Annotated in this window: 45 protein-coding genes and 1 tRNA gene (2 of these 46 cut by a window edge); 19 read left to right on the top strand and 27 right to left on the bottom strand. The window is 72.8% G+C overall.

Annotation, left to right across the window (positions count from 1 at the left end):
• Nucleotides 1-382, bottom strand: the 5' portion of a protein-coding gene (locus V1258_RS05020; RefSeq protein ID WP_329748634.1) for a CidA/LrgA family protein. It extends 74 nt beyond the left edge of the window; 382 of the gene's 456 nt are visible here — the first part of the coding sequence; the start codon lies at nt 380-382; its stop codon lies beyond the left edge, outside the window.
• A gap of 38 nt (nt 383-420) precedes the next feature.
• On the opposite strand from V1258_RS05020, the gene V1258_RS05015 reads away from it, so the two are divergent.
• Nucleotides 421-951, top strand: a complete 531-nt coding sequence (locus tag V1258_RS05015) for a GNAT family N-acetyltransferase (RefSeq protein ID WP_329748633.1) — start codon at nt 421-423, stop codon at nt 949-951.
• Here the strand turns inward: V1258_RS05015 and V1258_RS05010 are convergent.
• From V1258_RS05010 to V1258_RS05000, 3 genes are all read right to left on the bottom strand, one after another.
• Nucleotides 932-1489: a pyridoxine/pyridoxamine 5'-phosphate oxidase gene (locus tag V1258_RS05010; RefSeq protein ID WP_329748632.1), complete on the bottom strand. Its 558-nt coding sequence runs from the start codon at nt 1487-1489 to the stop codon at nt 932-934. The two genes, V1258_RS05015 and V1258_RS05010, sit on opposite strands and share 20 nt — an antisense overlap.
• 296 nt (nt 1490-1785) lie before the next feature.
• Nucleotides 1786-3369, bottom strand: a complete 1584-nt coding sequence (locus V1258_RS05005; protein WP_329748631.1) for an AbgT family transporter — start codon at nt 3367-3369, stop codon at nt 1786-1788.
• A 55-nt stretch (nt 3370-3424) separates the two neighbouring features.
• The gene (locus V1258_RS05000) at nt 3425-4870 is read right to left on the bottom strand and encodes a M20 family metallopeptidase (protein WP_329748630.1); all 1446 of its coding nucleotides are present in this window, start codon (nt 4868-4870) and stop codon (nt 3425-3427) included.
• A 300-nt stretch (nt 4871-5170) separates the two neighbouring features.
• Here V1258_RS05000 and V1258_RS04995 point away from each other — a divergent pair, with 300 nt between their 5' ends.
• Together V1258_RS04995 and V1258_RS04990 are read left to right on the top strand one after the other, a co-directional pair.
• Nucleotides 5171-6820 carry a sodium-dependent transporter gene (locus V1258_RS04995; protein WP_329748629.1) on the top strand — a complete coding sequence of 550 codons (1650 nt, stop codon included), beginning with the start codon at nt 5171-5173 and terminating at the stop codon, nt 6818-6820.
• 127 nt (nt 6821-6947) lie between these two features.
• Nucleotides 6948-7058 carry a methionine/alanine import family NSS transporter small subunit gene (locus V1258_RS04990; protein WP_329748628.1) on the top strand — a complete coding sequence of 37 codons (111 nt, stop codon included), beginning with the start codon at nt 6948-6950 and terminating at the stop codon, nt 7056-7058.
• 167 nt (nt 7059-7225) lie between these two features.
• Here V1258_RS04990 and V1258_RS04985 read toward each other — a convergent pair whose 3' ends face one another.
• The 4 genes from V1258_RS04985 to V1258_RS04970 all read right to left on the bottom strand — a co-directional run bounded on the left by V1258_RS04985 (nt 7226) and on the right by V1258_RS04970 (nt 12860).
• A complete protein-coding gene (locus V1258_RS04985; protein WP_329748627.1) occupies nt 7226-8050 on the bottom strand; it encodes an energy-coupling factor transporter transmembrane component T family protein in 825 nt (274 codons plus the stop codon).
• Entirely contained in the window at nt 8050-9993 is a 1944-nt protein-coding gene (locus V1258_RS04980; RefSeq protein ID WP_329748626.1) for an ABC transporter ATP-binding protein, read from the bottom strand. The genes V1258_RS04985 and V1258_RS04980 overlap by 1 nt, the downstream gene beginning before the upstream one ends.
• 25 nt (nt 9994-10018) lie before the next feature.
• Nucleotides 10019-10951, bottom strand: a complete 933-nt coding sequence (locus V1258_RS04975; protein WP_329748625.1) for a cell division protein FtsQ — start codon at nt 10949-10951, stop codon at nt 10019-10021.
• 121 nt (nt 10952-11072) lie between these two features.
• Nucleotides 11073-12860: an HAD family hydrolase gene (locus V1258_RS04970; RefSeq protein ID WP_329748624.1), complete on the bottom strand. Its 1788-nt coding sequence runs from the start codon at nt 12858-12860 to the stop codon at nt 11073-11075.
• A 133-nt stretch (nt 12861-12993) separates the two neighbouring features.
• Between V1258_RS04970 and V1258_RS04965 the strand changes: the two genes are divergently transcribed.
• From V1258_RS04965 to V1258_RS04950, 4 genes are all read left to right on the top strand, one after another.
• On the top strand, nt 12994-14118 hold the full coding sequence (locus tag V1258_RS04965) for a LacI family DNA-binding transcriptional regulator (RefSeq protein ID WP_329748623.1): 1125 nt from the start codon (nt 12994-12996) through the stop codon (nt 14116-14118).
• Between the two features lie 251 nt (nt 14119-14369).
• Nucleotides 14370-14457, top strand: a tRNA-Ser gene (locus V1258_RS04960).
• Between the two features lie 67 nt (nt 14458-14524).
• Nucleotides 14525-15046 (top strand): GNAT family N-acetyltransferase, encoded by a 522-nt coding sequence (locus V1258_RS04955; protein WP_329748622.1) that lies wholly within the window; start codon nt 14525-14527, stop codon nt 15044-15046.
• Nucleotides 15047-15383: 337 nt separating this feature from the next.
• Nucleotides 15384-16853, top strand: a complete 1470-nt coding sequence (locus V1258_RS04950) for a hypothetical protein (protein ID WP_329748621.1) — start codon at nt 15384-15386, stop codon at nt 16851-16853.
• Between the two features lie 75 nt (nt 16854-16928).
• Here V1258_RS04950 and V1258_RS04945 read toward each other — a convergent pair whose 3' ends face one another.
• Nucleotides 16929-19025 carry a S9 family peptidase gene (locus V1258_RS04945; RefSeq protein WP_329748620.1) on the bottom strand — a complete coding sequence of 699 codons (2097 nt, stop codon included), beginning with the start codon at nt 19023-19025 and terminating at the stop codon, nt 16929-16931.
• A 110-nt stretch (nt 19026-19135) separates the two neighbouring features.
• On the opposite strand from V1258_RS04945, the gene V1258_RS04940 reads away from it, so the two are divergent.
• The 3 genes from V1258_RS04940 to V1258_RS04930 all read left to right on the top strand — a co-directional run bounded on the left by V1258_RS04940 (nt 19136) and on the right by V1258_RS04930 (nt 21654).
• Entirely contained in the window at nt 19136-20299 is a 1164-nt protein-coding gene (locus V1258_RS04940) for an LLM class flavin-dependent oxidoreductase (protein ID WP_329748619.1), read from the top strand.
• A complete protein-coding gene (locus V1258_RS04935; RefSeq protein WP_329748618.1) occupies nt 20299-21057 on the top strand; it encodes a CE1759 family FMN reductase in 759 nt (252 codons plus the stop codon). The genes V1258_RS04940 and V1258_RS04935 overlap by 1 nt, the downstream gene beginning before the upstream one ends.
• A gap of 147 nt (nt 21058-21204) precedes the next feature.
• The gene (locus V1258_RS04930; RefSeq protein WP_329748617.1) at nt 21205-21654 is read left to right on the top strand and encodes a YciI family protein; all 450 of its coding nucleotides are present in this window, start codon (nt 21205-21207) and stop codon (nt 21652-21654) included.
• A 76-nt stretch (nt 21655-21730) separates the two neighbouring features.
• Here the strand turns inward: V1258_RS04930 and V1258_RS04925 are convergent, their stop codons facing one another.
• Nucleotides 21731-22966 carry a multidrug effflux MFS transporter gene (locus tag V1258_RS04925; RefSeq protein WP_329748616.1) on the bottom strand — a complete coding sequence of 412 codons (1236 nt, stop codon included), beginning with the start codon at nt 22964-22966 and terminating at the stop codon, nt 21731-21733.
• 343 nt (nt 22967-23309) lie between these two features.
• Here V1258_RS04925 and V1258_RS04920 point away from each other — a divergent pair, with 343 nt between their 5' ends.
• The 3 genes from V1258_RS04920 (at nt 23310) to V1258_RS04910 (ending at nt 26384) form a co-directional block, all read left to right on the top strand.
• A complete protein-coding gene (locus tag V1258_RS04920; RefSeq protein WP_329748615.1) occupies nt 23310-24152 on the top strand; it encodes a sugar phosphate isomerase/epimerase family protein in 843 nt (280 codons plus the stop codon).
• Nucleotides 24149-25141, top strand: a complete 993-nt coding sequence (locus V1258_RS04915) for a hydroxyacid dehydrogenase (protein WP_329748614.1) — start codon at nt 24149-24151, stop codon at nt 25139-25141. The genes V1258_RS04920 and V1258_RS04915 overlap by 4 nt, the downstream gene beginning before the upstream one ends.
• Before the next feature lie 100 nt (nt 25142-25241).
• Entirely contained in the window at nt 25242-26384 is a 1143-nt protein-coding gene (locus tag V1258_RS04910; protein ID WP_329748613.1) for a LacI family DNA-binding transcriptional regulator, read from the top strand.
• Nucleotides 26385-26451: 67 nt separating this feature from the next.
• Here V1258_RS04910 and V1258_RS04905 read toward each other — a convergent pair whose 3' ends face one another.
• The 5 genes from V1258_RS04905 to V1258_RS04885 form a co-directional block, all read right to left on the bottom strand.
• Nucleotides 26452-28725 carry a glycoside hydrolase family 3 C-terminal domain-containing protein gene (locus V1258_RS04905; RefSeq protein ID WP_329748612.1) on the bottom strand — a complete coding sequence of 758 codons (2274 nt, stop codon included), beginning with the start codon at nt 28723-28725 and terminating at the stop codon, nt 26452-26454.
• A gap of 204 nt (nt 28726-28929) precedes the next feature.
• Nucleotides 28930-29919: a formylglycine-generating enzyme family protein gene (locus tag V1258_RS04900; RefSeq protein ID WP_329748611.1), complete on the bottom strand. Its 990-nt coding sequence runs from the start codon at nt 29917-29919 to the stop codon at nt 28930-28932.
• 172 nt (nt 29920-30091) lie between these two features.
• Nucleotides 30092-30958: a sugar phosphate isomerase/epimerase family protein gene (locus V1258_RS04895; protein ID WP_329748610.1), complete on the bottom strand. Its 867-nt coding sequence runs from the start codon at nt 30956-30958 to the stop codon at nt 30092-30094.
• Nucleotides 30955-32229, bottom strand: coding sequence for a DUF993 family protein (locus V1258_RS04890; RefSeq protein ID WP_442878577.1), 1275 nt, complete (start codon nt 32227-32229; stop codon nt 30955-30957). The genes V1258_RS04895 and V1258_RS04890 overlap by 4 nt, the downstream gene beginning before the upstream one ends.
• Nucleotides 32230-32234: 5 nt before the next feature.
• On the bottom strand, nt 32235-33398 hold the full coding sequence (locus V1258_RS04885; RefSeq protein ID WP_329748609.1) for a Gfo/Idh/MocA family protein: 1164 nt from the start codon (nt 33396-33398) through the stop codon (nt 32235-32237).
• A gap of 342 nt (nt 33399-33740) precedes the next feature.
• On the opposite strand from V1258_RS04885, the gene V1258_RS04880 reads away from it, so the two are divergent.
• Nucleotides 33741-35978 carry a glycosyl hydrolase family 95 catalytic domain-containing protein gene (locus V1258_RS04880; RefSeq protein WP_329748608.1) on the top strand — a complete coding sequence of 746 codons (2238 nt, stop codon included), beginning with the start codon at nt 33741-33743 and terminating at the stop codon, nt 35976-35978.
• A gap of 20 nt (nt 35979-35998) precedes the next feature.
• Here the strand turns inward: V1258_RS04880 and V1258_RS04875 are convergent, their stop codons facing one another.
• The 10 genes from V1258_RS04875 to V1258_RS04830 all read right to left on the bottom strand — a co-directional run bounded on the left by V1258_RS04875 (nt 35999) and on the right by V1258_RS04830 (nt 48625).
• The gene (locus V1258_RS04875) at nt 35999-37009 is read right to left on the bottom strand and encodes a dienelactone hydrolase family protein (RefSeq protein WP_329748607.1); all 1011 of its coding nucleotides are present in this window, start codon (nt 37007-37009) and stop codon (nt 35999-36001) included.
• Entirely contained in the window at nt 37006-38412 is a 1407-nt protein-coding gene (locus tag V1258_RS04870; protein ID WP_329748606.1) for a pectate lyase family protein, read from the bottom strand. The genes V1258_RS04875 and V1258_RS04870 overlap by 4 nt, the downstream gene beginning before the upstream one ends.
• Nucleotides 38413-38491: 79 nt before the next feature.
• Nucleotides 38492-40039 (bottom strand): pectate lyase family protein, encoded by a 1548-nt coding sequence (locus V1258_RS04865; protein WP_329748605.1) that lies wholly within the window; start codon nt 40037-40039, stop codon nt 38492-38494.
• 11 nt (nt 40040-40050) lie between these two features.
• A complete protein-coding gene (locus V1258_RS04860; RefSeq protein WP_329748604.1) occupies nt 40051-42096 on the bottom strand; it encodes a pectinesterase family protein in 2046 nt (681 codons plus the stop codon).
• A 248-nt stretch (nt 42097-42344) separates the two neighbouring features.
• The gene (locus V1258_RS04855; RefSeq protein ID WP_329748603.1) at nt 42345-43295 is read right to left on the bottom strand and encodes a carbohydrate ABC transporter permease; all 951 of its coding nucleotides are present in this window, start codon (nt 43293-43295) and stop codon (nt 42345-42347) included.
• Entirely contained in the window at nt 43292-43804 is a 513-nt protein-coding gene (locus tag V1258_RS04850) for a hypothetical protein (RefSeq protein WP_329748602.1), read from the bottom strand. Before V1258_RS04850 ends, V1258_RS04855 begins: the two co-directional genes overlap by 4 nt.
• Before the next feature lie 2 nt (nt 43805-43806).
• Nucleotides 43807-45087, bottom strand: coding sequence for a glycoside hydrolase family 28 protein (locus tag V1258_RS04845; RefSeq protein WP_329748601.1), 1281 nt, complete (start codon nt 45085-45087; stop codon nt 43807-43809).
• A gap of 232 nt (nt 45088-45319) precedes the next feature.
• Complete coding sequence (locus V1258_RS04840) at nt 45320-46837, bottom strand: extracellular solute-binding protein (protein ID WP_329748600.1); 1518 nt, start codon at nt 46835-46837, stop codon at nt 45320-45322.
• Nucleotides 46838-46940: 103 nt separating this feature from the next.
• Nucleotides 46941-47594 carry a DUF624 domain-containing protein gene (locus V1258_RS04835; protein WP_329748599.1) on the bottom strand — a complete coding sequence of 218 codons (654 nt, stop codon included), beginning with the start codon at nt 47592-47594 and terminating at the stop codon, nt 46941-46943.
• 26 nt (nt 47595-47620) lie between these two features.
• A complete protein-coding gene (locus tag V1258_RS04830) occupies nt 47621-48625 on the bottom strand; it encodes an ABC transporter permease (protein ID WP_329748598.1) in 1005 nt (334 codons plus the stop codon).
• 353 nt (nt 48626-48978) lie between these two features.
• Here V1258_RS04830 and V1258_RS04825 point away from each other — a divergent pair, with 353 nt between their 5' ends.
• The 4 genes from V1258_RS04825 to V1258_RS04810 are packed head-to-tail and all read left to right on the top strand — an operon-like array spanning nt 48979 to nt 54783.
• Nucleotides 48979-50601 carry a glycoside hydrolase family 43 protein gene (locus tag V1258_RS04825; RefSeq protein ID WP_329748597.1) on the top strand — a complete coding sequence of 541 codons (1623 nt, stop codon included), beginning with the start codon at nt 48979-48981 and terminating at the stop codon, nt 50599-50601.
• On the top strand, nt 50601-52577 hold the full coding sequence (locus tag V1258_RS04820) for a DUF6807 family protein (RefSeq protein WP_329748596.1): 1977 nt from the start codon (nt 50601-50603) through the stop codon (nt 52575-52577). Before V1258_RS04825 ends, V1258_RS04820 begins: the two co-directional genes overlap by 1 nt.
• 38 nt (nt 52578-52615) lie before the next feature.
• Nucleotides 52616-54316: a pectinesterase family protein gene (locus tag V1258_RS04815; protein WP_329748595.1), complete on the top strand. Its 1701-nt coding sequence runs from the start codon at nt 52616-52618 to the stop codon at nt 54314-54316.
• Complete coding sequence (locus V1258_RS04810; protein ID WP_329748594.1) at nt 54313-54783, top strand: alpha/beta fold hydrolase; 471 nt, start codon at nt 54313-54315, stop codon at nt 54781-54783. Before V1258_RS04815 ends, V1258_RS04810 begins: the two co-directional genes overlap by 4 nt.
• Before the next feature lie 197 nt (nt 54784-54980).
• On the opposite strand, the gene V1258_RS04805 is transcribed toward V1258_RS04810, so the two are convergent.
• Nucleotides 54981-55877, bottom strand: coding sequence for a phytanoyl-CoA dioxygenase family protein (locus tag V1258_RS04805; protein WP_329748593.1), 897 nt, complete (start codon nt 55875-55877; stop codon nt 54981-54983).
• A 55-nt stretch (nt 55878-55932) separates the two neighbouring features.
• On the opposite strand from V1258_RS04805, the gene V1258_RS04800 reads away from it, so the two are divergent.
• Complete coding sequence (locus V1258_RS04800; RefSeq protein WP_329748592.1) at nt 55933-56778, top strand: helix-turn-helix domain-containing protein; 846 nt, start codon at nt 55933-55935, stop codon at nt 56776-56778.
• A gap of 198 nt (nt 56779-56976) precedes the next feature.
• On the opposite strand, the gene V1258_RS04795 is transcribed toward V1258_RS04800, so the two are convergent.
• A protein-coding gene (locus V1258_RS04795) for a sugar phosphate isomerase/epimerase family protein (RefSeq protein ID WP_329748591.1) crosses the window boundary here: on the bottom strand, nt 56977-57470 show its 3' portion. Its footprint extends 364 nt past the window's final position; 494 of the gene's 858 nt are visible here — the last part of the coding sequence; its start codon lies off the right edge, out of view; its stop codon occupies nt 56977-56979.

Here is a 57470-nt window from a genome sequence, read left to right as displayed (position 1 = left end):
CCCGTCGGCGATCGCCCCACCTCAGGAGCGCCTGCAGCACGTGCCCCACCGCGATCAGCGCGAGCACGAACGAGCCGCCGACGGCGAGGGCGATCGCGGGCGCCTCCTCGGCGATCGTCTGCAGCTCGACGATCACCCCCACCCCGGGCGGGACGAACAACAGTTGGAGATGCTTCAGCAGCGGGGCGCCCCCAGGCTCGGCGAGGCGGGCGACCACCGCCGTCGGCCGCAGCAGACCGAGCACGAGCAGCAGCACGAGCCCCAGCACCACCCCGGGCACCGGGATGTCGAGGAGCGCGGCGAGGCTCAGGCCGGCGAGCTGGGCGAGCACGAGGACGACGAGCCCGAGGAGCACGGGCGGCAGGTCGGCGACGCGGGTCATCCGGTCACGGTATCGCCCGGGAGGGCACACTCGACCTCATGTCCTTCCCGCTGCGCACCGCCCGCCTCGAGATCCGCCCTTTCATGGAGGCCGACGTCGACGCGGCCCATCGCGTCTACGGCGACGCCGAGGTGATGCGGTGGGTGGGTGAGGGCCGCCCGGTCACGCGGGAGGAGACGGCGGCGATGCTGCGCGGCTACGTCGAGCACCAGACCGAGCACGGGTACGCCTTCTGGGCGGTGGTCGAGCGCGGCACCGGTGAGCTGATCGGGGACGCCGGGCTCGAGCACACGGAGCACGGCCTCGAACTCGGTTACACGCTCGCCCGGAATGCCTGGGGGCGGGGTCTGGCGACCGAGGCGGCGCGCGCGGTGGTCGACGCGGCCCGGGGTCCGCTGCGCCGTGACCGTCTCGTCGCGCTCGCGGACCTCGGCAATCCCGGCTCCGCCCGCGTGCTCGAGAAGGTCGGTTTCACGCCCGGACCGATCGAGACTGCCTACGGCCGGCCGCATCGCCGCTTCGCCCTGGACCTGCGCTCGGCCGACGTCCTCAGCCCGCCGGCGTCGTGACCGGTCCGTGGACCCAGCCGCCGCCCTCCCGGCGGTAGCCGATGCGCACGTGCCGGCGGTCCTGCCGCGACTGGGTGAACTCCCACCACTCCGGCTGCAGCGCATAGACCTGCCAGTCGAGGTTCGGTGCGCCGTCGTAGGTGGGGCGGGCGCGCCAGTCCGCCTGCGAGGTCTCTTCGTCGAGTGCGACGACCTCGCCGCGGACCTGCACCTGTCGCCCGCTCTCGCGCCAGAAGAAGGTCATCGCGGCGCGCGAGTCGGCGGCGAGCTGCTCGCCCTTGCGCGAGCTGCGGTGGGTGGAGACGTGCAGCCCGCGCTCGTCGAGGTCCTTGAGGATCAGGGTGCGGCCGACGGGCGCGCCGCCGTCGAGGGTCTGGAAGGTCATGGCGTGCGGCTGGCGGGCGCCGCTCGCGATCGCGTCCTCGAGCCAGCCGAGGAAGAGTACGGCCGGGTCCGCGGGGACGGAGTCCGGGTCGAGGCCGGGCATCTCCTCAGGGAAACCGGGCAGGGCTCGGAGGCGGGCGGCGAGATCGCTCATGCCGGCCATCCTCGCACCGCCTGCGCCGCGCCACCGCGACCGGACCTCCACCGCAGCATCACCGCCACGCCACCTCAGCCACCGCCACGGCCACGGCCACGGCGAGCAATGGCCTGTTTCTCAACCATTTCCAGGCCGGAAGTGGTTGAGAGACAGGCCATCGGGGCGGTGCCGGGTCAGGGGCGGAGAGCAGCAGGGCAGTAGGGCGGCTGGGCAACCGGGCAGCGGGGCCGCCGGACAGTGGGACAGCAAGGCCGTCAGACCCTCCACGGCCGACGACCCCGCCCCAGCCCCACTCAGCCCAGGAAGATCCCGTTGCCGGGGCCGAGCGGCAGGTCCGCGAAGAAGAACACCGCCAGGATGACGGTCCAGACGATCCAGAACGGGACCACGAAGGGCAGCATGCGCGCCATCAGCGTGCCGAGGCCCGCGCCCGGCTCGTACTTCCGCAGCATCCCGAGCAGCACGATCATGTACGGGTTCATCGGGGTGATGACCTGGGTCGCGGAATCGCCCACGCGGAAGGCCGCCTGCGTGAAGGCCGGCTCGTAGCCGATCAGCGCGAACATCGGCACGAACACGGCGGCCATGATCGCCCACATGCCCGAGCCGGAGATGATGAACAGGTTCAGGCAGCTGGCCAGCAGGATGAAGCCGAGCACGGCCGGGAAGCCGGTCAGGCCGATGCCCTCGAGACCCGCCGCGCCGGTCACGGCGATCCAGGTGCCGATCCCGGACCAGTTGAACAGGGCGATGAAGTTGCCCAGGATGAAGGCGAGCACCACGAAGGGCAGCATCTCCTTGAGCGAGTCGGTCATCATCCGCACCGCATCGCGGGTGCTGCGCAGGGTGCCGGTGACCACGCCGTACGCCGTGCCGAGCACGATGAAGTACGCGACCACGATGAACACGATCGAGCTCAGCAGCGGAGACTTCGGCAGGAAGCCGCCCTCCTCGTTCCGCCACGGCGAGTCCGGCGTCAGGACGGCGAGGAGGAAGACCACGGTCAGGACCACGGCCGCGAGCACCGCCACCAGCAGACCGCGGTTCTCGGTGGGGCTGAGCTTGGCGCGCATCTGCTCGGCGTCGTCGCCGGCGCCGTTCTCGGAGTCGTCGGTCTCGACCTGGTCCCGGCTGATGCCCTGACGGTTCAGGCGCGGCTCGAGGATCCGGTCGATGATGAAGCCCGCCACCACGCCGAGCACGAGCGAGGAGGCGATGTTGAAGAACCAGTTCGACACCGGGTTGACCGGGGTGGTCTCGAGGCCCGGGAGGGCGCCCATCACCGAGGTGGTGATGCCCGCGAAGAGGGCGTCGAGCGAGGTCGGGAAGATGTTCGTGGAGTACCCGGCGCCGGCCGCGGCGAATCCGCCCAGCAGGCCCGCGACGGGGTGGCGCCCCGCGGCCTTGAACACCAGGGCGGCCAGCGGCGGCACGACCACGAAGGCGGAGTCGGCCATGATCGAGGAGACCACGCCGACGAAGCCGACCACGTAGGGCAGCAGCCACGCCGGCGAGGAGCCGAACAGCTTGCGGATCGCGGCGGCGAGCAGGCCCGAGTGCTGGGCGATGCCGATCGCGAGCAGGATCGGCAGCACCGTCACCAGCGGCGGGAAGCCGATGTAGTTCGGGCCCAGCGTGGTCGTCAGCCAGGTCAGGCCCTCACCGGTGAACAGGCCCTTGATCACGGTGGGCTCGTCGCTGCCGGGCACCGTCACGACCACGCCCGCCCACGCCATCGCCGTGGAGACGATGCCGGTGACGGCGAAGAGGATCAGGAACAGCATGAAGGGCTCGGGCAGCTTGTTCCCGGCCGTCTCGACGCCGTTGAGAAGACGGTCGGTGAGGCTGCTGCGCGGGCGGGTGGTCGCGTCGCTCATGGGGACTCCAGAGGGGGATGGGGAGAGGTCCGACGGGGAGGGATCGGGGGGCGGGTCAGTCGAAGTAGGCGGGGACGTCGATCGCCCCGCCGGCCTGTTCGAACTCCTCCGCGGCGGCCCGGGCGAGCTCGGGGTCGTGGAGGGCGTCGAGCACGGTGGCGGCGAGGCCGTAGGCCCCGTCGGCCGCCGCGGAGCGGGCCTCGTCGGAGACCGCCCAGGCCGCGAACTCGCGCGTGTGGAGGGCGATCTCGGCGGGGGCGATGCGGATCAGCGGGTGGATGCCGGGGATCCGGTAGGAGACGTTGCCGAAGTCGGTGGACGCGGCGAGCGACGGGGAGACCACACCCAGGGGCAGCGGGTCGCGGCCGCGGCGGCGCTGGGCGAGGACCCAGCGGCCGGTGAGCGCCTCGTTGGTGCGCACGGGCAGGCTCGGCGGGTGCTCGTCCCAGTCGATGGTGACACCGACGCCGGCCATCAGCGCCGCGCCGCGGGCCACGTCCTCGACGCGGCGGGAGAGGTCTTTGAGGGTCTCGGGCCGCTGCGAGCGGACGTAGAGGTCCAGGCGCGCCCGGTCGGGGATGACGCTGGCCCGCTCGCCGCCCTCGCGGATCACGGCGTGGATGCGGTCCGACGGCGGGGTCTGCTGCCGCATCAGCCCGATGCCCTGGTACATGAGGCTCGCGGCGTCCAGGGCGTTGCGACCCATGAACGGCTGGGCGGAGGCGTGGGCGGTGTGGCCGTGGAACTCGACGGTGAGGGTGCGTCGGCCCAGCCACACCTGGTCGGCGAGGTCGTAGCCGCCGTAGGGGTGGGCCATGACGGCCCCGTCGAGGCCTTCGAAGGCACCCTCGCGGGCCATGTGCTCCTTGCCGGTGTGGCCCTCCTCGGCGGGGGTGCCGAGGAAGACGACCCGTCCCGGCACGGCCGACGGGTCCTGCTTCGCGAGCTCGGCGAGGGCGAGGAACGCGCCGAGGCCCATCACGGCGATGACGTTGTGGCCGCAGCCGTGGCCGACGCCGGGCAGGGCGTCGTACTCGGAGAGGATCGCGAAGGTCGGGACGCCCGCGGCGGAACCGTCGGCCGCCCCGGGTCCACCGGCGGAGCCGGCCCCGTCGGGCGCTCCCGTCCCGTCGGCCGCCCCGACCCCCGTCGGCGCCGGGATCTCCGCGCGGACCGCGGTGGCGAGGCCGTGAACCCCCACCTGCGCTGCGATGCCGTGGGCTTCGAGGACGGCGGCGATCGCGGCGGCGGAGCGGTGCTCCTCGAAGGCGACCTCGGGGTGTTCCCCCAGGTCGAGCATCAGCGCGGCCACTTCCTCGGCGCCCTCCGCGACCTGCTGCTCGAGCCGATCGTGCAGCGCCGAGGGAGCTCCGGAGAAGGAGGAGCCCGGATGGATCGACTGCCGCATCGCCGCCTCCCGCTCCTCGTCGAGCTGGTCGAGATACGCGGTGGACACCTCGGAATGCTGGGGCGTCCCGCCCCCGGTGTTCGTGGTCGACATGGGCTCGACGGTACGACATCGCCACAGGTGCCCGGCCCCGTTCCCGCGCGTTCCACAGTGCTCGGCCGAGGGGGACGCCGGTGCCGCCGACGGGAACGGGGAGGAAACGACCGTCGGCCGGTACGATTGCCCCCTGCGGAGCGCGGCGACCCCGTCCCCCGCATCGTCGACCTCGCAGTGGCGCGACCACCCTCCGCGCCCCCGCCTGCTCCGCCGCGACAGCGGCCGTCGGCCCTCCCCGTCGTCCCCCGACGACCCGTCCTCTGCGCCCCCGCGCGCGACTCCCCGGAGGCCCTCCTCGTGAACGCTTCGACCCCCGCACCGGCCGGGACCCGCCGCGCAGACCGCGGCGCGTTCTCCGGACGCACCGCCTTCATCTTCGCCGCCATCGGCTCCGCCGTCGGCCTCGGCAACATCTGGCGCTTCCCCGCCGTCGCCTACGACAACGGCGGCGGCGCCTTCATCCTGCCGTACCTGGTCGCGCTGCTGACCGCCGGCATCCCCCTGCTGTTCCTCGACTACGCGATCGGCCACCGCTGGCGCGGCTCGGCCCCCGCGGCCTGGCGCCGCTTCCGCCGCTGGACCGAGTTCATCGGCTGGTGGCAGGTGCTGATCGCCCTGATCATCGCCCTCTACTACGCGCTGATCCTCGCCTGGGCCACGAACTACACGATCTTCTCCCTCGACCAGCGGTGGGACTCCCACGCCGAGGGGGCGGCCGGCTTCTTCGGCGAGTACACCCGGGCGCTCGGCGGCCCGGACGTCACGGTCTCCTTCGACTACGTGCCCGCCGTGCTGATCTCGATGATCGTGGTGTGGGTCGCGGTGATCGCGGTGATGGCGCTCGGCGTGCAGAAGGGCATCGCCGGGGCCTCGGTCATCTTCATCCCGCTGCTCGTGGTGATGTTCCTGATCCTGGTGGTCCGCTCGCTGTTCCTGCCCGGTGCCTTCGCGGGCCTCGACGCGTTCTTCCGCCCGAACTGGGAGGCGCTGCTGCACCCGGGCGTGTGGATCGCCGCCTACGGCCAGATCTTCTTCTCGCTGTCCGTGGCCTTCGGCATCATGCTCACCTACTCCTCGTACCTGAAGAAGAAGACCGACCTCACCGGCTCCGGCCTGGTAGTCGGCTTCGCGAACTCGAGCTTCGAGATCCTCGCCGGCATCGGCGTGTTCTCGGCGCTGGGCTTCATGGCGCAGGCGCAGGGCGTCGCGGTCGACGAGGTGGTCGCCGCCGGAGTGGGCCTGGCCTTCATCGCCTTCCCGACGATCATCTCCGAGGCCCCGGCGGGTGCGCTGATCGGCGTGCTCTTCTTCGGCTCGCTGGTGCTGGCCGGCTTCACCTCGCTGATCTCGATCCTCGAGGTGGTCATCGCCGCGATCCAGGACAAGTTCGGTCTGGGCCGCATCTCCTCGACCCTGTGGGTGTGCGTCCCGATCGCGGCGGTGTCCACGATCCTGTTCGCCACGACGATGGGCCTGCCGCTGCTCGACGTCATGGACAAGTGGGTCAACGAGTACGGCATCGTCGCGGCCGCGCTGATCTCCTCGCTGATCGTCGCCTACGTGGTGCGCGGCATGCCGACGCTCCGCGACCACCTCAACGTCCGCGGCACGTTCCGCATCGGCCGCTGGTGGTACGCGTGCGTGGCGATCATCGCCCCGCTCGTGCTCGGCGTCTCCCTCGTGGGCGGCACGATCTCTCTGGTCACCAGCGGCACGACCTACTCCGAGTACCCGGGCTGGTTCAACCTGGTGTTCGGCTGGCTGATGGCGATCGGCCTGATCGTGCTTGCGGTGGTGCTGTCGCTGATCCCGTGGCCGGCCCGCTCGAACCTGCACAAGGACGACTCCGACGGCGACCCGATCGCCCCCGAGGTCGTCGCCGGCAAGGGCCTCGAGATGCGGCCCGACGCGAAGACCCCGCACGAGCTCCGCTCCCCCGGGCGCTGAGGGTGGTGCCGGGGTGGCCGGTCTGGTCTGCGCCTGCCCACCCCGGCACCTCTCGCTCTACCCACCACGTCCGCCCGTCGATCCACCTCCCACCCGGCCCGCCGGGCTCGTCCCTCAGGAGGACCCCATGTCCGCACCCGCCATCATCATGATGATCATCGCGATCGTCACCGTCTGGGGCGGCCTCGTCGCCGCCGTCGTCAACCTCTCCCGCCACCCCGAGGCCTCGGACGACTGACCCTCTCCGGGGCCGGCCGCCTCGGAGGAACCTGTCGACTACTGGCGCAGGGCGTACCGGTATGCCTATATAGCCGTAGTGGTACGCCCTGCGCCCGTACCTGACCATGACCCCCGGGAGTGCGACCCCACGCAGCCTCAGCTGCCAGGCGCGCCGCCGCCCCCGACTCACCCCAGCCCGGGGATCCGCGCGCCGAGGGGGAAGGCGACGATGACCAGCACCACGGACGCGGCCAGCACCGCGAGGTCGAGGGCCGAGACCCGCAGGTACGCCAGCCGCAGCGTGCGCCCGGCCCGGTTCGAGGCGCCGTAGGTGAAGCCGCGGGTCTCCAGGGCCTCGACGGTGGTGCGCACGTTCTTCGCGGTGTTGAGCATGATCGGGTAGAACGCGGTGACGGCGAGGACGCACCACTGCCCCGCCACCCGCCAGCCGAGCAGGCCGGGCCGGTCCACGGGCGCGTGCCGCAGGCGCTGGCCCTCGAACACCGTCACGTACTCGTCCACCAGGATCGGCAGCATGCGGTAGCCGTAGCTGACCCCGAAGGCGAGCAGCTCGGGGGCGCGGAACCACAGGAGCGCGTCGGAGAGCTTCTCCGGGTCCAGCGACACGAAGGCCGCCATCGAGGCCATCGAGACGGCGCCGAGCTTGAGGTTCAGCTCGGCGAGGGCGACGAGGGTGTCCAGGTTGCCTCCGAACAGGAACGACGCCGCGAACAGCCCCACCACGTTGCCCAGCAGCCCGATGAGGAACAGCCCCAGCACGAGCGGGCCGACGCGGGCGAGGACAACGGAGGCGGCCCCGAGCGCGAACAGCACCAGCAGCACGCCCGTGTCGTGGGTGAGCCAGGGGCTGATCGCCATGACCAGGTACCACGCGAGCACCATCCGCGGATCCAGCCGCGAGAAGAGCCCGCCGCGGGTCGAGTAGGCGGTGCGCAGGAGCTCGAGCCGGATCCAGTCGACGCTGAGCACGTCATGGGTCTTGCGCGCCATCAGCGCACCTCCTGGGGGACGGGGCCGACGGGTCCGGCCGAGGGCGCAGGCTCCGCGGGTCCGGCCGACGGGGCCGGTGCAGCCCCCACCGTCTCCGGCAGCCACGCCCGCAGCTCGGCGGCGGTGAGCGGCAGCGGGTCCAGGTCCAGCTCGAGCGCGATGCGAGCGACCTGCGGCGGGATGAGCCGGGTGCGACCGGTCAGCTCGGGGCGGGAGAACAGCTCGCGCGGGGTGACGTCGGCCAGCACCCGGCCCTGGTCGAGCACGATCACGCGGCTCGCCCAGGTGGCGACGAGGTCCATGTCGTGGGTGGCGACGACCGCGCAGCGCACCGTCTCGGCGAGCGCCGCGAGCATGCCGGTGACGTCATCGCGGGAGCGGATGTCGAGGCTCGAGGTCGGCTCGTCGAGCAGCAGCAGCGAGGGCCGCATCGCGAGGCCGATGCCGAGGGTCGCGCGGCGCTGCTGCCCGCCGGAGAGGGAGCGGCCGTCGCGGTCGGCGAGGGCGGAGAGGCCCACCTCCTCGATGATCCGGTCCACGATCGCCTCGGCGTCGGGCACCTTCCGGCCGCGCGGGAACAGGGCGACGTCCTCGCGCACGGTGTCCTTGAGGAACATCTGCTGCGGGTGCTGGTAGAGGTAGGAGACGTGGTCGGCCAGACGCGCGGCGGAGCGGGAGCGGGTGTCGATGCCGTCGACCGTGACCGTGCCGGCGCGGGGCACGATCAGGCCCGTGAGCAGCTTCATCAGTGTCGTCTTGCCGGCGCCGTTGGTGCCGACCAGGGCGATCCGCTCCCCCGCGCGCAGGTCGAGGTCGAGGTCGTCGAGGACGGTCGAGAGGCCGCCTGCGACGGAGCGGTAGCCGTGCCGCACCCCGCGCAGGGTGGCGACGACCTCGCCGTCGGCGGCGCCCGAGCCAGCGGCGGCCTCCGAGCCCTCGCCCGACCCCGAGCCGCCACCCGCACCCACCCCGTCGGCCGCACCCACCCCGTCTCCCGCACCATCCCCGTCGACCCCCGTCGGCCGCTCCCGCACCAGGGGCCGCAGGGCCGCCGCGGCGGAGGCGACGTCGAGCGCCACCGGGCGCGCCCCGACCGCGGCGGAGAGCGCGACGGCGTCGGGGGCAGGGACGCCGTGCTCGGCGAGGTCGGCGTGGCGGTCCATCGCCTCCTGGACGGGCAGGTGCCAGACGGGCGCGCCGTCGGCCATGAGCACCACCGAGCGGGCGAACTCGGCGATGAACTCGGCGTGGTGCTCGATGGTGATGATGGTGGTGCCCTCGCGCTCGTTGAGCTCGCGCAGCCGCAGGTAGATCTCGCGGGCGCGGGCCGGGTCGAGCTCGGCGACGGGCTCGTCGACCACGATCACCTCGGGACGCAGGGCGAGGACCGCGGCGAGGGCCACCAGGTGCGACTGGCCGCCGGAGAGCTGCCATACGAAATGGTCGCGGAGGTGGGCGATGCCGAGCTGCTCGAGCGCCTCGTCGGTGCGCTCGCGGTAGTCGGCGTGGCCGAAGTTCAGGGGGCCGAAAGCGACCTCGTCGCGGACCGTCGGCCGCACCAGCTGGTTCTGGAAGTCCTGGTAGACGTAGCCGACGCGGCTGGACAGCTCCGCGACCGACGAGTCCCAGGTGTCGACGCCGTCCACGTGCACGGACCCGGCGAAGTCGCCGTTCCAATAGTGCGGGACGAGGCCGTTGAAGGTCTTGCACAGGGTGGTCTTCGCAGAGCCGTTGCCCCCGACCACCGCCACGAAGTCGCCACGCTCGATCGTGAGGTCGACGTTGCGGAGGGTGTCGCGGTCGGTGCCCGGGTAGCGGAAGGACAGGTCCTTCACGCGGATCACGGGCTGCGCCGTCGCGCGGCGGGAGGCGGCCGAGGCGGGCGCGGCGTCGGTCGGCGCGGTCTCCGGCGCGTTGGCGGTGGTCGGGGGAACGGTCTGCATCAGGGTCTCCGGGAGGGGTCGGCGCTCAGGCGCGGTCCGCCGACTTCCGCGCGGACTGCTGCGAGCGGCGGAAGAGGAGGATCGCGAGGCCGAGCACGACGGCGATGGCGACGAGGGAGACGACGATGAACCAGTCGCCGAAGCGGTCGATGAAGTCGGGCTCGAAGGCGCCGGCGGAGATGTCGAAGGCCTCGAGGAAGGCGAAGCCGAAGCTCGCCACCGACAGCAGCAGCGCGAAGCCGACGAACACGCCCGACGCCGGGGCCTGGCCGGGGATCGGCTCGCCGGGGACGCGGGGACGCATGCCCATGAGCGGCTCGATCTTGCCGTGCAGGGCCGGGATCAGCCACATGGCGGGGATCGCGCCGAGCAGGATGCCGGACATGATCACGTCCACGCCGAGGCCCAGGATCTCGAGGGCGAGCATCGACTCGGGCAGCCCCTCGACGAACTCCGCGTCCTCCACGCCGATCCACACCTTGGAGAGGTCGACGATCGCGGAGAGGATCTTGTCCACCAGCACCAGCACGATCGCACCGACGGCGATCTGCACCTTCGAGCGGGGGTTGCGGATCAGGGAGCCCGCGATGAACACGGCGAGGAACATCTGCAGGTAGCCCTCGACCTCGGCGAGGCCGGAGAAGTCGCCCATGAGCAGGTCGGTGAACACGATCTCGCCGAGCGGGGCGCCGAGCGCGGCCCAGAACGGGGAGAACAGCGCGGCGATGGTCAGCGGCACGAACACCATGTACGACACGGAGATGTCGACCGGGCCGATCGAGGGGTCCGGGATGATCTCCAGGATGATGTTCGACAGCCCGAACAGCGACATCGACAGCACGAAGATCATCAGCTTCTGCGAGGTGGACAGCTGGGCGCTGCGCACGCCGTCGACGACACCGCGGAGGGTGCCGCGGCGCTCGTCCTCGGCGGGGCGCGGGGGGATCTGGGTGGACACGGGGGTCTCCTTCAGCAGGTCAGGGCAGGGATGTGCGGGGGGCGGGGTGGATGACGCCGACGGGGGCCGGGGTCGGTCTCGGGGCGGGGGCGGACGGGCAGGGCCGACGGGGTCGGCCGGGTCAGGCGGTTGAGGGGGCGGGCTCGGCGAGGCGGGCGGCGAGCACGTCGATGACGTCGCCGGGGCCGTCGAGGACGTGGTCGGCGAGGCCGCCCGCGAGCGCGCGCTCGAGCGCGGCGTCGTCGTCCTTCCCACCGCGCAGCAGGCAGATGGTGCCGATCCCGGCGTCGCGGCCGCCGCGCCCGTCGTTCAGCGCCTTGTCGCCGACGTAGACGACGTCCACCGGAGCGACGTCGAGGCCCGCGAGGGCGGCGGCGAAGATCTCGCGGCCCGGTTTGCGCACCCCGATCTCGTCGGAGTACGCCGCGGGGCCGATCAGGTCCAGCACCCGGTAGTCGGCGAGCGTGGCGCGGACCCCGCGACCGGAGATCGTGTTCGAGACGATGCCGACCACGATCCCGCGCTCATGGGCCCAGCGGACCAGCTCCACGGCCCCCTCGCGCGGGCTCGGCACGCCCTTGGAGCGGTGGAGAAGGAAGGACAGCTCGGCGGCTTCGAGGCGGAGCGCGGCGCGCAGCGGTGCCGGCAGCTCGGCGCCGATCAGGTCGCCCCAGAGGACGGCGGGGTCGACCTCGTCGTGGCGGTGGTCGGGGTCGGCGAGGCGGTCGCGGCGGCGCTTGCGCTCGCGGTGACGGTCCCAGCCGGTGGAGATCGCGCGCTCGGCCTCGGCGGCGGTGAGCGGGTGACCGCATCGCTCGGCGAGGTCGACCAGGGCCCGGCCGACGACCTCGTCCCGGGTGGGGTCGGGCGTCGAGGTGGTGAGCACGCCGCCGTGGTCCAGGAGCAACGCGAGCGGCCGACGGGCCGGCCGGGCGGCGATCTGCGAGGCCTCGGTGCCCGGAGCCCCGTTGATCAGGGCCCCGTCGGCCGAAGCCCCGTCGACCGGACCGACCGCGGCGCGCAGCTCCGCGAGAAGCCCCTCCGGCGTCTCCAGCACCAGGTCGGGGCGGGCGGCGACCGGGAACGGCGGGTGGTCGGTGCGGCGGTCGCGGGTGATCACGACGCGGCCCACGCCGGCGCGGCGACCCGCGACGACGTCCCGGTCGAGGGTGTCGCCGACGTACCAGGCCTCGCGGGCGGGGACGCCGAGGGCGTCGGCGGCGAGGTGGATCATGCCCGGGTGCGGCTTGCGGATGCCGACCTCGTCCGAGTACACCTGCACGCCGAAGAAGCCGTCGAGCCCCTCGGCGCGGAGGATCTCGCGGTGGGCGAGGCCCGAATGGGCGTTGGAGACGATGCCGAGCACGATCCCCCGCTCCCGCGCCACGACCAGCAGCTCGCGCACGCCGGGGCGCACGTGGTGGTCGGAGACGGCGACGGCCTTCGCGGCGAGGATCCGCTCGGCGTCGAGGGCGAGGGCGCTGCGGGCGGCGCCCGGCAGGTCGGCGAGCAGGAAGTCCTCGACGATCTCGCGCGGGGCGAGCTCACGCGGCGCGCGGCGACGGGAGGCGGCGTTCTTCCACATCGACAGGGCGGCGCGGCCGGCGCGCAGGGAAGCCTCGACGTCGGCCCGCTCGAGGCGGTGGCCCGCCGCGGCGGCGAGGTCGAGCACGGTCGTGGCGAGGGTGTGCACCCAGTCGGCGCGCGCGGTGGTGGTCACGACGACGCCCCCGAAGTCGAGCAGCAGGGCCCGCGGGGCACGGACGGGGGCCGCGGGCTGCGAGCCGCTCGACGCGGTCTCCGCGGAGTCGGCGGGCGCAGCGTCGGCGGGAGCGGCGTCGGCGGGGGCCGGGGTCGAGCACGCGGCGGTGCGGGCCGGGATCCCGGGGGCGGGCTGAGCGGTGGTCATGGGCTCGACCGTACGGAGGCGCGGACGCCCCCGGATGAACGGCCGGTGAACCCGCCGCCACGGAACGGCCAATCCTGCTGCAGATCTGCATTTCCGCTGGAGAGGCTGGACTTCCGGGTGCTATCCAGGGGGCATGGGAGCACCCTCCGGCCGCGCGACGCTGGCCGACGTCGCCCGCGCCGCGGGGGTCTCGGCGTCGGCCGCGTCGATGGCGCTGAACGGGCGGGGCGGCGTCCGCCAGGAGACCAGGCTGCGGGTCCTCGCAGCGGCCCGAGCGGTCGGCTACCGGGCCCGACGCAGCGCGGCGCGGGATGCGACCGTGCTCGGCGTGATTCCCACGGACCTCGGCAACGCGTACCACACGGACGTCATCACCGGCATCGAACGGTTCGCGGAGTCGGTCGGCTACGCGGTGGTGATCGGGCACGGCCGACGCGACGGGGACCACCTCGAGCGGCAGCTCGAGCGGATGCTGGGCTTCGGCGTCGACGGGGTGATCGCGGTGACGACCTGGCTGAGCCCATCGACCCTCGCCGCGGCGGCCGCGGTGCTGCCCGTCGCCGTGATCGGGAGGATGCAGGATCCCGTGCCCGGCACCGATGCGGTGCGCTGTGACGACGCGGCCGGGGCCGCCCTGGCCGTCCGCCACCTCGTCCAGCGCGGGCACCGCCGTCTCGCACACGTGACCATGTCCAGTCGGCCCGGTCCGGCCTCGCGCCGCGCCGGCTTCGCGGCGGAGGCGGCGCGCCTGGGGCTGGCGTCGGGGCTCGGGTCGGGGCTCGGGTCGGGGGTGGGGTCGAGGGTGGGGTCAGGGCGAGACTCGGGGCTGGGGTCGAGCGGGCCGACGGGCGGGCCGACGGGGTCCGTGGAGGTGATCGGCCCGGAGGCCGACTGGGCCGCAATGGACGCCCGGATCGACGACCTCATGCGGCGGATCCGCTCGGGCGACCCGGCAGCGCCGACAGCAGTCTTCGCGGCCAATGACATCGCCGCGGTGCGGGTGCTGCACCGGGCGGCGGACCTCGGCGTGCGCGTGCCGGAGCAGCTGAGCGTGGTCGGCTACGACTCCTCGACCGTGGCTCTCACCGTCCAGCCGCACCTGACCAGCGTGAACCAGCCGCGAGAAGAGATGGGACGCCTCGCGGCGGAGATGATCCGGGAGCGCCTCGCCGGCCGCGCGCACGACGCCGACCTCCTCGTCCAGCCCGTGCTGCGCGAGCGCGACTCGACGGGCCCGGCGCCACGTGCGCGCCGCTGAGGGTGCACCGCCGCCCGGTCGTGGAAACCCCCACACAGTTGCGGGAATTCCTCTCGTATTCCCCCAAGTGTGCGGGGGTAACGAGAGCGCGAGGTGGGAGAGCGGCGCGGGAAAGGCCGACGAGGCGACGGTCCAGGAGGCGCGGGAGAAGTCCACACGGCTCGGAGACCTCGCCCCGTGTGACCTGCGCCCGGTCGGTTCGCGCGGGCCCAGGGTGTCGGGTACGCTGTCCACTGCTCTTGATGAGCGCTGGAGGATTCGCCTAGCGGCCTATGGCGCACGCCTGGAACGCGTGTTGGGTGCAAGCCCTCGGGGGTTCAAATCCCCCATCCTCCGCCAGCGGCGAAGGCCCCTCACCTGCGGTGGGGGGCCTTCTTCGTGTCCCGGATCGCCCCCCAGGAGCATCGTGCAGATCATCGACGCCACCCCCGACCACCTCGAGGCCATCACCGCGATCCACAATCACGCGGTCGAGCACAGCACCGCGATCTGGGACGAGGACCCGGTGGACGTCGCGGATCGCGCCCGCTGGATGAGCGATCGGCAGGCGGCGGGCTTTCCCGTGCTGGTGGCGGTCGACGGGTCCGGAGTGGTGCTCGGCTTCGGCAGCTACGGCACTTGGCGCACACGCTCGGGCTACCGCCGCACCGTCGAGCATTCCGTATACGTGCGGGAGGACCAACGAGGCAAGGGACTCGGGCGCGCCCTGCTCACGGCATTGATCGAGCACGCCCGGGCCGCCGGCATCCACGTGATGGTCGCGGGCATCGAAGCCGGCAACGTCGGCTCGATCCGGCTCCATGAACGACTGGGATTCGTCCTCGAGGGAACGATGCCGCAGGTCGGCGAGAAGTTCGGGCGTTGGTTGGACCTCAGCTTCCTGCTGCTCCGCCTCGACGACGCCGCGGTCCCGCCGGCGCGCGACTGACCTCCGCCCTGGGACGGCGCGGAGCACGCTGACGTCCGCGGTCCCAGCTCCGCTCCCGACCGACGAGTAACCCCGCGCACCTGGGGGAATGATCGACGAATTCCCCCATAAGTGCGGGGTTTCCGCGGGGCGGCGAAGAGTCTGGGGGCAGGGGCGGCGAGGCGGTGGCGGCCGGCGTGGGACTCCGCAAGGGCGACGGCGCGACAGGGTGCCGTGGCGCGGAGGGTGCCGGGCCTCGAGGTCTCGACCTCATATCACTTCCCCGGGACGCTCCCGTGCGCGAAAAGTCCCGGTTAGTCTGCGGTGGCACGCGGCCACGACGACGCAGGGGGAGCACGTGACGAATCCGGGATGGGGCGGGGACGGCTCCGGCGCGCAGCACGGGCAGGGCGGCTCGGGCCCGGACCCTTGGGCACAGCCGCCGCAGGGGCAGCCGCAGGGCGAGGGCCGGCAGGCTCCCCAGGCTCCGCCGTACGGGCAGGGCCCGGAGCATGGCGGCGGCCCGCAGCAGAACGGCAGCCCGCAGCCCGGATGGGGGCCGACGGGCTCTCCCGCGCAGCCCTCCCCCGGCTACGGCCAGCAGCCCTCTCCGGGCTACGGCAGTCCCGCGGCACCCGCCGGCTACGGCCAGGGCACCGCGGGCGGCTACGGCCAGAACGCGCCCGGCGGTTTCGGCAGCTCCGCCGCCCCGGACGGCTACGGCCACTCCGGACCCGGTGGCTTCGGCCCCACCGGCCCGGGCGGCCCCGGCAGCCCCTCCGGACCCGGCGGCTACGGTCCCACCGGACCCACCGGCCCCACCGGTGAGCAGCCGCCGTCGAAGCGGACGTGGCCGCTGCTCGTCGGCGCCATCGCCTGCATCGGCGCGCTGGTCCTCGCCGTGGCGGGAGGCATCGGCTTCCTCGCCCTGAACAGCCGCGGCGGCGGGGACCCCACGGCGCAGGAGACCACCGCCACCTCGGAGGACCCGACGTCCGACCCGACGACCGATCCGACCACGGATCCGACCACCGAGGAGGGCTCGGGCTTCGAGGTCATCCCCGCCTACGACCGCCCGCCGGGCACCCCCGAGGAGCTCGCGGAGATCCTCGCGGACAACCCGCTCACCGGCGGGGACCTGCCCGACATCGGCACCTGCGAGCTCCCGCCCACGCCTCCGGACGCCACCGCGGAGCAGCTCCAGGCGGTGCTGGACGCGAGCGCGGGCTGCCTGAACCAGGTGTGGTCCGCGGCGAGCTCCGACCGCGGCCTGCCGTGGCGCAACCCGACGGTGACCGTCTACGAGCATCCGACGCTGCCGAACTCGTCGTGCTCGGACAACCCGGACAACTTCGGGGCGGACTTCGCGACGGTCTGCAACCTGGACACCGCGATCTACTGGCCGCTCGGCTACGGCACCGGCACGGCGTTCACCGACGAGAACCAGGTTGCCCAGGCCTACCTGTGGGACCTCTCGTACTCGTACACGAACACCCTTATGTGGAACAGCTCGCTGACCGTGTACTACGTGACGATGATGAACCAGTTCCAGGACTCCGGGGACTCCGCGGCGTACGACGAGGCGTACATCCGGTGGGACCTCCAGCGCAGCTGCCTGACCACCGCCGCGCTCGGCCAGCTGCCCGCGGAGGCGCAGCCCAGCGGCGCCTTCCGCGAGGGCCTGCTCGACGAGGCCACCTGGCCCGAGCAGGGTGACCGCCCGGTGACCCCGTCGACCCGCGTACTGTGGCTGCGCAACGGTCTGGAGTCGGGCGGCGACCTCTCGGCGTGCAACACCTGGGCGGCGCCCGTCGAGCAGGTGACCTGACCGACTGACGGGCCCCAGCCGCCCCCGGCGGGCACGGCCCGGCCCGTCGGCCGCCCCGCCGGCCCGGCCGCCCGCTCAGCCGAGCGTCGCCGGCCGCTCCCAGTCCTCGCCGCGCACGTGCTCGTCGAGGAAGCCGAGGAACGTCTCGTACCAGACCTGCGCATTGCCGCGGCCCAAGATCCAGTGCCCCTCGTCGGGGAAGTACAGGTAGCGGTGCTGCGTGCGGCCCTCGGCGTCGCGCGGCGTCGCGGAGAAGCGGTGCAGGTCGTACCAGAGGGCGTGGCCCTGCGCGATCGGGACGCGGTAGTCCTCGTCGCCGTGGATGACGAGCATCGGCACCACGATCTCGCGCACGAACGCGCTGGGATCGTGGTCCGGGTTCTGCCGACGCATCGGCGGCTCCCAGCCGGAGTTGTCGGTGGTGCGGCCCATCGTCTCGGTGTCCCACAGGGAGGCGTGGGTGACGATGCAGCGGAAGCGGTCCCCGGTGTGCCCGGCGACCCAGTTCGCCATGTATCCGCCGTAGGAGCCGCCGGCGAAGGCGGTCGCGCCCTCGTCGATGTCGGCGCGGGCGATCGCCTGGTCGGTCAGCGCCATGATGTCGGTGAACGGGGCGCCGCCCAGCTCGTGCTGGCCGCGGTCGATCATCGCCTGGCCGTAGCCGGTGGAGATCGCGGGATCGGGCAGCAGCACGGCGTATCCGGCGGCGACGAAGGGGTTCGGATTCCAGCGGTAGGTCCACGCGTTCCAGGAGCCCCACGGACCGCCGTGGGCGAAGACGACGAGCGGGTGCGGGCCGTCTCCGTCGGGCAGGCGCAGCCAGGCGCGCAGCGTCGTGCCGTCGTCGGCGGTCGCGGTGACCTCGGTGAGGGAGCCGGTCTGCTCGACCTCGTCGGCCGGGTTCGGCAGGCGGACGAGGCGACCGTCCGACGGGTCGACGGCGACGGGATGCGGGGCGCACGCGACGGAGGAGGCCGAGGCGATGAGGCGGCCGCCGGCGACGGAGAGGTCCGCGAAGGACAGCTCCTGATCGGGCCCGCCGACGAGCCGGCGCGGAGCCGGGTCGGTGAGGGCGCCGATCCAGAGCGAACCGCGCCCCTGGTCGTCGGAGGCCGCGGCGAGGGTCTCCCCGTCGACCCACACCGGGTCGACCCAGTGGTCGAGCTCCGGCCAGACGGGGACGGTGGTGCCGGTGGCGAGGTCGAGCAGCTCGACCGCGGAGCTCATGGTCTGGTTCTCGGTCCAGATGCGGTGGCGGGAGATCAGCGCGCGGGTGCCGTCGGGGCTGAACGCGCCGGGTCCGTACTCGATCTCGGCGGTGGGCTCGCGCAGCAGTCGGGGCGGCTGCTCGCCGCGCAGGTCGAGCAGGTGCAGGTGGCCGGAGGCGAGGATCTCGCCGTGCGAGTCGGACATCGAGACGAGCGCGCGGGCGCCCTGTCGGTCCACGGTCCAGGAGGTCAGGCGTCCGGCCGGCATCGCGAGGTGGCGGAAGTGCAGCACCTGCGCGGCGGGGGCGTCGTCGTCGGCCGACGGGTCCGCCTCGGCGGCTCCGGCCGACGGGTCCGCCTCGTCGGCGGGCACGCTCGCGCCTCCGGCCGACAGCCCGGGCGACGCCTCGGCGGTCGCGAGGTCCGCCGGCAGCTCGGCGACGGCGAGGACGGTGCGCGCCGGGCCGAGGTCGTGATCCCAGTAGCGGGTGGGGAAGCCGTCATGGAGGGCGGCGCTGACCTTGGCGTCCTTGCGCGCCCGGCCCAGCTCGACGTGCTCGGCCTCGTCGGCCGCCTGCGAGTGGACGGCGAGCTCGGCGATCAGCAGGTTCCCGGCGAGGTGCAGCGCGCCGAAGCCGCCGGGACGCGCCGCGAGCTGGCGGGCCTCGCCGCGCGGGGGCAGGCCCCACAGCTGGGCGTCCTCGGACTCCTCGCCGTCCTCCCCGATCCGCTTCGCGGTGAAGTACACGGTGCCGTCCTCCGCGGCGGCGACCGCGCCGATCGAGGCGGCGCCGCGGGTCAGGGGCAGCACCCGCTCGTCCTCGAGCTCGACGAGCGAGGTGACGTAGGCAGTGCCCTTCGCGTCGGGCCGGGAGACGGTCGCGAGGATCCTCCCGCCTTCGGTGGTCTCGAGCCGTCCCAGTCGGGCGGCGTCCAGCAGTGCCTCGATGCTCGCGTGTGTCATGGCGCACCATCCTGTCACCCCCGTCGGCCCGAGGCTTGCGCTCCCGCGAGACGGTAGTTTAAAGTTGAAGCATCTTCACAGACAGGCCGAACAGACCGAGGAGCCTCGCCATGCAGTTCGGAATCTTCACCATCGCCGACATCACCCCGGACCCCACCACCGGGAAGGTGCCCACCGAGAACGAGCGTCTGCGCTCGATGATCGAGCAGGGCAAGCTCGCCGAGCAGGTGGGCCTGGACGTCTTCGCGATCGGCGAGCACCACAATCCGCCCTTCGTCACCTCCTCCCCCACCACCACGCTCGCGTACCTCGGCGCGCAGACGGAGAAGATCATCCTCTCCACCGCGACCACGCTGATCACCACGAACGACCCGGTGAAGATCGCCGAGGACTACGCGATGCTGCAGCACCTCACCGGCGGCCGCGTCGACCTGGTGATGGGCCGCGGCAACACCGGCCCGGTCTACCCCTGGTTCGGCCAGGACATCCGCAAGGGCATCGAGCTCGCGATCGAGAACTACGACCTGCTGCGCCGCCTGTGGACCGAGGACGTCGTGGACTGGGAGGGCCAGTTCCGCACCCCGCTGCAGCAGTTCACCGCCACCCCGCGCCCGCTGGACGGCGTCGCGCCGTTCGTGTGGCACGGCTCGATCCGCTCCCCGCAGATCGCCGAGCAGGCCGCGTACTACGGCGACGGCTTCCTGCACAACAACATCTTCTGGCCCATGAGCCACACGAAGCAGATGGTGCAGCTGTACCGCGAGCGCTACGAGCACTACGGCCACGGCAAGGCCCACCAGGCTTATGTGGGCCTCGGCGGCCAGGCGTTCATGCGCAAGAACAGCCAGGACGCGTGGAACGAGTTCCGGCCCTACTTCGACAACGCCCCGGTCTACGGCGGCGGCCCCTCGATGGAGGACTTCACCCGCGCCACCCCGCTCACCGTCGGTTCCCCCGAGCAGGTCGTCGAGCGGTACCTGACCATGGCCGACCACGTCGGCGACTACCAGCGCCAGATGTTCCTCATGGACCACGCGGGCCTCCCGCAGAAGACGGTCCTCGAGCAGATCGAGCTGCTGGGCACCGAGGTCGTCCCCGTGCTGCGCCGCGAGCTCGAGGCTCGTAGGCCCGCCGACGTCCCCGAGGCGCCCACCCACGCGAACCGGGTCGCCGCCGCCGAGGCGGAGCGCGGCGCCTTCGACGACGCCTACAAGTTCGAGACCGGCGACAACTGGACCGGCCTGCGTGCCGAGGACGCGAAGGAGGCGAAGTGATGACGGTTCACACCGCGACCTTCCGGATCCTGGCCCTCTCCTCCGGGCTCTCCACCCCCAGCTCCACCCGCATGCTCGCCGACCAGCTGACCCGCGAGACTGCCGCCGCCCTCGGCGCCGACGGGACGCAGGTCGAGGTGAGCACCGTGGAGCTGCGCGAGTACGCCCACGATCTCATCGATGCACTGCTGACCCGCTTCCCCAGCGAGCGCCTCGCGATGGTGATCGAGCAGGTCCGTGCGGCCGACGCGATCGTGGCGGTCACGCCGATCTTCAACGTCGGCCCCGCGGGGCTGTTCAAGATGTTCGTCGACGTCCTCGACACCGCACTGTGGGCGGACAAGCCGGTGCTGCTCGGCGCGGCCGCCGGCACCGCCCGCCACTCCCTCGCGATCGACTACGCGCTCCGCCCGATGTTCGGCTATCTGAAGGCGGACCTGGTCCCCACCTCGGTGTTCGCAGCGTCGGCCGACTTCGGTGCCGACACCGAGCACCAGGCCGACGCGCAGCCGCTCGCAGTGCGGGTGCGCCGGGCCGCGGCCGAGCTCGCGACGATGCTGCGGGCTCGTCGCGGGGTCGCCGCGGGTGCCGACACCGCAGGTGACGGCGCGGGCGCGCAGCCGGCCGACGGCGACTCCGGTGCCGACTCCACCCCGGCCGACGACGGCTCCGTCCCGACGGGCGAGCCCGCCCGCCCCGCGCTCGACGCCGAGTTCTCGGACTTCGTGCCGATGGGCCAGCTGCTGCGCCGCGGCTGACCTGGTCGATCCGCTGCCCTTCTGATCCCCTGCCGGTCGCGTCCTTGCTCGGGGCCGGGGCGCGACCGGCAGGACCTCCGGGACCCCCTGGGGAACGGGCCCCGTCGGCCGTAGGCTGAGCGCCCTCGAGCCCCCGGGAGGGACCCCATGAAGTACATGCTGATCATGCGTGCCACCGACGCCGCGCTGCAGGCGTCCCAGGAGATCGACTTCGAGGAGGTCGTCAACGCCATGGGCGCCTTCAACGAGGCGCTGATCGAGGCGGGGGCGATGGTCGCCGGCGAAGGTCTCGCCGACGCCGCCGACGAGGCGAACTTCCTCGTCGACTTCTCGCAGACCCCGCCCGCGGTCACCGCGGGCCCCTACGGCACCACCGAATCGCGCTTCGACGGCTGGTGGATCATCCAGGTCGCGGACCGTGCCGAGGCCGAGCAGTGGGCGACCCGCTGCCCGCTGGGCCCCGGGACGACCCTCGAGGTGCGCCGGATCCACGCCGACGAGGAGATCGCTGCCCTGGTCTCCGAGGACAACGAGTACGTGGCCAAGGAGAAGGTCTGGCGCGCCGAGGAGGAACAGCGCCGCCAGGCCGGCGCCTGAAGCGGCCTCCGGGCCGGCGCCTGAAGCGGCGCGCTCCACCCGACACCGACCGCCGCCCCACCCGGAGCGGCGGGGATCAGGCCGCGGCCACCGGCTCCTCGACGAGCGCGGGCCGACGCCGCAGCGTGAGCAGCCCGGCCGCCACGGCGAGCACGGCGCAGCCGGTGGTGATCACGCCCAGCGGGAGGATGCTCAGCGAGCCGGCGATGCCGACGAAGGGCGCCGAGATCGCGCCGAAGCCGAAGCGCGCGGTGCCCAGGATCGACCCGGCGGTGCCCGCCATCTGCGGGTACTCCCGCAGGGCGAGGGTGGTGCCGGCCGGAGACGCCAGCTGCGCGCCGCACGCGAGCAGGAACAGGGAGGCGACGACGACGGCGAGCGGCATCGGTGCGAGACCTGCGAGCAGCAGTCCCAGCGCGCCGAGCCCGGTGACGCCGATCCCCGCGAACAGCGCGCCGTGGACGTTCCAGCGCTCGGCGAGGCGTCCGCCCGTCCAGCCGCCGAGGACCGCGCCGGTGGAGTTCAGGGCGAAGGCGGCGGCGTATCCCTGCGGGGACAGGCCGTAGATCTCCTGGAGCACGAAGGTGGAGCCGGCGAGATAGGCGAAGATCGCGGCGTAGACGAAGCCCTGCGTGAGGACGGCGCCGACGAAGACGCGGTCGGCGATCAGGACCCGCAGGTCGGCGCCGGTGCGCCCGAGCCCGCCGCTGCTGCGCCGCTCGGGCGGCAGGGTCTCGGTGAACAGGGTCGCCGAGAGGATCAGCAGCACCACGCCGACGACGGCGAGGAAGCCGAACAGCCCGCGCCAGTCGAAGAAGACGTTCAGCAGCCCGCCGATCAGGGGACCGACGATCGCGGCGGTGGGGCCGGCGACGGCGAGTCGGCCGTAGAAGCGGATCAGCTCGCGGCCGTCGAAGAGGTCGCGGCCCGCGGCCTGGGCGATGACCACGCCGACCCCGCCGGCGAGGCCCTGCACGTAGCGGGCCGCGATCAGCAGCTCGATGCTCGGGCTCAGCGCGCAGAGGGTCGAGAAGACGACATAGGCGGCGACGCCGAGGAGCAGGATGCGGCGGCGTCCGTACTGGTCGGAAGCGGGTCCGGCGAGCAGCTGGCCGGAGGCGAGGCCGAGCAAGCAGGCGGTCACCGTCAACTGGGCGACGGACGTGACGGCGCCGAGCTCCGCGGTGAGGGCCGGGAGCGCGGGCAGGTAGAGGTCCATCGAGATGGGGCCGAAGACGGTCAGTAGCAGGAGGATCCAGGGCAGGACCTTCGGGATGACCGGGGTGGTGGGCGCGGGGAGCGTGGTGGTCACGGCGGGGCGGTTCTTCCTCGGGGGAACGCAGGGCGGGGCGGTGGGGAACGCAGGGCGGGGCGGTGGGGAACGCAGGGCGGGGCGGCGGGAGATGCAGAGCGGGGAGGCGGGAGATGCAGAGCGCGCGATGGCGGGAGGCGGGAGGTCCTCAGTCCACCATCGGCGGGTGGCACGAGCCAGTCCCTCCCAGGGCACCCCAGGGCCGGGCACCCCTCGGAGCGGCATCCCCGGACCGCGCACCGCGACGCCACCCCTGGGCTACGCTCGGTGCAATCGCTTTCCACCGACCGGATCCGGAGCTCCGCCCCGGTGTCGCGTCGCCGCCTCGAACGGAGGGATCCCCATGATCCGCGCCGGGCTCTGCTCCGTCACCTTCCGCCCGCTGTCGCCCGAGCAGATCGTCGACCTGACCGTCGGCGCGGGCCTGCCCCGCATCGAATGGGCGGGGGACGTGCACGTGCCGCCGGGCGACCCGGGGCGTGCCGAGGAGGTCCGCGCGCTCACCGAGAATGCCCTCCTCGACGTCGCCTCCTACGGCTCCTACCTGCGCTTCGAGGGCGAGGAGGAGCAGGTGCGGGCCGACGGGGAGGCGGTGCTCGCCTCGGCGGTCGCGCTCGGCGCCCCGCGGATCCGGGTCTGGGCGGGCAGCCAGGGATCGGCCGACATCGCACCCGAGGAGCGGGCCCGGATCGCCGCTCGCGTGCGCGCCTTCGCGGACCGGGCCGGGGAGGCCGGGGTGGAGGTCGGCCTCGAGTTCCATGGCCGCACCCTGACCGACGAGATCGGCTCGACCCTCGCCCTGCTCGACGAGGTGGGCCGGGAGAACGTGCTCTCGTACTGGCAGCCGCACCAGGACATGCCGGATGCGGACGCCCTCGCGACGCTCCGCGCGACACTCCCCCACGCCTCGACGATCCACGTCTTCTCCTGGTGGCCGGGCTCCGAGCGCCTCCCCCTCGCCGAGCGGGGCGAGCTGTGGGAGCAGGTCTTCGGAATCCTCGCCGCCGAAGGTTCGCCCCGCGACGCCCTGCTCGAGTTCGTGCCGGGGGACGACCCCGAGGTGCTCGCCCGCGAGGCGGAGACCCTGCGCGGCCTGATCGCCGCCGGGAAGCGCCGGGCGGCGTCGGAGCGGCCGGCAGACCCCGCCGCCCCGCCGGCCGCCACCCCCGAGGAGCCGGCCCGATGAGGGCGCTGCTCGCGATGCCCTCCGGGCTACAGCACCGCATGTTCTCGCCTGGTCAGCGCGAGGAGCTGGCCCGTCTGGCGGAGATCGACATCGAGCGCACCGCGCCGGACCTCACCGCCGTCCCCGATGCGGAGCTCGCGACCGTCGAGGTGCTGGTGACCGGATGGGGCTCCCCCGCCGTGGATGCCGCGGCTCTCACCCGCCTCCCCCGGCTGCGCGCGATCGTGCACACCGCCGGGACCGTCCGCTTCACCGTCCCCGACGCCGTGTGGGAGCGCGGCGGGATCACCGTCACCTCCGCGACCGAGGCGAACGCGGTGCCCGTCGCTGAGTACGCGCTCGCCCACATCCTGCTCGCCGGAAAACGGGCCCGCGCCCAGGAGGCGCGCTACCGGCGTCTGCGACGCCCCGAGCACGCCGCCGCCTCCGATCCCGGGATCGGGAACCACGGGGCGGTGGTCGGGCTCGTCGGCGCCTCCCGCATCGGGGTGCTGGTCGCCGAGCATCTGCGGCGCTTCGACGTGGAGGTGCTGATCACCGACCCGTACGTCGGCGCGGAGCGGATCGCGGAGCTCGGCGCGACGAAGGTCGAGCCCGAGGAGCTGTACGCCCGCAGCGACGTGGTGAGCCTGCACGCCCCGGACGTCCCTTCGACCCGCGGCATGGTCAGCCAGGAGCTGCTCGCGCTGATGCGGGACGGCACCACCTTCGTCAACACCGCCCGGCCCGCCCTCGTGGACCTCGACGCCCTGCGCGACGAGGTGGTCGCGGGACGGCTCGCCGCCGTGCTCGACGTGTACGACGACCTCGCCGCGGACGACCCGCTGTGGGACGCGCCGCTCGCGACGATCACCCCGCACATCGCCGGCTCCCTCGGCAACGAACTGCACCGTCTCGGCGGCGCCGCGCTCGAGGAGATCCGGCGGCTCGCCGCCGGAGAGCCGCCCCGCTGGCCGGTGGACGGGAATCGGAGGGATCTCACGGCCTGAGCGAGCCTCCCGGCCCGCTCCGGGAGCACCCGCCTCGTTAAGCTGACCGGGCGGGACAGCGTTTCCCACCCCACCCGCAGGACCTGCAGAAGGAGACCCGATGCCCGCCGTGCGCCTCAGCGACGTCGCCCAGGACGCCGGGGTCTCCCTGGCCACCGCCTCGCGGGTGCTCAACGGCTCCGCCCGCGTGCCCGGCAAGGCCGTCGCCGACAAGGTCCGCGCCTCCGCGGAGAAGCTCGGCTACGTCCCGAACGCCCAGGCGCAGGCCCTGGCCCGCTCCCGCTCGGGCCTCATCGGCCTCGTGGTCCACGACATCGCCGACCCGTACTTCGCGACCATCGCCCGCGAGGTGCAGCAGCAGGTCTTCGCCTCGCAGGCGCAGGTGCTGCTCACGCAGACCGACCGCGCGATCGACACCGAGATCCGCGCCCTGCGCGCCCTCATCGCCCAGCAGGTCGACGCGCTCGTGCTGGTCGGCTCGCACCGCTACGGCACCGAGGCCGACGCCGCGATCAGCACCCTCCTGCAGGGCTTCGAGCGCAACGGCGGGAAGGTCGTCGGGCTCGGGCAGTCCCTCGGCGTGGGCCGCACGATCGTCCCCGACAACGCCGCGGCCGCCCACGAGCTGGCGACCTCCCTGATCGTCGACGGCCACCAGCGCTTCGCCGTGGTCGAGGGCATCGCCGGGATCCCCTCGGCCGGCGACCGCACGGGCGGCTTCGTCGCCGCGCTCACCGAGGCCGGGATCGAGCCGGAGCTCAGCACGGCCGCGGAGCTGACCCGCGCCGGCGGACACCGGCTCGCCGCGCGGATCGAGGAGCACCTCGGGGGCGAGGGCGCGGCCGATCCGCGGCCGCTGTGCGTCTTCGCCCCGGCCGACGTCATGGCGCTCGGCGCGCTCGGCGAGCTGCGCCGCCGCGGGATCGACGTGCCCGAGAGGGTCGCGGTCGCCGGCTTCGGCGGCGTGCCCGGCGCGGCCGACGCGAACCCGACACTCACCACGATCGCGCTGCCGCTCGCCGAGATGGCGCGCCAGGCCGCGGAGTGGGTGCTCGAGTCCGTGCCTGGTCGGGGCGCCGGTGCGGCGGAGTCGGACGACGCGACGCGCGGGGCGGCGACGACCGCCGCGACGGCGGCGCCGCTCGACGACGACTCGGCACCCGGGACGAACGACGCGCGCGAGGTGCATGTGCGCGGCGACGTGGTGCTCGGCGAGTCCACGGCGCTGACCGGCGTCGCCTGAGCCGACCCACGCACCCACGCATGACAGAGGGGCCGCTCCCGCAGGAGCGGCCCCTCCGTCGTCGGCGTCAGAGCGCGTTGACGCGGTCCAGGAACTCCTGGATCTGCTCGCGGGAGAAGCCGCCGAAGCCGGTGAGCCGGCCCACGGGGATCTGCTCGAACATCTTGGCCATCTCCGGATCCTGGAAGAACGGGAGGTGACCGGCGAGGTCGTGCAGCGCCTCGGCGCCGCCGGGGATCGCGGCGAGCTCGAGCGGGGTGGTCGAGAAGGAGGCCTCGATCCGCGGCTCGGTGCCGGCGAGCTCCGCCTCGGCCTCCAGGCGCAGGTCACGGCTCGAGGCCCCGATCTCGACCCGGTACGTGCCGCCTTCGACGGCCCACTGACCGGCGCGGACGTCCCAGTACTGCAGCTCGGCCTCCGGCATCTCCACGGTCACGCGGGCGGACGCGCCGGGGGCGAGGGTGACGTCGGCGAAGCCCTTGAGCTCGCGCGGGGCGCGGGCGATCGAGCTGCCGGGGACGGAGACGTAGGCCTGGACCACCTCGCGGCCCTCGCGGGAGCCGGTGTTGGTGACGGTCAGCTCGGCGACGAGGCCGCCGTCGCGCGCGGAGACGGCGAGGTCGGCGTACTCGAAGGTGGTGTAGCTGAGGCCGTGGCCGAAGGGGAAGGCGACCTCGGTGCCGCGGGCGTCGAGACCGCGGTAGCCGACGAAGAGGCCCTCGCCGTAGGTGACGCGGCCGTGCTCGCCCGGGAAGTACGGCGTGGCGGGGACGTCCTCGAGGCGCAGCGGGATGGTCTCGGCGAGCTTGCCGGAGGGGGCGACGCGGCCGAAGAGGACGTCGGCCGTGGCCTCGCCGCCGGCCTGGCCGAGCAGCCATGCCTCGAGCACGGCGGGGGCGCTGCGCAGCGTCTCGGAGAGGCGGATCGCGGAGCCGTTGGAGAGGACCACGACGGTGCGCGGGTTCGCGGCGAGGACCTCCTCGAGCAGCCGCTCCTGGGCGGCGGGCAGATCCATGTCGGTGCGGTCGTAGCCCTCGGACTCGACGTCCTCGCCGAGGCCCAGGAAGAGCACGACGGTGCCCGCGCTGCGGGCGAGCTCGACGGCCTCGGCGCGCAGGACGTCGTCCTCCGTGGAGCTCGCGGCGCCGCCGGGGACGAAGCCGCGGGCGAAGGGGACATCGCCGGCGGACTCGCGGATCGCGTCGAGCGCGGTGGAGAGGCGGTGCGCGTTCACGTGCGAGGAGCCGGCGCCCTGGTAGCGCGGGGTCGCCGCGAAGTCGCCGATGACGGCGAGGGCGCCCTCAGCCGCGGTCTCGGGGTCGAGCGGCAGCAGCTGGTCCTCGTTGCGCAGCAGCACGATCGCGCGGCGGGCGGCCTCGAGGGCGACCTGGTGGTGGGCGTCGACGTCGTAGGTGGCGCCCTCGGACCGGACCGCGGCGGACCGGCGCAGCAGCTCGACCACCTTGGTCGCGGCGCGGTCCACGTGCGCGGGGTCGATCTCGCCGGCCTCGAGCGCGGCGGCGAGGGCCTGCTCGGCGCCGGGGTCGGCAGGCATCTGCAGGTCGAGGCCCGCGGCGACGGCGGCGGGGCGGTCCACGACGGCGCCCCAGTCGGAGACGACCAGGCCCTCGAAGCCCCACTGCTCGCGGAGCACCTCGGAGAGCAGGAAGGGGTTCTGGGAGACGAGGGTGCCGAGCACCGAGTTGTAGGAGCACATGATCGTCCACGGCTGGGCGCGGGTGACGACGGCGCGGAAGGCGCGCAGGTAGATCTCGTGCAGGGTGCGCTCGTCGACGGAGACGTCCACCCGTATGCGGTCGGTCTCCTGGTTGTTCAGCGCGAAGTGCTTCACGGAGGTGCCGACGCCGCGGTCCTGCATGCCGTTCACGTAGGCGACGGCCATCTCGCCCGCGAGGTGAGGGTCCTCGGAGAAGTACTCGAAGTTGCGGCCGCACAGGGGCGAGCGCTTGATGTTCATGCCGGGGCCGAGCACGACCGAGACGCCCTCGGCGATGGCCTCCTCGGCGATCGCGGCGGCGACCGCGGCGGCGGTCTCGCGGCTCCACGAGGCGGAAAGGCCCACGGCCGGCGGGAAGCAGGTGGCGGGGACGGAGTCGTGCAGGCCCAGGTGGTCGGCGTCGGCCTTCTGGGTGCGCAGGCCGTGCGGGCCGTCGCTGGTCATCACAGCCTCGAGGCCGAGGCTCGGCGCGCCGTGGGTGTACCAGAAGTCTCGGCCGCCGGTGAGCGCGATCTTCTCGGCAGCGGGCAGGGCGGCGACCTCGTCGCTGCCGCGCAGGAGCGGATGGGTGGGCGCGGTGGTGGCGTGATCCGGGGTGGTCATGGCGAGCTCCTCTGCGTGCGACGACGGGATGGGCGAAACTTACACGAGTAACCCCGAAGGGGCCAGGGCGTCCGGGAGGGGGCCGACGCACCTCGTGCGCCTGCGCGTCGACCTCGACGGGCTGCTCGCGCGCGACGACGTCTACCCCACCTCCTGGCTGCGGCTATGGTCCACCACGCCCTCGGGGCGCGGCCACCAGCGGGCCTACACCTCCCGGCGGGCCACGGTGCGGAAGCCGGCGTTGCCCATCGAGGAGTCGGGGGTGTTCTGCGAGCGCGCGGAGTTGCGGTACCGGTTGCAGTAGGAGAGGTGGCAGAGGTAGCTGCCGCCGCGGAGCACCCGCGCCTGCCCCTCCTCGGGACCCGTCGGGTCGGCGACGGTGGTGCGCCGCTCCGCGGTGGTGCCACGCCGGTAGGTGGCGGGGTGGAACCAGTCCTCGCACCACTCCCACACGTTGCCGACCATCTGCCACAGCCCGAAGCCGTTGGGCGCGAAGGAGCGGCCCGGGGCGGTGGTCAGATAGCCGTCCTCGAGGGTGTTCTGCCGCGGGAACTCGCCCTGGAAGATGTTGGCGCGCCAGCCGCCCTCGTCGACCTCGGTATCACCCCAGGGGTACTTCGCCCCCTCGATGCCGCCGCGCGCGGCGTACTCCCACTCGGCTTCGGTGGGCAGGCGGCGGCCCGCCCAGGCGCAGTAGGCCTGGGCGTCGTTCCAGCTCATGTGCACGACGGGATGGTCGCCGAGCCCGTCGAGGTCCGAGTTCCGGCCGCCGGGGTGGCGCCAGTCAGCGCCGCGGACCCCGGCCCACCAGGGCGTGCCCGACGCCGGGCCCATGAGGTCCTCGGGCGGGGCGGCGATCGCGAGGTGGAAGACGGCCGAGAACCCGAAGGACTCCGCCTCGGTGACGTACCCGGTGTCCTCGACGAAGCGGGCGAAGGCGTCGTTGGTGACGGTCGTGGCGTCCATCTCGAGGGCGCTGATCGCGACCTCGTGGCGGGGCGTCTCGCCGTCGGCCCGGTTCCGGTCCCCGGAGGAGTCGCCCATGGTGAAGGTGCCCGCGGGGATGCTGATCTGCTCGATCGGGTGGCGTCCGGTCGCGGACGCGCTCGGGGCCGAGGCGGGGCGAGGGGTGGGCATCCCCAGCAGCTGGTCCCGGCTCGGGGTGCCGCAGCCGCATCCGCATCCGCTGGTCATCGAGGGGTCTCCTGTCGCCGGTGAGTCTCGGCTCGGCCGGGCATCCCCGGGCCAAGGCCTCCATCCTCCTCCGTCCGGGGCCCGGTGCGGGCGCGCGGGTCACCCGTGGTGCCGGGCGGGCCGGCGTGCGGGGCGGGCTGGCAGGACGGCCGACGCAGCGCGCTGCCCCGCCTCACGCGTGCGGCAGCACGAGCTCTTCGAAGCGGCCCGCGATGATCCGCAGCGCCTCGTCGACGGGGGTCGCCCACACGTCCTCGTGGAAGATCTCCACCTCGATGTCGCCCGTGTACCCGGCGGCGGAGATCTTCGAGGTGATCGACGGGAAGTCGATGTAGCCGTCGCCCATGTAGCCGCGGGAGTTCAGCGGCTCGGCGGCCAGCGGCAGGTTCCAGTCGCACACCTGGTAGCTGAACAGGCGGCCCGCCGCGGCGGCGCGCTCGATCGCCCGCTCGAGGTACGGATCCCACCACACGTGATAGGTGTCCACGACGACCCCGGCGGCGGGGCTGCCGGAGGCCTCGGCCATGTCGAGCGCCTGGTCGATCGTGGAGAGCACGGCACGATCGGCGGCGAACATCGGGTGCAGCGGCTCGAGCGACAGCGTCACCCCGCGCTCCTCCGCGTACGGCGCGAGCTCGGCGATCGCCTCGGTCACGCGGGAGCGAGCGCCGACGATGTCCTTGTCGGCTCGGTCCACCCCGCCGACGACGAGCACCAGCGTGGGGGCCCCGAGGCCGGCGGCCTCGTCGATCGCCCGACGGTTGTCCTCGAGCGCCGCGGCGCGGTCCGCCTCCGAGGAGGCGGTGAGGAAGCCGCCGCGGCACAGGGTGCTGACGCGCAGGCCGGCGTCGTCGACTCGCCGACGCAGGGCGTCGAGCCCCACCTCGGCGACGTCCTGCCGCCACAGGCCCACGGCGTCGATCCCGTGGGAGGCGGTGGTCTCGAGGAACTCCTGCACCGGGGTGGTGCGGCAGGTCCAGCGGTTGATCGACAGGCGCGGGGTGCCGTGCCCGATCCGCTCGGAGGGCGGGACGTTCATCGGGTGCCTCCCGCGATCTCGTAGCCGTTCAGACGGAGCATCCCGTGCCAGCGCTCGGCAGCGAGCGCGGGATCCTCGAGGTTGCCGGTCGCGGCGGCGAGCTCGATGGTGCGGGAGAGATGCGGCAGGCTGCGCGCCGAGTGCATGCCGCCGATCATGGAGAACGCCCGCTGGTGGCCGTTGAGCCAGGCCATGAACGCGACCCCGGTCTTGTAGTGGTAGGTCGGGGCGGAGAAGACGTGGCGGGCCAGTTCCTCCGAGGCGTCGAGGATGCGGCGGGCCTCGTCGGCGTCGCCCGCGTCGAGCGCCTGCACCGCGGCCGACGCCGCCGGGGCGGTGACCGCGAAGGCACCGAGCAGCGCGTCGGAGTACGCGCCCTGCGCCTTGCCCCCGTCGGCCGGTGTGCCGGTGCCGTCGCCGACGATGAGGTGCGAGAAGTGGAAGTCGTCGCCGGTGAACATGGTGACGCCCTCGGGCAGCCGCTCGCGGACCGCGACCTCGGCGGCGTCGTCGAGCAGGCTCATCTTCACGCCGCGGATCCGCGAGGGATCCTCGCCGATGATGCGCAGCAGGGTCTCGGAGGCCTCGGCGGTGTCCCGCGAGCCGAAGTAGCCCTCGAGGTTCGGGTCGAAGGCGGTGCCGAGCCAGTGCAGGACCACGGGCTCGCTCGCGGTCTCGAGCACGCGGCGGTAGACGTCCTCGTAGTCGGCGGCGGAGCGGGCCGTGCGGGCGAGGTGGCGGGAGGCCATGAGCACCGCCCCGGCACCGGTCGCCTCGGTCGCGGCGAGCTGCTCGGTGTACGCCGCGACGATCTCGTCGAGGCCGAGCTCCGCCTCGGCCCGCTGATCCGTGGAGACCCCGGCGACGACCAGGTCGCGGACCTGCGCCCCCTCCGGGAAGACGGCCGCGATCTCCGGATCGGCGAGCGCGGCGCGGGCGGCGTCGGCGCTGCGGGCGATCAGCTCGCGAGTCGCGGCGGCGTCGAGGCCCATGTTGCGCTGGGCGGTGTCCATGGCGTCGGCGACACCGAGCCCGCGCCGCCACATGGTGCGACGGAAGGCGAGGGTCGCGTCCCAGTCGATGTCCGCCGGGGCGCCGGGGGTGTTGTCCCCGTGGACCTGCGGGGTCACGTGCACCGCGGCGAACACGGTGCGGGAGCGCAGCGGCGCCGACGGGGGCGGGAAGGCGGCGGCCTGGCCGAGGTCGACCTCGCGCAGGGAGCCGTCCTCGTCGAGGAGCGTGAGTCGGAGCTGATCCGGCATCGCGGTCATCGGGCTCACGCCTCGGTGAGCGGGTCGAGGGAGATGCGGCGGCCCTCGGCGGCGGAGCGCAGCCCCGTCTCGGCGAGCCGCACGCCGCGCGCACCGGCGAGCAGGTCGAAGGGGTAGGGGCGGCCCTCGACGTAGTGGCGCAGGAAGTCCTCCCACTGCACCTTGAAGCCGTTGTCGTAGCCGTCGGGGCCCTGGTTGTCGGGGACCTCGATCCAGTCGGCACGGTAGTCGTGGGGGTCGCGGACGTCCGGGTTCCAGACCGGCTTGGGCGTCGCCTCGCGCGGCTGGATGCGGGCGCCGTGCAGGCCGACGACGGCGGAGCCCTTCGTGCCGTCGACCTGGAACTCGACCAGCTCGTCGCGGTGCACGCGCACGTCCCAGCTGGAGTTCATCTGCACGACCGTGCCGCCCTCGAGGCGGAAGACGCCGTAGGCGGCGTCGTCGGCGGTGGCGGTGTAGGCCTCGCCCTTCTCGTCCCAGCGGGTGCCGATGTGGGTCGCGGTCTGGGCGTAGACGTCCTCGATGCGACCGAAGAGGTCCTCGATGACGTAGTTCCAGTGGGGGAACATGTCGGCGACGATGCCGCCGCCGTCCTCGCTGCGGTAGTTCCAGGAGGGGCGCTGGGCGGTCTGCCAGTCGCCCTCGTAGACCCAGTAGCCGAACTCGCCGCGCACGGAGAGGATCTCGCCGAAGAAGCCGGAGTCGATGAGGCGGCGCAGCTTGAGCAGCCCGGGGAGGTAGAGCTTGTCGTGGACGACGCCGGAGACGGTGCCCGCGGCCTTTGCGAGGCGGGCCAGCTCGAGGGCGTCCTCGAAGGTCTCGGCGGTGGGCTTCTCGGTGTAGATCGCCTTGCCGGCGGCGATCGCCTTCTTGAGGTTCTCCACGCGCAGGTTCGTGACCAGGGCGTCGAAGTAGACCTCGTAGTCCGCGTCGTCGAGCGCCGCGTCGACGTCGGTGGTCCAGTTGTCCAGGCCGTGCTTCTCCGCGACGTCGCGCAGCTTCTCCTCGTTGCGGCCGACGAGCAGCAGTTCGGGCAGGAGGCGGTCGCCGTCGGCGAGCAGGACCCCGCCCTGCTCGCGGATCGCGAGGAGCGAGCGGACGAGATGCTGGCGATAGCCCATCCGCCCGGTGGCGCCGTTGACGATGATGCCGATACTGCGAGTGGCCATGGAGAACTCCTGGGGGTCGGGGTCGTGCGGTCGTGGTCGTGATGCCGGGGCGGGCCCGGGCCGGGGGTCGAAGGGGATCGCGGAGAGGACGGTCCTCGGTGATCGTCCGTCACCACAAAGGGCAACCGCTTTCCTGGGTATCAGTCAATCACGTCCCGGCCGACGGGGCAAGCACTTTCCCTCGGTCGACCCCTCGACGCCGACGGGCCGCACACATAGGATGAATCTGGTGAGATCGGCGCGACCGCCACTCTCGTCGCACCGACTGCCGCGCCTCCCGGTCTGCCCGTCGGCGCCACAGCACTACCCCTCCTTTCCTCCACTCTCCTCGGGAGATACTCCATGGCATCTTGCACGGACATCCGTCGACCCCGTCCCGCCGATCGCTGGCTCGAGGCCCTCCCCCTCGGCAATGGTCGGATCGGTGCGATGGTCTGGGGTGATCCGACGGCGCCCCGCTTCAGCCTGAACGAGTCGACGCTGTGGTCGGGATCTCCCACCACCACCGAGCGCTGGCACACCGGCGCCGACGACGCGGAGGCCGCGCGCCGACGCGCCTGGGACCTGTTCCGCCGGGGCGAGGTGCGCGCGGCACAGGAAGCCCTCGAGGGGCTCGGGGCCGCCTGGTCGCAGGCGTACCAGCCCGTCGGCGAGCTCGTCGTGCGCCTCGACGGTCCCGAGGCTCCCGCGCCGGCCGACTACGAGCGCGTGCTCGACCTCTCGCGGGCCGAGCACGTCGTGCGCGCGAGCGGTGCGGAGCACCTCACCCTGGTGAGCCTCGCCGACGAGGTGCTGGTCCACGCGATGCCCTGCCCGGCGGGCGTCGCGGTGGCGCTCGAGCTCACCTCCCCGCTCGTCGAGGAGCGTCGGAGCACCGACGACGACGGGCTCACGGTGGTGCTGCGCGCCCCGTCGGACGGCGTCCCCACCCGCCACGCGGAGCTGGCGGAGCTCGCCTGGGACGAAGAGGGCGCGAGCCGCGCCGTCGTCGTCGTGCGCACCAGTCGCGAGTACGGACGCCTGCTGGTCACCTGCGCGATCGGGACCACCTGGCAGGGGCTCGGGCAGCAGCCCGACCGCGACCTCGAGGAGCTGCTCGCCGCGACGACCGCGCAGGCGGAGCAGGCCCTCGAGCGGGGCGAGGCCGAGCTGCGACGCCGCCACCGCGAGACCCCGCTGCCCGGGATCGACGAGGTCGCGCTCGAGCTCGCCGGCTCGGAGTCCGCGCAGCTGCTCGCCACCATGGTCGCCTACGGCCGGCACCTGCTCGCCTCGTCCTCGCGGGCCGGGCTGCCGCCCGCGAACCTGCAGGGCATCTGGAACGACCGGGTGCTCGCACCGTGGAACTCGAACTACACCGTGAACATCAACCTCGAGATGAACCACTGGGCGGCGGGCGTGGCCCACGTGCCCGCAGCAGCCGAGGCGCTCGAGGGCTACACGGCGATGCTGCGTCGCGCGGGCCGGGACACGGCGCGCCGGCTGTACGGGGCGCGCGGCTGGACCGTGCACCACAACTCCGATCCCTGGGGGTACACCGATCCGGTGTCCGGGGACCCGAAGTGGGCGACCTGGCCGATGGGCGGGCTGTGGCTCGAGCGCGAGCTGGACTCGATCGCCTCCTTCAGCGGCGAGGACACCGCGGCGATCGCCGTGCGCCGCTTCCCCGCCCTGCGGGAGGCAGCGGCGTTCGCGCTCGACCTGCTGCACGAGGCGGAGGACGGCACGCTGGTCACCTTCCCCTCCACCTCCCCCGAGAACGAGTGGCTCACCGAGGGCGGCGAGGCGGTCGCGCTCACCGCGGGCGGCGGGATGAACCGCTGGCTGCTGCACGACGTGCTCGGATCGTTGCTGGCCTCGGCGGAGCTGCTGGGCCGGAGCGAGGACGAGGTGGTGCGGGAGGCAGCCGCGGCGCTCCCGAGGATCCCCGGCCCCCGCATCGGCGCCGACGGCCGCGTCCTCGAATGGCACCTCGACGGGGTCGGCGAGGTGGAGCCGACCCACCGGCACGTCTCCCACCTGGGCTTCGAGTACCCCGGCGCGACCCCGCAGCCGCCGGAGGTGTCGGCCGCGGTGGTCGCCTCGATGGAGGCGCGCGGCGACGAGGCGACCGGTTGGTCGCTGGCCTGGAAGACGGCTCTGTGGGCTCGACTGCGCCGGGCGGACAAGGTCCAGGATCTGCTCGAGTTGTTCCTGCGCCCCGCCGAGCTGCCTGACGGCTCCGAGCGCAGCGGGCTGTACCCGAACCTGTTCTCCGCGCATCCGCCGTTCCAGATCGACGGCAACATCGGCATCGTCGCCGCGATCGCGGAGTGCCTCGTGCAGAGCCACCGCGGCGAGATCGAGCTGCTCCCCGCCGCGGCCCTGATCCTGGCCTCCGGATCCGTGCGCGGACTGCGCGCCCGCCCCGGCGTGGCCGTGGACATGAAATGGGAGGACGGCGCCGTCACCGCGCTCTCGTTGCGCGCCGTCGGCCCGGGGGCGCTGGGGCTCCACCGCGTGCGCCACGGGGAGCTGCGGGCCACCGTCGAGCTGCGGGACGAGGCGCCCGTGACGGTGACGCTGCAGCCGTCGGTCTGAGCCGGGCCGGCCGCCGCAGGTCAGCCGAGCAGCGCGAGCAGACGCTCCACGGACTCCTCCCCGCGGAAGGCGTGGCCGCCGGGGGTGACCACGAGCGTCGGGGGCTCGGCGCCCTGCGCACTCCAGGCGGGCGCGAGGCCGGCGTGGGCCGCGCGGGTTGCGGCGATCGGGAAGATCGGGTCCTCCTCCCCCGCCTCGAGGACCAGCGGTCGCGGCGCGATCAGCGCGGCGATGTCCGCCATCTCGAGGTCCGGGAGGAGCCCCGGGATGATGTTGCAGGGGCAGTGGCGGATCGCGGCGATGCTCGCGGCGAAGGACGAGAAGTAGTTCGCGACCAGGGCACCTGCTGTGCTGGGCTCCGCCGCGGCGAGCAGCAGCGCGACCGCTCCCCCGCCGGATCCGCCCGCGACGGCGACCCGCTCCGGATCCACGCCGGGCAGGGCGCGCAGCGCGTCGGCGGTGGCGGCGGCATCGGCGACACGCTGACCCATCACGGGCCGGCCGTGCAGGAGGAAGCGGGCCGCGTCGATACCGCACGAGCTGTCGCCCGGGCCAGCCGGCTCGAGGTCGGGGCGGGAGGACTCCGTGCGGCGCCGTCCGAAGGAGAGCATCTCGGGGGCGAGCACCGTCACGCCGCGGGCGACGAGCTTGTGCGCGAGCCGGTCGTGGTACTCGTCGGCCGGATCCTCCGCGACGAGCCCATCGATGCCCGGGCCGTGGCCCGCGACGAGCACCACCGCCGCGCCCGTCGCCCGCTCCGGGGCAGGGCGCAGCAGGAAGGCGGGGAGCTCGTCACCCGAGCCGGTGCGCACCGTGACCAACTGCGGACCGTCGTCCTCGCGCGCGGGCGGGTCGACGAGGCGGCCGGTGGTGGACGGGCCCGGCAGGCCGGAGGCGGCGGTGCCGGCATCGGGGTCGGCGACAGGGCCCGCGACCGTAGGGGCGGGGCCGTCGAGGCCGAGGAGGGTGCGGAGACGGGCGCGCCCCTCCTCGGTCCCGTCGCGCGTGCTGCGGGGTCGGGTGTGGGTCATGCGCGACAGTCTTGCCCGATCCGGCCCGGGGCGGCGCCGAATCTCGGCCCCGCCCATGCGCCGACTACCCCGTCGACGTGCTGGACCCTGTCCAGGCAGCGTCGGAGCATCGGCTCCCACGACGTGTCATCCGCGAGCTGCTCCGCCGCGGGGCGCCCCTCGTTGTAGGCCTCCCGCAGATCGACCCTGCGATGGTCGACGAGGTTGCCGCGGGTGGAGATCTCCGTGCCCTTCAGGACGGTGATCAGGTCACCCGCCTCGACGACGCCGCCGGGGGTGAAGGAGTTCGCCTCGAGCCGGACATGGGACTCGAAGCCCACGCCGATCGAGTAGCCGTACCCGACCGTCTGCTCCCGCTGGATCACGTAGCTGTTGTTGTAGATGTCGACCTCGCCGAACCGCACGCGCGGCGCGCGCTGCCCCACGCCCTCGTAGAGGTTGTGGTGGAAGGTGACCCGCAGGTGCCCCGGGTCGCCGCGGCCCGGGCTGTCGGTGGAGCCGACCAGGGTGAGCTTGTCGTGGTCCCGGAAGGTGTTCCAGCTGATGGTCACGAGGTCCGACCCGTTGGTGATGTCGAGCGCGCCGTCGTGCCGCTGATAGGTGCGACCGAAGTACTCGGGCAGCTGATCATCGGTCATGGGTTCGTCCGTGAAGGCGTTGTGGTCGATCCACACATGGGTGGATCCGTCGACGACACGGATGCTGTCGTACTCGCTGTTCCAGTTGCCCTCCGCCCCGTCGGTCGGGTCCCAGGCCGGGAAGCAGTCGTAGGTGTCGGCGAGGACGAGGTTGCGGATGATCACGTTGTCGACCCCGCGGATGGAGAGGGTCGCCCCGGTCAGGCCCGCGCCCTCGGAAGCGCCGATGATCGTGGTGTTCGAGGGGACGTCGATCTGGATGAGGGCGCGCTGCTTCAGCGCTGCGGCACGGCGGGCGTCCTCCTGCTCACCCTCGGGCTCGCGGTCGGTGCCCCAGGTCTTGGGGTCGTACGCCGCGAGATAGGCGTCGAGGTCGTACCCGGTTCCCTCGGCGATCTCCTCGCAGGTGATCTCGGCGCCGGAGGCGTCGGCGTTCACCGGGATCATCCCGTGCACGCGGATGATGGACGGGGCGTCCGCGGAGGTGGCGAGAGCCTCGATCAGCTCGGTGCGGGTCGAGACGTCATGGATGTGCTCCGGATCGGCGGCGGAACCGCCGGTGGTGCCGCCGTCGGCGCTGGCCCAGCCGTCCCCGTCCGGCAGGACCTGGGTGGCGGAGATCGCGGGAGAGCGCGGATGACCAGCGGGGTGGTCAGGGGCGGCGAACGCTGGGCCGGACACGGCGAGCAGGAGCGCCGTGGCGGCTGCCGCGGCGGTCCGTGCGCGGAGGCGAGGAGAAGGGGAGGTCGGGTGCGGGAGAGTCATCAATCGTCCTTGATCTGTGAGGGTGGGGCACCGTGCAGGGAGGGGCCTGAGACCGGCCGGCCCCGGGCCGGGACGGGGATCAGGTCCGGGGATCCGCGATCTCGTGACCACCGCCCTGAAACCGCACGTTCTCCAGGAGGGCGGTGTCGTCGGCGGTGCGCAGCGCATGAGCGGGGCGACCGGCGCCGTCGGCGTCCTCGTAGAGGTTCTCGAGGGTCAGGTCGGCGAGGGTGACGTCCGGTGCGAGGACCGTGAGCGTCGCCCAGTCGGAGGCGGGCTTGTCGTAGGTGATGACGACGTCGGCCGGGTCCCCCGTCGCCCCGCGGAGGATCAGGTCGCGGGCGCCGGGCCAGATGGTGACCGTCTCCCGATAGGTACCCGGGTGGACGATCACCTCGACGGGGTGCGGTGATCGCGTGGCGGCGCCTGCTGCCGCGTGCACGGAGAGCATGTCACCGCTCCCGTCCTGCGCGACGTGGAGTCGCCGGGGCGCCTTCTCGGCGTCACCGTGCGGGCCAGCATGACGGCGCAGCAGGTCGCGCACCTCGTCGACGGGGTCGAGCGCGTACTCGTAGTGGTCCGCGGGGTCGTCGTCGATGCCGGTGTCCTCCCACGAGCCCCAGGAGCCGTCCCGGAGATTCCCGTTCTGGGCGACGCGGGATCCCGGATCGCTCGCGCCGATCGGGTTGCGCACGGCGTCGAACACGCTGTGCTCGATGAGGAGCTGCGACGCGCCCCGGGACGCCATGCCGTAGGAGCTCGAGCCTCCGAGCCAGCAGTTGTACACGTGGCACAGCGCCACGTTGTCGATGCTGCCGTTGCGCTGATGGGTGTTGGAGAAGCGGACGTGGTGGATCGTCAGCGTGGTGAGCACGTTGTCCGTCCACCCGACGCCGAGGGTCTTGTTGTGGTCGCGGAGGTGGCACCAGGAGACCGTCACGTGCGTGGAGTCCTTGCGGATGTCGACCTGTCCATCGCCGAGTCGTGCGAACTCGCAGTGGTCGATCCAGACGTGGTCCGAGGTGTCCACCCGGATACCGTCGTTGTCGTTCTCCTCGCTCTTCCCGTCCCAGTCCCCGGCGATGAAGGAGTCACGGAAGGTGAGGTTCCGGATCACGACATCGGACACCTCGAGCAGGCGGAACCCGCCGCCGACGATCTCGGCCCCCGTCCCGACCCCGAGAACGCTGGTGCGGGAGGGGATATCGGTCATCGTCCCGAAGGGCAGGGTGAGCGTGCCCTCGACGAGGAGAATCCGCGGCGCCTCGGCGGCGAGGGCCGCGGTGAGCTCGTCAGCCGTGCGGACGGTGTGGACCGTCCCGCCGAGCCCGCCGCGAGCGCCGTGCGGCCGCGAGGAGGTGGGAACCGCCGCGAACCCCGTCGGCCCCGCGGACCAGACCGCTCCGCCCGCGACCGACGGCCGGCGTGGCACGCGCATTCGGCGGAGGAGGTCGGCCGGGTCCCCGATCCGCTGCCCCGAGGAGCCGCCCGGGGCGGCGACGGCTGCCGGTGCGGCCGCGAGTACGGCTCCGGCCGCGGCCCCGATCGCGGCTCCGATCGCGGCTCCGACGGCCGGGAGACGCCGTCGGCTGATGGTGCTGCGTGTAGGAGCTCTGTGCTGTGCCATGTCGTCGCCTCTCATGCCCACGGGGTCCATTCGTCGGTGCCGCGCAGATACTCCTCGCGGGTGTGCAGAGCGGCCTCCTCGGCGGTCAGCTGCGGTCGCCCGGCGGGGTCGGCACCCGCCGGGAGCGCACCGGGCCCGGTGTTGCCGTGCTCGCGGAGGAAGTCCTCCTGCCACGGCCAGCCGCTCATGTCGGACCATGCGGGGGTGCGGATGTGCGCCCCGAGATGCGAGTCGCGGACGACGACCGAGGGTTCGACGTCGGGATCGCTGCTGGGATGCCAGGGGCGTCCGAGGTGGACCGACGACTCGGCCGCGCTCGAGGTGAAGGTGCATCCGGTGAACAGGAAGCCATACGTGCCGGCGGCAGTGGACGGGGCACAGACGTAGCCGTTGTTCCCGGGCTGCCCGCGGTCATACGAGCGGATCTCGCAGTCCTCGAGCACGGCGGTGGCGCGGCCGTAGAGGAAGTCCACGTCGCCCTCGACGAAGGAGTCGTGCACGTACACCCTGCTGATCCGACCCTTGGCGGGGGTCTCCGCGAGGAAGGTGTCCTGATTGCCGAGCAGCCGCACGCCGCCCAGCACGATCCTGTCCCCGGTGGTGCGCAGCGCCTGGGCCTGGCTCCCGCCGAGGGCCGCCTCGTCGTAGCCGTTCTCGACGGTCACGTCGCGGATCGTCACATCGTCCGCCAGGATCGCGAGGGTTGCGGCGCCGGTGCTGCCGAAGACCCCGCCGTAGAACTTCTCGGTGCCCGCGGCAAGGTCGTAGGTGAGCAGCACGTCCGTCGCGTCCCCCGATTCCCCGCGGATGACGAGACCGGCGGGCGTGCCGGGCCAGATCCGCACGATCTCCCGGTAGATACCCGGGGCGACGGTGATCTCCACCGGATGCGGGGCGCGCCATGCGGCGCCGACCGCGGCACCGATCGAGGCGAAGTCTCCGGACCCGTCGAGAGCGACCCGCACGCGGCGGCCTACGGATTCCTTCCGGGCGTGCGGGCCAGCGTGCTGGACGAGGACCTGCTCGAGATCGTCGAGCGGCTCGACGGCGTAGGCATAGTGCTCCGACGGCTCGAAGGTGGGGCCGGTGTGGTCCTTCCGCCCGCGGATGTCCGCGAAGCGGTTCCCGCGGGAGTCGACGCGGGACGCCTCGTCCTTGGCCACGACCGCGTCCTCGCCGTGCTCGTAGACGCACGACTCGATCACCAGCTGCGAGGCGCCGCGGGACATCGTGCCGTAGTGAGCCTGCCCCTGGAACAGACAGCTGTAGACGTGCCCGGCGGCCACGTTGTCGATGCTCGCGTTGCGCTGATAGGTGTTCGAGGACCAGTTGTGATGCAGGGTGATCGTGGTGACGACGTTGTCGGTCCAGCCCACGCCGACCGTCTTGTTGTGGTCGCGGAAGATGCACCAGGAGACAGTGACGGCGGTGGAGTCCTTTCTGACGTCGACCAGGCCGTCCCCGAGCCGGGCGAACTCGCAGTGGTCGATCCAGACGTGGTCCGAGGTGTCGATGCGGATGCCGTCGTTGTCGTTGTCGTCACTCTTGCCGTCCCAGTCCCCCGGGACGTACGAGTCGCGGAAGGTGAGGTTGCGGATCACGACGTCGGTAACCCGCTCGAGGTGGAGACCGCCGCCGATGATCTCCGCGCCGCGCCCCACCCCCAGGATGCTGGTGTGGGAGGACACCTTGAGGTTGGTCCCGAAGGGCTCCACGACGAGCGTCCCCTCGACGAGCACGGTCGTGGGGCCGTCGAGCTGGATCGCACGGGCGAAGTCCTCGGCGTCGCGCACCACGTGCACGGCGCCTCCGTGCCCACCGACGGTTCCGTGGGGCAGCTCGGGTGTGGGCGTCCCGGCGAAGCCGGTGGCGGTGGTCGACCAGACGGGTCCGTCAGCGGTGCGTGGACCACGGGGCACCCGCATGCTGCTCAGCGGATCGGCTCCACCCCCTCCGGGATCGGCGGCGGCGGGGAGCGTCGTGGCCGACGCCGCGAGAGCGACGACGGAGACTCCTCCGAGGGCGGCGGTGAACTGGCGGCGGGAGATGGTCGGCATGATCTTCCTCGATCTCTGCTTCGGTGAGCACTGCAGGTCCGGACTGGATGATGCGGAACAGCGAGCGTCGCGAGCAGTCCGTGGACTCGCGGCGCAGGTCTCGGTGCGCAGGCGTGGTGCGCAGGGTTGCTCTCGGCCCTCTCTCAGCCCAGAACCTCCGCACAGTCGGGGAATCCGGGCCGAATAACCCGGAAGTGCGGAGGTTTCCGGAGGTGGGCGGGCGGCCGGCAGGGGGCGGCTCTCGCCGGTCAGCCCTTCACGGAGCCGATCATCGCGCCCTTGACGAAATAGCGCTGGACGAAGGGGTACACGGCGAGCATCGGCAGCGTGGCCACGGCGATGACCGCCATCTTCACGGACTGCGCCGGGGGCACGACGTCGACGACGGTCGCGTCGGCGTTCATGCCGCTCGAGACGATCACGACCTGGCGCAGCAGCACCTGGATGGGCCACTTGCTCGAGTCGTTGATGTAGAGGACGGCGCCCATGTAGGTGTTCCAGTAGGTCACCGCATAGAACAGGCCGATCGTCGCGATCGATGCCATCGACAGCGGCAGCACCACGCGCAGGAACACGCCGATCTCGGAGCAGCCGTCGATGCGCGCCGCTTCCTCGAGGGAGTCGGGGATGCCCTGGAAGAAGTTCCGCATGATCACGAGGTTGAAGGCGTTCACCGTCGCGGGCAGGATCAGCGACCACAGCGAGTCCAGCAGCCCCAGCTTGGAGACGACGATGAAGGTGGGGATCATGCCTCCGCTGAACAGCATCGTGAAGATGACCAGGAAGTTGATGGATCGGCGGCCCAGCAGGTACGGCTTCGCGAGGGCGTAGGCCATCATGGCCGTCACCACGAGGCTGAGGAAGGTGCCCACCACGGTCACGAAGACCGAGACTCCCATGGCTCGGAAGATCGTCGGGGTGGAGAGGATGTACTGCCACGCGGCGAGCGTCCACTCCTTCGGGATCAGCACGAAATTGCTGGTCGCGAGCTCGCCGGGGGTGGCGAAGGAGCTGCCGATCACGTGGATGAACGGGATCAGACACATGAGCGCGAAGCCGGTCAGCAGCACGATGTTGACCGCGTTGAAGATCCTCTCACCGGGGGTGCGGCGGCGCAGACGGGGCTTGCGCGCCACGAGCTTCGTGGGCTCGATCTGGTCCGGCGTGGCGGACGGCGTCGGGATGGGGGTGACGGTCATCGGGGGCTCCCCTCGGGCAGGGGCCGCAGCGCGAACAGCGCCGCGGCGGCGAAGAACAGGAAGGCGACGGGGTAGAGGATCAGCTGGCTGCCCAGCAGGCAGACGGCGCCGGCGGCGAGGAACCACCAGCCGGGGGCGCGGCGGGCGGGACGCGCGCGGTGATGGGCGATGCCGGCGACGGCCAGCAGCAGGAGCACCACGAGGGACATGCCGAGCCAGGCGGCGAGGGTGTCTCCGAGCACCCGCGCCTCCTCGCCGCTGAGCCCCGAGTCCTCGCCCACGAGCGCCGGCATGACGACGGCCTCGAAGGTCGGCTGGTCGATCCGGTTCATGACCAGGGTGAACCCGCCGTGGGCGATGAGCGCGGCGATCATGCCCAGCCCCACGAGGGTCATCTCGACGGGCCGACGCACACGCCGCGCCGGCCCGGCCGACGGAGCACGCCGGGCCGACGGGGCACGCCCGGTCGACGGGTCTCGCCGGTCGCCGCGGCGGCGGCTCTCGGTCATGGTCATCGCTCCGTCACCTCGCCGACCACACCGGTGCAGTCCTCGGCGAGGAGCAGCGGCCCGTCGGCCCCGCGCACCCGCACCCGGGTGAGCAGCGCACCGCGCACCCCGCCGAGGCGCAGGCCCTCGCGGGTGACGGGGACGAGCCCGTCGGCCATCTCGGGGACGCCGGGACGGGGCTCGTCGGCGAAGGTGACCGAGAGGTCCTCGATCGAGAGGTCCTCGATCGGCGACTCGGGGAGCCCGAACAGGTGGCCGGCGCTCGCATGGACCCGGGTCGCGGTCAGGTGCGCGAGGTGCAGGCCGCGAATCGCCGGGGTGCCGGGGCCGACGGGGCGGGCCGCGCGGTCGCCGACCAGCTCCGTCTTCCCCTCCGGGCCGCAGTGGTAGAAGGAGTTGATGGTGATCGGGCAGGTCACGTCGTCCATGACGATGCCGGTGACACGCAGGTTCTCGATCAGCCCGCCGCGGCCGCGCCGGGTCTTCACGCGGATCCCGCGGTCGGTGCCCTGGAAGACGCAGGCGGAGATGACGACGTTGCGCACGCCGCCGGCCATCTCGCTGCCGATCACGACGCCGCCGTGGCCGTGGACCATGGTGCAGCCGGTGACGGTGATGTTCTCGCAGGGCACCCGGGCGGCCGTCGCCTGGGTGCCGGCCTTGATGGCGATGCAGTCGTCGCCCACGTCGATGTGGCAGCCGCTGATGTGCACGTCGCGGCAGGACTCGGGGTTGATGCCGTCGGTGTTCGGGGAGTCCGCGGGGTTGAGGATCCGCAACCCGGCGACGGTCACCTGCTCGCACAGCGAGGGGTGGACGGTCCACGCCGGCGAGTCGCGCAGGGTCACGTCGCGCAGGGTGACGCGGCGGCACTCGTGCAGCCCGATGAGGGTGGGCCGGGGATGCTCCAGGGTGCCCTCGCGCTGGCGGTCCCACCAGGGGGCGCCGCCGCCGTCGATCGTGCCGAGGCCCGTGATCGCCACGTCCTCCTCGCCGTGGGCGTACAGGCAGGGCGAGTGCACGAGCCCGGTCGCCCCCTCCCAGCGCGCGTCGACCACCGGGTAGAGAGCCGGATCGGGCACGAAGCGCAGCACGGCACCCGCTTCGAGGTGCAGCTCGACCCGCGAGCGGAGGCGGAGCGCGCCGGTGCGGTGCTCGCCGGCGGGAACCAGCACCCGGCCGCCGCCGCGCGCGGCGGCGTCGTCGATCTCCCGCTGCAGGGTGGCGGTGGCGGGGGCGAGAACGTCGAGGTCGGCGAGCTCCCGGGGAGGGCTGAGGGTCACGGGTCGTGCCTTTCGAGCGGGGGTGGAGGGGGCGCCGGAGGGGCGCTGGACCGGTGGGTCCCGGCGGGGGGGGGGGGGGGGGGGGGGGGGGTGAACGCCTGGGGGGGGGAGGGGATGGTTCAGGCACGTCGTGACAGCGGGGGCGGAGGGGGCGCCGGAGGGGCCCTGAACTAGTGGATCCGGGCGGGGCGCGCGGCCGACGGGGGCCGCGCGCCCCTGTGGCGGGGACCGGTCAGTTCACGGCCTCGTAGGCCTCGGTGTACTCGGCGATGATGTCGTCGAGGCCCTGCGAGCGAGCGGCCTCGATCGCGGCCTCGTAGTCGGCCATCGTGGTCTGCCCGACCATGAAGGTGTTGTACGAGTCGTTGAGCGCCTTCTCGATGGTCGACCACTGCGTGTCGTAGGTCGCCGAGGTGAGGGACTGCGCCGGGTTGGTCACCACGTACTCGTCGTTCTCGGTCATCTTCTCGTTGGCCTCGTTGACGTACGGGTTCGTCGACTTGTAGATCTCCACCTGGTCCGACGGGCGCGAGCTCGAGTACGGCTGAACCTGCTGCTCCCACAGCGGCTGGTCGATGATGTTGACCGCGCCGTCGGCGTCGAGTTCGTAGTGGGTGCCCTCGATGCCGTTGGTCATCAGCCGGAAGGCGGGCTCGTCGAGCAGCTTGTCGATGAGGGTCAGCGCCCGCTTGACGTCGTCCTCCCCCTTGAGCGACTGGGTGTTGAAGGCCATCAGCCCGCCCATGCCGCCCGACGTGTCGGAGACGATGCGACGCGGCACGTCGCCGTAGGTCATGTCGTTGATCAGAGCCCACTGCACCTCGGTGTCCGGGTTGATCGACTCCGCGAGGGACATGTAGTTCTTCGCCTCGAACAGGCCCGTCACCACGATCCCGCCCTTGTCCTGGGCGATGGCCTGCTGCTGGTTCTGCTTCTGGACGGTCACGAACTCCTGGTTGATCAGCTTCCGCTCGAACGCGCCGCGGTACCACTCCATCGCCTCCTTCCACGGCTCCGTGGTGCAGGCCGGGACGATCTTGCCGGCGTCGTCGAGCTGGAACTTGTCGCCCGCGCCGAAGTAGCCGGCGAGGGAACGGAACCCGACGGCGAAGCTCTCCTGGCGGTCGATGAAGCCGGTGACCTGGGCACCGGTGCCGGTGGGGTCTCCGTCGACGAAGGCCTGGGCGACCTCGAGCAGGTCCTCAAGGGTGTGCGGCACCTCGAGTCCGAGGCGGTCCAGCCAGTCCTGCCGGACCAGCACGCCGTAGCGGGCGAGCGGCTTCTGGAAGGGGACGCCGTACAGGGTGCCGTCGAGGCGTGCGGACTCGATGATCGTCGGGTTGATCTCCGCGAGGTTCGGGAACTCGGCCAGGAACGGCTCGACATCCCAGAACATGCCGGACTTCAGCGGCTCGCGCACCGCTGCCATGCCCTGGTTGAGGGTGTTGATGTCGGCGAGGGACCCGGAGGCCAGCGCCGCGTTGATCTTCTCCTCCTTGGAGGCGTCCGGCACCCACTGGTACTCGAAGTCGACGCCGCTGTGCTCCTTGAGGGCGGCCATGATCGGACCGGCGGCGTCCGGGGTGGTGGGCGTGTGCAGCATCGACATCCAGGTGAGGGTGCCGCCCTCGCCGGACGAGCCGCCCGAGCCGCCGCCGCTCGAGCTGCCGCAGGAGGCGAGGGCACCGGCGCCGGCGAGGCCGGCGGCCGCGAGGGGCAGGGACTTGAGGAGGGTTCTGCGCTGGATCATGAGAGGTCCTTTCATCGTCGAAAAGAAGAGGTGGTGGTGATGGAGGGAGTGGTCGGTCAGGTCTGGGGGTCAGGGACCGCAGAGGCGTCGACGCCCCGAGAGGTCATGCGAGGTGGCCTTCCGTGAGGGGCTGGGATTCGGTCTCGACCTCGACGCTCCGGTCGAGGTCGGTGAGGACGGGGCGCAGGATCAGGGCGACGGCGAGGAACGGGAGCACCGCGCCGAGCAAGGGGAACAGGGCGACGGCGAAGCGGAGCATGACCACCTCGGCGAGCGCGACGGCGAGGGCGCCGATGATCGTCCAGTGCAGGGAGCCGACGCCGAGCAGCAGCGCACCGCCGATCTGCCGGGGCAGGCCGCGCAGCTCCGTCGCGGCCATGACGAAGAAGACGTAGGCGCCGATGATCAGGAGCACCGCGAGGGCCAGGTGGTTAGCGGCCCGCAGGTACCAGTCGTCGAGGCTCAGCAGGTTCACGCCGATCACCACGCCCACGCCGGAGAGCACCAGGCCCATTCCGATCGAGGCGCCGAGGCGCTCGCGGGCGTCCCGCAGGAAGGTGCGCACGGTGGGCGGGGTGCGGCCGTGGCGGAACCAGCCGTCGAGGTACTTCGCGAGCGCGTAGCTCGCGGGGCCGACGCCGAGCACGCCCAGGCCGAGGAGCGTCACCGCGGTCCACAGCAGGTTCAGCAGGATCAGGCGCCAGAACCCGCCGAGCCAGCGGTTCAGCGTCGCGAACGACTCGAAGGAGAAGAACATCGGTCACCTCCTGACGGCGGTGGCCGTCAGTACACGCCTTCCTCGCCGAGCTTCTTGGCCAGGGAGTTCGCGCCGATCACGAGGATCAGCCCCACGAGGCCCTTGAAGAGGCCCACGGCGGTGGCGAAGCTGAGCTGTCCGTTCTGGATGCCGGCGGTGTAGACGTAGGTGTCGAAGATTTCGCCCACTTCGCGGTTCATCGAGTTCAGCAGCAGGAACATGTGCTCGAAGCCGAGCTCGAGGAAGTCGCCGATCGAGAGGATGAACAGCACGATGATGGTGGCGCGGATGGCGGGCAGGGTGATGTGCCAGGTCTGCTTCCACCGGTTCGCGCCGTCGATCTCGGCGGCCTCGTAGAGGCTCATGTCGACCGCGGTCAGCGCGGCGAGGTAGACGATCGTGCCCCAGCCGGCGGTGCGCCAGATGTGCTGGAAGACGTACATCGGGCGCAGCCAGTCGGGATCGGTGAGGAAGCCGATGGGCTCACCGCCGAGGGCGACGATGAGGTTGTTGATCGCGCCGCCGTCGGTCGTGAGCATGACGTAGAAGATCGACACCACGATCACCCAGGACATGAAGTGCGGGATGTAGATGATCGTCTGCACGCTGCGCTGGAACAGCTTGCTGCGCAGCTCGTTGAGCATCAGCGCGAGGATGATCGGCACCGGGAACGAGATCAGCATCAGCAGTATCGACAGCACCAGGGTGTTCCGCATGAGCATGAAGAACGTGTCCTCGGTGAACAGCCGCACGAAGTGCTCGAAGCCCACCCACGGGCTGCCCATGATGCCCAGGAACGGCTTGTAGTCCTGGAACGAGATGATCAGCCCGCCCATCGGCAGGTACTTGAACACCAGGAAGTACACGATGCCGGGCAGTGCCATCAGGTACAGGGTGCGATAGCGCCAGATCTTCTGCGCCAGCGACGTCTGTCGCCGCTGCACCGGGGGTCGACCCGACGCGTCCGCGGACGGGGTCTGTGCACCCGCCGCCGCTGCGGTCCGGGTGTCGATCACGGGGTCAGCCACCATGGATGAACCTCTGCTCCTCATCGAGAGTCGGGCGAGAAACCGTTCCCTGGGAAACCGGTTTCTCGCGTTCGCCACAGTCTGGAGGTGGCCCCGGTCCCTGTCAACGCCTTCCGGCAGATCTCTGCCGACCGAATCCGGTTTCCCACGCGGAAATCCCGAATAGCCACAGGTCATCGGCAGGTCACGAAGAGGTCTCAGCCATTCGCTCCGGCCCGTCGGCCTGTCGCAGCGCACCGCTTCCCCTCTCCGAGCACCCCTGGTACGGTGTGCGATCAGTTCGTGAGAAACCGGTTCATCGTTTCTCGCGTTTCCCGCGTCTCGCGGTCCTCACCCGCCCCAGCCCAGGAGTCCCCGTGGAGCATCGTTCGAATCCCGTCCTCGACGCGGACTGGCCCGATCCCGACGCGATCCGCGTGGGCGAGGAGTTCTGGATGATCGCCTCGAGCTTCAACCGGGCGCCCGGTCTGCCGGTACTGCGCTCGCGGAACCTCGTGGACTGGGAGCACGTCACCAACGCGCTGCCCGCGGTGGTGCCGGAGGACCACTACGCCCTGCCGCGTCGCGGCAGCGGCGTCTGGGCGCCGTCGCTGCGCGAGCACGCGGGCACCTTCTACCTCGTCTACCCCGACCCGGACCACGGCATCTTCGTGCTCACCGCCCCGCACCCGTCGGGCCCCTGGAGCGCGCCGCACCTGCTGCTGGCCGGCCACGGCCTGATCGACCCCTGCCCGCTCTGGGACGAGGACGGCCGCGCGTATCTCGTGCACGGCTGGGCGCGGTCCCGCGCGCGGGTGAAGAACCTGCTCAGCGTGCTCGAGGTGACAGAGGACCTGACCGCCGCCCTCTCCCCCACCCGCACGGTGATCGACGGTGACGCGATCCCCGGCATGGTCACCCTCGAGGGGCCGAAGGCCTACCGCCGTGACGGCTGGTTCTGGATCTACGCCCCCGCCGGCGGTGTCGCCGAGGGCTACCAGGTGGTCTTCCGCTCGCGCGACATCCACGGCCCCTACGAGCACCGGATCGTGCTCGAGCAGGGGTCCTCCTCCGTGAACGGCCCGCACCAGGGGGCGCTCGTCGACGACGCCGACGGGAACCTGTGGTTCCTCCATTTCCAGGATCGCGGCGTGTTCGGGCGCGTCACCCACCTGCAGCCGGTCACCGTCGACGACGAGGGCTGGCCCCATATGGGCGAGCCGATCGATGCGGTGCGCGGACGGCCGGTCGACGTCGTCCCCGTCCGGGGCGCGACCACCCTCGGCGCGACCGACGCCGACCCCGACGGCGAGGACCACCCCGCCTGGGCGGAGCCCCGACGTTCGGACGACTTCACCACCGCCGTGCTCGCCCCGCGCTGGCACTGGCAGGCGAACCCGCAGCCCGGCTGGCACCGCACCGGCGACGGCGGCCTCGACCTCGCGCTCGCCCCCAGTCCCCGCGGCGACCTGCGCGATCTCGGCGCGATCCTCGGCCAGCAGCTCCCCGGCCAGCCCTCGACCTGGACGACCCGGCTCACCCTGCCCGCGCCCGCGGCGACGGCGGCGGACCCGTCGGATGCCCCGTCGACCGCGCCGGCAGCCCCCGAGCGCGCCGGGATCGTGGTTCTCGGCCACGCCTACGCGTGGGCCGGGCTGCGCCGCGACGCGGAGGGGGTCGCGCTGGTCTCCGGCACGATGGCCACCGGCGCCGCTACGGAGGAGGTGCAGGTCCACCGCCTGCTCACCGCGGATCCCGGCACGGCGGCCGCCGTCGGCCTCCAGCTCGACACCGCCGCCGACGGCCGCATCACCCTCACCGCCCACCTCGAGGGCGAGCACCTCCCGCTGCTCGAGGGATGGCCGGCCGTCGAGGGGCACTGGATCGGCGCGGAGGTGGGCCTGTTCGCCACCGCCCTCGGCATGGTGCACCATCGTCTCGAGGATCGCCGCGCCCGCTTCGGGCCGGTGGTCGTGCGACGTGGCGGACGGGAGATCTGATGGTGCGAGGACGTGGCGGGCCCACGATCACGCAGGTGGCCGAGGCGGCCGGCGTCTCGCGGGCGACCGTGTCCCGGGTGCTGAACGAGCACCCCTCCGTCGACCCCCTCATCGGGGCGCGCGTGCGAGAGGCGGCGAAGCGCCTGCAGTACCGGCCGAACATGATCGCGCGCCATCTCTCCACCGGTCGCACTCGGACGATCGCGTTGATCATCCCCGACCTCGGGAACCCGATGTACCAGTCGCTGCTGCGCGGCATCTCGCGCGCCGCCGAGGCCGACGGGTACAGCGTGCTGGTCGCGGAGGCCGGCTCCCCCGACACCGAGGCGACGCTCGCCCGCGATGCGCGGCGCCAGTGCGACGCGATCATGCTGGTCTCCCCGCGGATGGACGACCTCAGCCTCGAGGAGGTCATCGACCAGGCGGATCCCGTCGTGGTCCTGAACCGTCGGCCGCTGAACCCGCGCACCGGAGTCGTCGCGATCGACTACGCGAGCGGCATGCGGCAGCTCGTGGAGCATCTGCACGCGCTCGGGCACCGCGACCTGGTCTACGTGGCCGGGCCCCCGCGCAGTGCCGCCCATCGCGAGCGGCTCGCGGCGCTGCACTCGCTCACCGGCGAGGATCCCTCTTTCACGCTGCAGGTGCTGCCCGGCGGGGCGACGATGTCCGCCGGCTACGAGGCGGCGGAGGCAGTGCTCGCCTCGGGGGCGACCGCGGCGCTGGCCTTCAACGACCTGGTCGCCTTCGGCCTGCAGTCCCGGCTCAACGAGTTCGGGGTGGGCGTCCCGCAGGACGTCTCGGTGACCGGCTTCGACGGCATCGAGCTGTCGCGCTTCGCCGTCCCGCGACTGACCACCGTCGGCCAGGAGCAGCTCGACGCAGGATCAGTCGCCTGGTCCCTCCTGCGCGCCCGCCTCGACGACGCCGACGGCCGGGCCGGCTCCGGCGTGACCGTCCTCGAGCCCCTGCTGCAGGTCGGCGACAGCACCGGTCGCGTGCCGCCCTCCCGGGTGCCGATCGCCCCTGGCGGCGGCGGCGAGGAGTCGCCGCGCCTCGAGGATCTCGCCAACACGCCCTTCGGCTGGGTCAAGGAGGGCCGCGACTGGACCCTCCTCGCGAGCGGGACCCTCCTGGCCGTGGCCGCCTCGGGCCGTTCCATGCCCCCCGTGCACAGTCCGCGGCCGCACCTGCATCCGGTGCGCAGCCTCGCGGGCCGCGCCATGACGGTCACCAATCCCAGCGACCACCGGCACCACTTCGGGCTCTCGCTGACGGTGCCCGACGCCAACGGCACCACCTACTGGGGCGGACGCACCTACGTCGAGGGCCGCGGGTCGACGCTGCTGTCCAACCACGGTGTGCAGGAGTCCTTGGAGGAGTCCGTGGACCGCTCCGGCCGCGAGCTCGCCTCGCGCGTGCAGTGGCGCGCGCACGACGGCGGCGACCTGCTCCACGAGCAGCGGCGCCTGGGCACCTATCTCCTGCCCGACCCGCGCGGCTGGGGGCTGCGCTGGCGGAGCCGGCTCCGGCCCGGCGACGGCCCGGTGACCTTCACCAGCCCCGCGAACCGGGGTCGGCTCGGCGCGGGCTACGGCGGGCTGTTCTGGCGGCTGCCGGACGCCGACGAGGTGCGCGTGCTCGTCGAGGGCGGTCGCGGGGAGGCGATGGCGCACGGCTCCCGCAGTCCCTTCGTCATCGTCCAGCGCCGTCACGGCAACGCCTGGAGCAGCCTGGTGATGGTGCAGGACGAGGAAGCGCAGGGCCGGATCGACCCCTGGTTCGTGCGGGCCTCGGACTACCTCGGCGTGGGCACCAGCCTCGCCTGGGACGCTCCGCGCCTGCTGGACCGCGGGGAGCTGCTGGACGTCGTGGTGCGCACCGCCGTCCTCGACCATCCGGTGATCAGCGAGGAGGTGCCGGACCTGCTCGCGGCGATCGCCGCGGCGGAAGGCCCGGCCGCCGCCTTCGACTGACCGGCCCTGCCCGTGAACCACCCGTGCGAAGGAGCACCATGGCCGTCGGATCCACCCCCTCTCCGGCCCGCGTCGGCCACCGGGCCGGGACCCTGCCCTCGGTGTCCCTCGCCCTCGCCGACCCCGCGGTGCGGGAGATCGTGATCGAGCCCGGCGAGTACGTCGAGCAGATCGCGATCGCGCCGCGCGAGGCGCCGCTGCTGATCCGCTCGGCGACGGGCCGCGCCGAGGACGTGCGGATCGTCTTCGGCCTCCACCAGGGGGCACGGGACCGCACCGGCCTGCCGTACGTGCAGGACTGCGCGACGCTCACCATCGACGCCGACCGCGTCACCCTCCGCGACCTCACCGTCGAGAACTCCTTCGACAAGCGCCTCCACCCCGACTGGCCGGACACCCAGGCGATCGCGCTGCGCACCCGCGGCGACCGGATCCTCGTCGAGCGCTGCCACCTGCTCGGCCAGCAGGACACGGTGCTGCTGGACGCCCCCGGCTGGGCATCGGTGCGACGCGTCCACCTGCGGGGCTGCCTCATCCAGGGCGACGTCGACTTCCTCTACGGGCGGGCGACCGCCCTGGTCGAGGGCGGGGAGATCCGCAGCGTCGGCCCCGGTTACCTGCTCGCCCCGTCGACGGCCCGGGAGAACCCGCGCGGGATCCTCGTGCATGGCGCACGGCTCACCGCGGCCGACGGGGTCGCGCCGGGGAGCGTCCGCCTCGGGCGCCCCTGGCATCCGGGCGGGAAGCCCGACGCGATCGGGCAGGCGATCGTCGCCTCCTGCACCGTCGGCGAGCACGTGGCCACGGAGCCGTGGAGCGAGATGGGCGGCTTCGCCTGGGAAGATGCGCGCCTCGCCGAGCACGGCAACGACTGGGGCGCGCGGACCAGCACCGGCCCGCAGCTGCCGGATGCGCCCGACCCCGGGACCTGGCTCGAGGTGCCTGTCCCCGCCGGCGGGGCGCCGCGGGCGATCGTGCTCTCCGACTCGACGGCGAGCGAGTACGGTCCCGAGCGGGCGCCGCGGGAGGGCTGGGGCATGCGGCTCGGATCGGCCACCGGGCTCACGGTGCTGAACCGGGCGGTGTCCGGCCGCAGCTCGGTCAGCTTCCTCGCCGAGGGACATCTCGACGGGGCGCTCGAGGAGCTGCGCGCCGGGGACCTGGTGCTCATCGCCTTCGGGCACAACGACCCCAAGGACGACGAACGCTTCGCGGACGTGCACCTCGCCTACCCGGCGGCGCTGCGGCGGATGCTCGTGGGTGTGCGCGCCCGCGGCGGCGTCCCGGTGCTGCTCACCCCGATCGAGCGGCGCCGCTTCGAGGACGGCCACGCGGTCCGCACTCATGGCGGGTACCCGCAGGCCGTCCGCGCGCTCGCGGCCGAGGAGGCGGTCCCGCTGATCGACCTCTCGCAGCGCACGCTCGAGCTGTGGGAGGCCGACGGGGAGGAGCGCTCGACGGAGAACTTCCTCTGGCTCGAGCCCGGCGAGTGGCCTGGATTCCCCGTCGGCGAGCAGGACGACACCCATCTCAGCACCGCCGGGGCCACCCGCGTGGCGGAGCTCGTCGCGGCGGGACTGCGGGAGCTGGGGCTGCTGGAGCCGGTGCGGTTCGAGCGGGGACGACACGAGCCGGGCCGGATCGAGCCGGCACGACACGAGCCGGGGTTGAGCCGAAGCAGCAGTCATGGGCGATCGCCGCGCTCCTGCACGCCGAGGCCGACGGGCCACGGGAGGTGATCGGCCACAGCCTCGGCGGTGCGGTCGCCGTGCACCTCGCGGCGCGGCACCCCGAGCTCGTGGACCGGCTCGTCCTCGTCGAGCCGGCGCTCGACGTGCCCGCCATCGGCCCCGGCCCGGAGGACATGGCCCTCGAGCCCGAGGAGGAGCTCGACCGCGGTGGCTTCGAGAGGATCCTCGCGCGGGAGGTCCCGTGGCGACGCGCCGAGGTGCGCCTGACCGCCCCGCACGCCCTGGTACGCAGCGCCCGCTCCCTCCTCGACGAGCACGCCGCCGCGACGAACGACCTGCTCGAGCACCTGCGGCAGCCGGTGGTGCTGGTGCGCGGCGGGCACCGCACCTACGCCCGGCAGGATCGCTTCGACGCCGTCGGGATCCGCTCCGTGCGTCTCCCCGACGCCGCCCACTTCGTCATGCACGACGCCCCCGACGCCCTGCTCAGCGCGCTGGAGGACGCCGCGCCCTGACGGCGGGGTCCTGTGCTCGAGCTCGGGTGGGGCGGAATGGCTTGCTTCTCAACCACTTCGGGCCCGTGGATGGTTGAGAAACAGGCCATTCCCCCGTGGAGGCGGAGGCGAGGCGGGGCGGGGCGGGCGCGGGGGCAAGGGGCAGGGCGCCGAGGCGGGCGCCGCAGTCCCGCGTCCGCCCGCCCGCTCCCGACCGCTCAGTGGTTCGTGACCGCCCAGCCCTCGCCGCAGGTGCCGCCCATCTCGGACTTCTCGATGCGCACCTCTCGCCCGTCGGCGTCCAGCAGCGGCTGGTAGCCGGCGGCGACCTCGCGGCTGCCCACCGGGATGTAGTGCAGGATCAGCGACCGGCGGAATCGGTCCTCGGTGGTGTTGGGCTTCGAGCCGTGCACGAGGCTGCCGTGGAAGATCAGCATGTCGCCGGCGCGCATGTCCGTCTGCACTACCGAGAGGTGCTCGGGGATCGACACGGTGATCGAGGTGAAGGACTCCGCGGCGTCGGCGTCCTCGGGGCACTCGATCTCGTAGCGGTGCGTGCCGGGTACGACGCCCAGCGCGCCGTTGTCGCCGTCGCAGTCGTCGACCGCGATCCACGCGGCGATGCAGGTCTCCGGGTGGGACTGCAGGAAGTAGTTGTCCTGGTGCATCGCCTGGCCGCGTGCGCCCGGGGGCTTGAAGTAGAACATCGACTGCGCCGCCCACACCGGGCCGACCACCTCGGCGACCCGGCCCATCACGCGCTGCTCGAGCATCCAGCTGCGGGCCATGCGACCCGGGGCGTGGTCGTCGCGGTGGGGCTGGATCATCCGCGGGTAGGCGTGGAGCGGGTCGCCCTCGGGAGTCTCGTGGAAGGCGCCGCCGCTGCCGTCGGTCTCGATGTGGATCGTGAAGGTGTCCCGCAGCTCGGCGACCTCCTCGGCGGTGAGGACGCCGCGGAGGTGCACGGCGCCGGCGTTCTGGTAGGCGGCGGCGAGACGTGCGGGATCCGCGGTGGCGGCGTCGACGATCTCGAGGGCGACGGGGGCGTCGACGGGGTGATCGGCCGTTCCCGCGACGGCGGTGTCGACGGCGGGGCTGGTCTGGAGTGTGCTCATGATGTCAGTCTGGCCACCCCGGTCGACATCGACCAGGTGAGGGAAGGGAGGAGACATGGACGATCCTGCTGTCGCCAGACAGGTTCCGGCCGTCGAGTTCCCGATCCCCGAGGTGGGCCGAGTGGTCGCCGGGGAGCTCGCACAGGAGGCGGACTACCGGGTGCTGCGCTCCCGCGGCACACCCGACTGGCTGCTGCTGCACACCGTCTCCGGCGCGGGTCTCGTGCACGGGGCCGACGGGAGCAGGCTCCGCACCGTCCCCGGGCAGGCGGTGCTGCTGCGGCCCGGCACCCTGCAGGACTACGGCACCGATCCCGCGACCGGCACCTGGCGGCTGCTGTATGCGCACGTGCACCCGCCCGCGACCTGGCTCGCGCTGCTGGACTGGCCGGAGGACTCACCGGGCCTGGGAACGATCACGCTCGGCGCCGACGTGGATACCCGCGTGCAGAAGGCGCTGCGCTCGGCGGCACGCGCCACGCGCCTCGCCGTCGGCCGACCCGAGCTGTTCGCCCTCAACGGTCTCGAGGCGGCGCTGCTCTGGTACGACTCGCAGAACCCCCGGCGCCACCGGCTCGACGAGAGGGTGCTGCGGGTGCTCGAGCACATCGACGCCCACCTCGACGAGGAGCTCGACGTGCCCCGCCTCGCCCGCCTCGCGCACCTCTCTCCCTCGCGGCTCGCGCACCTGTTCGCCGCGCAGGTGGGGACCTCGGTGCGCGGCTACGTGGAGGCGCAGCGCCTCGAGCTGGCAGCCCGACTGCTGGAGATGACCCCGGATCCGGTCGCAGAGATCGCGCGGCGCGTCGGCTATCAGGACCCGCTGTACTTCTCGCGCCGCTTCCGGGCGGCGCACGGGCAGAGCCCCTCGGCGCACCGCGCCCGGCACCGAGTGGTGTGAGAGCACGGGGCCAGAGCCCGCCGACGCCGAGAACCCCCGCAGAGTTGGGGGAATACGCGAGGCATTCCCCCCACTCTGCGGGGGTTACGAGGCGGGCCCGCGGGGGCGGGGGCGCGGCGGGCTCGCGGGGCAGGGCGCACAGGGCTCGTGCGTGGACAGTGCGCGCAGGCTCGGGCGCGCGGTAGGGCGCCTGGGACCTCAGCGCGGGGCGACCGCCCGACCCAGGCGCTGCGAGATGTCGGCGAGGACCTCGTCGACGGGCTGCTCGGCGAGGCTCTTCATGAACGGCTCGACCTTCACGGGCCCGGTGTACCCGGCGGCGTGCACGGCGCCGAGGAAGCCGTCGAGGTCGATCACGCCGGTGTCGAAGGGCAGACGGCGGTCGAGGTCCATCTGCTCGTCCCGCTCGCGGTCGGCGCGGGCGTCGTTGATGTCGACGGAGACGATGTCCGCATCGGTGAGGCCGTCGAGGTCCGCCGCCGACTCCCCGGCGGTGTACCAGTGGTAGCTGTCGAGGATGAGGCCGATGTTGCTCGCCCCGGTCTCGGCGATCAGCTCGCGCGCCTCGCGGATGCCGTGGATGAAGGGGAATCGCTCGGTGGACCAGAAGGTCTTCGGGCCGATGTACTCCAGGCCCAGGCGCAGGCCGTGGTCGGCGAGGATCTCGGAGACGAGGGCGAGACGGCCTGCGT

The sequence above is a fragment of the Brachybacterium sp. J153 genome (assembly GCF_036311905.1).
GTDB lineage: Bacteria > Actinomycetota > Actinomycetes > Actinomycetales > Dermabacteraceae > Brachybacterium.
This window is presented reverse-complemented; position numbering and strand designations above follow the sequence as displayed.

What these genes read in the sequence shown, in the direction of transcription:
- V1258_RS05015 (WP_329748633.1), top strand. Translation starts at nt 421, where the DNA reads ATGTCCTTCCCGCTGCGCACCGCCCGCCTCGAGATCCGCCCTTTCATG.
- V1258_RS05010 (WP_329748632.1), bottom strand. Translation starts at nt 1,489, where the DNA reads ATGAGCGATCTCGCCGCCCGCCTCCGAGCCCTGCCCGGTTTCCCTGAG.
- V1258_RS05005 (WP_329748631.1), bottom strand. Translation starts at nt 3,369, where the DNA reads ATGAGCGACGCGACCACCCGCCCGCGCAGCAGCCTCACCGACCGTCTT.
- V1258_RS05000 (WP_329748630.1), bottom strand. Translation starts at nt 4,870, where the DNA reads ATGTCGACCACGAACACCGGGGGCGGGACGCCCCAGCATTCCGAGGTG.
- V1258_RS04990 (WP_329748628.1), top strand. Translation starts at nt 6,948, where the DNA reads ATGTCCGCACCCGCCATCATCATGATGATCATCGCGATCGTCACCGTC.
- V1258_RS04985 (WP_329748627.1), bottom strand. Translation starts at nt 8,050, where the DNA reads ATGGCGCGCAAGACCCATGACGTGCTCAGCGTCGACTGGATCCGGCTC.
- V1258_RS04980 (WP_329748626.1), bottom strand. Translation starts at nt 9,993, where the DNA reads ATGCAGACCGTTCCCCCGACCACCGCCAACGCGCCGGAGACCGCGCCG.
- V1258_RS04970 (WP_329748624.1), bottom strand. Translation starts at nt 12,860, where the DNA reads ATGACCACCGCTCAGCCCGCCCCCGGGATCCCGGCCCGCACCGCCGCG.
- V1258_RS04965 (WP_329748623.1), top strand. Translation starts at nt 12,994, where the DNA reads ATGGGAGCACCCTCCGGCCGCGCGACGCTGGCCGACGTCGCCCGCGCC.
- V1258_RS04945 (WP_329748620.1), bottom strand. Translation starts at nt 19,025, where the DNA reads ATGACACACGCGAGCATCGAGGCACTGCTGGACGCCGCCCGACTGGGA.
- V1258_RS04940 (WP_329748619.1), top strand. Translation starts at nt 19,136, where the DNA reads ATGCAGTTCGGAATCTTCACCATCGCCGACATCACCCCGGACCCCACC.
- V1258_RS04935 (WP_329748618.1), top strand. Translation starts at nt 20,299, where the DNA reads ATGACGGTTCACACCGCGACCTTCCGGATCCTGGCCCTCTCCTCCGGG.
- V1258_RS04930 (WP_329748617.1), top strand. Translation starts at nt 21,205, where the DNA reads ATGAAGTACATGCTGATCATGCGTGCCACCGACGCCGCGCTGCAGGCG.
- V1258_RS04920 (WP_329748615.1), top strand. Translation starts at nt 23,310, where the DNA reads ATGATCCGCGCCGGGCTCTGCTCCGTCACCTTCCGCCCGCTGTCGCCC.
- V1258_RS04915 (WP_329748614.1), top strand. Translation starts at nt 24,149, where the DNA reads ATGAGGGCGCTGCTCGCGATGCCCTCCGGGCTACAGCACCGCATGTTC.
- V1258_RS04910 (WP_329748613.1), top strand. Translation starts at nt 25,242, where the DNA reads ATGCCCGCCGTGCGCCTCAGCGACGTCGCCCAGGACGCCGGGGTCTCC.
- V1258_RS04905 (WP_329748612.1), bottom strand. Translation starts at nt 28,725, where the DNA reads ATGACCACCCCGGATCACGCCACCACCGCGCCCACCCATCCGCTCCTG.
- V1258_RS04900 (WP_329748611.1), bottom strand. Translation starts at nt 29,919, where the DNA reads ATGACCAGCGGATGCGGATGCGGCTGCGGCACCCCGAGCCGGGACCAG.
- V1258_RS04895 (WP_329748610.1), bottom strand. Translation starts at nt 30,958, where the DNA reads ATGAACGTCCCGCCCTCCGAGCGGATCGGGCACGGCACCCCGCGCCTG.
- V1258_RS04890 (WP_442878577.1), bottom strand. Translation starts at nt 32,229, where the DNA reads ATGACCGCGATGCCGGATCAGCTCCGACTCACGCTCCTCGACGAGGAC.
- V1258_RS04885 (WP_329748609.1), bottom strand. Translation starts at nt 33,398, where the DNA reads ATGGCCACTCGCAGTATCGGCATCATCGTCAACGGCGCCACCGGGCGG.
- V1258_RS04880 (WP_329748608.1), top strand. Translation starts at nt 33,741, where the DNA reads ATGGCATCTTGCACGGACATCCGTCGACCCCGTCCCGCCGATCGCTGG.
- V1258_RS04875 (WP_329748607.1), bottom strand. Translation starts at nt 37,009, where the DNA reads ATGACCCACACCCGACCCCGCAGCACGCGCGACGGGACCGAGGAGGGG.
- V1258_RS04870 (WP_329748606.1), bottom strand. Translation starts at nt 38,412, where the DNA reads ATGACTCTCCCGCACCCGACCTCCCCTTCTCCTCGCCTCCGCGCACGG.
- V1258_RS04865 (WP_329748605.1), bottom strand. Translation starts at nt 40,039, where the DNA reads ATGGCACAGCACAGAGCTCCTACACGCAGCACCATCAGCCGACGGCGT.
- V1258_RS04860 (WP_329748604.1), bottom strand. Translation starts at nt 42,096, where the DNA reads ATGCCGACCATCTCCCGCCGCCAGTTCACCGCCGCCCTCGGAGGAGTC.
- V1258_RS04855 (WP_329748603.1), bottom strand. Translation starts at nt 43,295, where the DNA reads ATGACCGTCACCCCCATCCCGACGCCGTCCGCCACGCCGGACCAGATC.
- V1258_RS04850 (WP_329748602.1), bottom strand. Translation starts at nt 43,804, where the DNA reads ATGACCGAGAGCCGCCGCCGCGGCGACCGGCGAGACCCGTCGACCGGG.
- V1258_RS04840 (WP_329748600.1), bottom strand. Translation starts at nt 46,837, where the DNA reads ATGATCCAGCGCAGAACCCTCCTCAAGTCCCTGCCCCTCGCGGCCGCC.
- V1258_RS04835 (WP_329748599.1), bottom strand. Translation starts at nt 47,594, where the DNA reads ATGTTCTTCTCCTTCGAGTCGTTCGCGACGCTGAACCGCTGGCTCGGC.
- V1258_RS04830 (WP_329748598.1), bottom strand. Translation starts at nt 48,625, where the DNA reads ATGGTGGCTGACCCCGTGATCGACACCCGGACCGCAGCGGCGGCGGGT.
- V1258_RS04820 (WP_329748596.1), top strand. Translation starts at nt 50,601, where the DNA reads ATGGTGCGAGGACGTGGCGGGCCCACGATCACGCAGGTGGCCGAGGCG.
- V1258_RS04815 (WP_329748595.1), top strand. Translation starts at nt 52,616, where the DNA reads ATGGCCGTCGGATCCACCCCCTCTCCGGCCCGCGTCGGCCACCGGGCC.
- V1258_RS04805 (WP_329748593.1), bottom strand. Translation starts at nt 55,877, where the DNA reads ATGAGCACACTCCAGACCAGCCCCGCCGTCGACACCGCCGTCGCGGGA.
- V1258_RS04800 (WP_329748592.1), top strand. Translation starts at nt 55,933, where the DNA reads ATGGACGATCCTGCTGTCGCCAGACAGGTTCCGGCCGTCGAGTTCCCG.